We start from the raw sequence: 55,961 nt of genomic DNA, 5'->3' as shown, positions 1-55,961 counted from the left end.
GGTCGAAGACCGCCCAGTGCGTGTACGAGGTCTGCGTGAGGTAGCCGCCCGAGGTGTGCAGGATGCCCTTGGGCTTACCCGTCGTACCGGACGTGTAGAGGATGAACAGCGGGTGCTCCGCGTCGAACGCCTCGGGCGTGTGCTCCGCGGACTGCCGCTCGACGATCTCGTGCCACCACACGTCCCGGCCCTCGGTCCAGGCGATCTCCTGGCCCGTGCGCCGTACGACGAGTACGTGCTCGACGTTGTCCACGCGCTCGATCGCGTCGTCGACGGCCGGCTTGAGCGCGGACGGCTTGCCCCGGCGGTAGCCCCCGTCGGAGGTGATGACGACCTTGGCGTCGGCGTCCTGGATGCGGGTGGCGAGGGCGTCGGCCGAGAAGCCGCCGAAGACGACGGAGTGCGCGGCTCCGATGCGGGCGCAGGCCAGCATCGCGATCGCGGTCTCCGGGATCATCGGCATGTACACCGCGACCCGGTCGCCCTTGCGGACACCGAGTTCGAGCAGGGCGTTGGCGGTCTTGGAGACCTCGTCCTTGAGCTCGGCGTAGGTGATGGCGCGGCTGTCGCCGGGCTCGCCCTCGAAGTGGATGGCGACGCGGTCACCGTGACCGGCCTCCACATGCCGGTCGACGCAGTTGTACGCGACGTTGAGCTTGCCGTCCTTGAACCACTTGGCGAAGGGCGGATTCGACCAGTCGAGGGTCTCGGTGGGCTCCACGGCCCAGGTCAGCCGACGGGCCTGCTCGGCCCAGAAGCCCAGCCTGTCAGCCTTGGCCTGTTCGTACGCCTCGGCCGTGACGTTGGCGCCCGCGGCCAGGTCGGCAGGGGGCGCGAACCTGCGCTCTTCCTTGAGCAGGTTGGATAGAGACGAACGCTCGTTGCTCATTCCTTGCGACTCCCAACGCGCTGACGCTGTCGACATGTGGTGTAGACCAATCTGCCTACGGGCGGCATCCGGGTCAACCCTCCCTGATCCTGGCACCTCCCCCAGACAACAGAAACCCCCGACCGGACAACGCCGGCCGGGGGTTTCCGCGGTGACGGATCAGGCGCCGAGCTCGCCCGTCTTCACCGCGCCAAGGAACGCGCCCCATGCCGCGGGCGCGACGAACGCGGCGCCGCGGGGGCGATCCTTGGTGTCCCGGAAGTGCGCGCCGTCGCCGGTCTTGGCGACCTCGACGCACGCACCGTTACCGCCGGAGTAGGACGACGTACGCCAGGTCAGATTGTCGAACATGGTTTTCAGTGCCTCTCAGTAGCGTTGTTGATCTTGCTTGGGGTAGGTCCGAGGGCGCGCCACTGCGGGCGGGCGCGCGCAGCGTCGCTTGTGCATGTGGATGTCCGCCCCGCCAGCGCTCGCCCCGGCGATGGCTTCCGTCGTGTACTCCTCGCCGGGCCGGATCGGCTTGTCGCAGCGGGCGCAGATCATTGCTGCGCCGCAGCTCGCTCGGCTCGCATCTCCGCTCGTGCCGCGTGCATCTCGACCCGCAGCTCGGCGCCCGTCGCGCACTGCTCGTACGCGTTGCACGGCTCGCACGGTGTCTTGTTGTCCGCCCCGGCGAGGTGATCGATAAGGACGGCCCACGCTGCCCGGTAGCGGGGCGTGAATCCGCGGGGCTCCCACGCGGTGCCCGTTCCGTCGCCCGCGGTGCGCTCGGTAGTCTCGCTCATGTCGTTCGCTCCTTCGCAGCGTCGACACGGCCCTCGGACCTTGCCCGGTCCGGGGGTCCCTTTGTTTGCTCACGGTATCGCTATCTACTGCTATACGCAGCAATACAGCGCATCCTCGATCTGCATGCGGCCGAGCAGTGCAGCAGGCTCGACGATATGGAGCGTGACCGTAGCGGCCGGATCGATCCGGCGCGGCCCGTGTACGTCTACGTACAGGTAGCCGACGACCTCGCCGCACAGATCAACGCGGGCACTATCCCGCCGGGGGCGATGCTGCCCGCCGAGCGGGATCTCGCCGAGGTGTACGGCGTCGCGTACCTGACTGCCCGCCGGGCCGTGCGCGAGCTGCGTGAGCGCGGTCTCGTCGTCACGCTGCCCGCCCGCGGCACGTTCGTCGTCGAGGACACCAACGACGAAACGCCCCCCGCGCGACCCTAGGGGCCGTGCGGGGGCGAGGCTTGGCGGTCACTTGCCGAGGAACTGCACGGCGTATCCGGCGATGGTCCCCAGCACTGCGGCGCCGCCCGAGGCGGCCCACATGCGGCGCTCGACGGACGTGAGGCGGACCTCGACTGCGTCGAGGTCCTCGCGCTGGCCGGCGATGGTCTGGTCGGTCTGTCCTGCGCGCTGCACCAGCAGGGCGAGGCTGCCTTTGATCTCGGCGACGCCGGTACCGAGGTCGCCGCGGAGCTCGGCGAGGGCGACGGCGACGGATACCGGGTCGGAGGGCGGGGGCGCGGTCACTTGTTGGCGTGTCCGTCCTGGATGAGGCCGAGGCCGAACCGGTCGAGGAACGCCTCGACGGCGGGGATCGCCATCACGCGAGTGACGCCGGCGGCGACGCCGAGAGAGACGGCGACGCCGGGCAGTGCCTCGGAGACTCCCGTCACGTGGACGATGGCGGGCAGGGCGGCGGCGATGCCGACGGCGGTCTGTATGACGGTGCGGCGGGTGGCGGCGCTCATGGCGGGTGCCTCTCGTGAGGTGGTGGTGATGCCTCCGCAGCCTCCCGAGCCGTGGCGGCATCGCCCGGTAGGCGGTGCGCGTCTACGACGGGCCGGCTCGACCGGAGCCCGGCCTCCTCGGCCATGGGTGCGCGGCCCGGGTCGCCCGGACCGCGCACCCCCGTGGTGTCACGCCGGGCTGCGCAGTTCCCCGGCCGCACCCACCCGCCCGAAGACAACACCCTCGTCGGACGCGTCGAGCAGATACGCCTGTGCCTCGCCGACGTGGAAGTACATCCCGTGCAGCTCGAGATCCCCCTCGCCCAGGACCCGGGCCACGGACTCATGGGCCCCTAGATGCTCCAGCTGCTGCACCACATTGGTCAGACACAACTGTTCGATCGCGTCGGCAGGCTCCCGTCCGGTGATCCGGGGCCGGCGCCGGTCGTGTCCGGCCATCCGCTCCAGACTCGGCAGCCCGTGCCGCAGCCACCGCCTGAGCGGGGTCTGCACGCCGCCGGGCTCCGAAGTGAGCAGGGCCTGCATCGCGCCGCACCCGGAATGTCCGCACACGGTGATGGACCGCACCTTCAGGACCTCCACCGCGTACTCGATGGCGGCGGCCACCGAATCGTCCCCACTCTCCGCCCCCGGCAGCGGCACCAGATTGCCGACATTGCGGACCACGAAGAGATCACCGGGACCACTGGAGGTCAACACCGTTGCGTTTGGCCCCTGCGCTGTACGTCAAGTCCTGCTGAACAGCGCAACGGGACCACCTGATAGATCAACGATCGGCGAAGAAAGTCGATCAAGGTCAGGGGTCCCGTTGCAGGAGAAGTCTGTCATCACGTCTACGATCGAGACAGCCCGGGGTGTATTCGCGCCTGGTCATCTGGGGGAGTTGACCCAGGTCGTGGACTTCGCGCTGGTGGACGCGGTGCTGGAGGAGACCGGCCGGCGCGAGAAGCGTCTGCGACTGCTGCCTTCGCGGGTGGCGGTGTATTTCGTGCTCGCTCTCGCGTTGTTCGAGCACTGCTCTTACCGCACGGTGTGGTCCAAGCTGACCGCGGCCCTGACTCCGCTGGCCCTGGTGCGTCCTGCGGTCTCCTCCCTGACGCGGGCCAGGCGCAGGGTGGGGGCTGCACCTGTGCGGCGTCTGTTCGAGACGCTTGCCGGGCCCGTCGCCCGCCGCGGGCAGGCCGGGTCCTTCTACCGGGGCCTGCGCACCGTGGCCGTCGACGGGACCCTGCTGCACACTCCCGACGACGAGACGCTCACCTGGCGCTTCCCCAAGCGGGCCGGGGAGGGGCTGGAGTTCGGCTATCCGCTCCTGCGGCTGCTGGCCCTGGTCGAGTGCGGCACCCGCGCGCTCATAGCAGCCGCCTTCGGACCAGAGTCCGAGGGTGAACTCCCCTATGCCAAGCGGCTTCTGACCGCCCTGGACAAGACGATGCTCCTGCTGGCCGACGCGGCCTTCGACGGCAACGAGTTCCTTGACGCGGTCCATCAGAGCGGGGCGCGGTTCCTGGTGCGCTCCGGGGCCCGCCGCGTCCCCACCCCCGCCGAGCACCTGGGCGACGGCTCCTACATCGCCCGCATCGGCTACGGCGTCCTGCGGGTACTGCTGCCGGTACGTGTGATCGAGGCGACCCTCACCGTCACCTTGGCCGATGGCACCGTCCGCACCGAGCAATGGCGGCTGATCACAAACCTGCTGGACCCCGTCCGTTATCCGGCCATCGAGCTCGTTGAGCTCTATCACCGCAGGTGGCAGGCGGAAACCACGTATTTTTCGATCAAGGCCACGATGCTCGACGGCCGCGTCCTACGCTCCCGCAGCATCGATGGCCTCGATCAGGAGGTCTACGCTTTGCTCACCGTCTACCAGGCTCTGATCCGCGCCGGCGACGACGCCCTGACCGGACGGCCGGAAGTACCCATGGAACGGATCAGTTTCACCGTCCTGCTGGCCGCCGCAACCGACACAGTCACCGCCGGCCATGGAATCTTCCCCGGCACCCTCGTCGACCTGGTCGGCACGATCGGCCACGCCGCCCTGGGCAATCTCCTGCCCGCCCATCGACGGCAACGAGTGAAGGCCCGTACCCGGAAGAACCCCACCAGCAAGTACGGACCGAACGCCGGACAGCACCCTCAGAAGGCCCAGAACTACACCGTTCGCACCACAATCGCGTTCTTCGACCACGGCCTCAATAGCCGCTCACAGCGCTAACGCAACAGTGTTGCACTGGAGGTGATCATCGACGTGATGAGCCGCGAGTCGGCGCAGGTCAGGAAGAGCTGAGACGGCTGCTGCCCCTCGCGTGCCAGCCGGGCCAGCTCGCCGCGCACCAGCGGGGCGGTGTTCCGCTGGAAGGCGCTGATCCCGCGCGCGAGCTGCTGCGCGCTCGGTCCGGCCCCGGCCTCCGACGTGCCCGGCCGGCCGCCGGGCTGTGCGGTCGGCGGACGCTCGCACTGGTGGTTGCGCCACGGCGTCCAGGGCCGGCACCGGCACGTGGACGCCTCCGCCGGCTCCTGGCCTTCCGCGACGGCGGGCGAGCTGAGCGAGGGCATGGTGATGGGCGTTCCGGCGCGGCCGGCGAGGGCGACCGTGCCGCTGCGCGCGAGATGGCTCCGCTGCCAGTCGTGCAGGGTCTCGTACGCCGCGTGGTCCATGAACGACCCGTCCAGCTCCACGACGGCGTCCGCACCCGCGGGCACCAGGTGGAGGGCCCGGCTGAGCCGGGGTACCGCGAGGAACGTCAACTGGCCGCGAACGCGTACGTGATGAACCCCGTTTCTCTCCTCGTGCGTGATACGGGTGCGGGCGAGGCGAGGCGGTGCAGGGCGACGGCGACGGCCGCGGCGATCCCGAACGCCACGCCCTGCAGGACGCCCAGGAAGACGACGCCGAGCGTGGTGACGGCGTACACCAGCACCTCTCGGTGACGGGTGACCGTGCGGATGTGGTGCAGGGACACCATCTGGATGCCGATGGCCATCACCAGAGCGGCGAGTGAGGCGAGGGGGATCAGCTCGAGCACCGGGACCATCAGCAGCGCGGCTACCACTACCCAAACGCCGTGGAGCATCGTGGAGTTCCGGCTGACGGCGCCGGCTTGCACATTGGCCGAGCTCCGGACGGCGACGCCCGCGAGCGGCAGTCCCCCGAGGGCTCCTGAGGCGATGTTCGCGGCGCCCTGCCCCAGCAGCTCGCGGTCCAGGTCGGAGCGGCCGAGATGCGGGTGCCGCCCGGCCGCCAGCTTGTCCACGGCGACGGCGCCGAGCAGCGACTGCACGCTGCAGACAAGAGTGATGGTGAGGACGGCGGCGGCGATGCCGAGCACAGGGCCCTCGGGCAGCCCGGCCAACGCATGGCTGCGCCAGGACGGCAGATCGACCCTGGGCAGGGTGAGCCCGGCGAGCGAGGCGGCCCCGGTGGCGCCGGTGACGGCGACGAGCGCGGCCGGGATCCTGCGCAGCAGGTCTCCCGCACGTCCGGGAATCCGTGGCCAGGCGAAGAGCAGGGCCAGGGTCAGCGCGCTCACCGACACGGCGGCCGGTTGCAGACGCGCCAACTGGGCAGGTAGCGCGCGGAGGTTGTCGAGGACGGCACTCTGGGGGGTGCCGCCGAGCACGATGTGCAGCTGGGCGACGGCGATGGTGACGCCGATGCCGGCGAGCATGCCGTGCACGATGGCCGGGCTGACGGCGAGCGCCGTACGCGCCACGCGCAGGCAGCCGAGGCCCAGTTGCGTGAGGCCGGCGAGGACGGTGATGGCGCACGTGGTACGCCATCCGTAGCGGTGGATGAGGTCGGCGGTGACCACGGTGAGTCCGGCGGCCGGGCCGCTGACCTGGAGCGGGGAGCCGCCGAGCCGGCCGGCGACGATACCGCCGACGGCTGCGGCGACGAGGCCGGACTGGAGCGGGGCACCGGTGGCCAGTGCGATGCCGAGGGAGAGTGGGAGAGCGATCAGGAAGACCGCGATGGAGGCCGAGAGATCGGCGCCCGCGATGTGGAAGCGGCGGGGGCGGTTCGGCGGTGGGCTGTGGGGCTGGTGCATGCGCTTGGTCCGAGTCGATTCGGCGGCGCGGGCGGGTACGCAGGCGGGCATGGTTCCCGTCTCCTCCGGTGCGGCGCGGTCGCGGAACTGGGGCTCCCCGGCTGGGGCCGGGGTCTGACGCGGCCGTGGGTCACGGCGTACAGCGGCGGGATCTCAAATACTCGGCAAATGAATCGTAATGCCGAGTAAAGGCAATGTATTCGACACCGGATCAAATAGGGCAATAAATCGCCTGATGGGGTGAATAACTCATTTCATCGGCTCGTCTCACAAAATCCTGTCGGCCTCGCGTGCGATCTTGACGGGGCTGCGCGTGACTGTGGGCTCCGCCCGCACGGCGGCGCACATCACCTGATCGGCGTGGCCCCGACTGAAGGAAGAAGGTGGGCCGAAATGGCCGCCACCCAGAGGATCACCGCGGGCGTCGCCCTGGCCGCGGTCTGCGCCACCGTGCTCTGCAGCTGTTCGAGCGGCCGCAACGGCTCCGAGGAGGGCCCGAGGAGGCCGGCCGCCGGTCCCCTGGCGGGGAGTGCGGTCCGCCTGATCGGCGACGGCTCCACGGCGTACACCGGCTCCCAGCCCCATCTGCCCAGGCCCCAGCGGCTGAAGCCCGGTCAGCGGCCACCTCAGTTCGTGGTCTTCTCCTGGGACGGGGCCGCCGAGGACAGTCAGAAGCTGTTCTCGCACTTCCGCAAGGTCGCCAAGGCCAACAACGCGACGATGACGTACTTCCTCAGTGGTCTGTACATGCTGCCCGAGGAGAAGCGCGAGCTCTACCGGCCGCCGGAGCACTCGCCGGGCCGTTCGGACATCGGCTTCAACGACCAGAAGGGCGTCAAGGACACCGCCGAGCAGTTGCGCATGGCCTGGTTGGAGGGGAACGAGATCGGCACCCACTTCAACGGCCACTTCTGCGGCGACGAGGGCGGGGTCGGCCAGTGGTCGGTCGAGGAGTGGAAGGACGAGGTCGTCCAGGCGAAGGCCTTCGTCAAGTCCTGGAAGACGAACTCCGGCCTCAAGGAGGAGCCCCCGCTGCCCTTCGACTACGACAAGGAGCTCATCGGCGCCCGCACGCCTTGTCTGGAGGGACAGGAGAACTTTGTGAAGGCGGCCCGGGACCTGGGCTTCCGGTACGACAGCTCCGGTACAGGCAAGCAGGTCTGGCCGACGAAGGACGGCGTGTGGGACCTGTCGATGCAGCTCGTGCCCTTTCCCGGGCACAGCGACGAGCAGTTGAGCAATGACTACAGCTTCATGATCAGCCAGTCGGGCAACCGGACGCAGGGCGACCCCGACAAGTTCGAGGAGTGGGGCGCCCAGTTCCGTGACGGCCTGCTCCAGGGGTTCCAGCGGGCTTACAACGGAAACAGGGCACCTTTGATCATCGGCAATCACTTCGAGTCCTGGAACGGCGGCGCCTACATGCGTGCCGTGCAGGAGGTGATCGAACGCGTCTGCACCCAGCCCGAGGTGCGCTGCGTCTCCTTCCACCAGCTCGTCAACTGGCTGGACGCGCAGGACCCGCAGGTCCTGGAGAAGCTGCGCACACTCGATGTCGGGCAGGCCCCGGCCGAGGGCTGGGAGGCCTTCCTGGGGCGTTCGCCCGCCCCGTCTCCGAACAGTGCACCCAAGGTGTCGGCGGCCAAGCGGTAGTCGCCGGGCGGCTCTCGGTCACACGGTGGCCGCCAGACCCTCGCCGAGGACGAATCCGGGGTCGATCTGCGCCGCCAGATCGGTCCCGGTGCGTTCGTTGCCCCAACTGGCCGCGTTCTTCAGGTGGAAGTGCACCATCTGGCGCATGTAGCGCTCCGGGTCGCGCAGTTCGTAGGTGGCGTCGGCGGCTACCTGAAGAGCGTGCAGGCAGCGGCGGTTGGCGTTCTCGAGGACCTCGAACCTGGGCGGGCGGCCCTTCTCCATGGCGCGCACCCAGTCCGAGTGCCCGACTGAGACCAGCAGGTCGTCACCGACCTCGGCACGGAGGAAGTCGAGGTCGTCCGGACCCTGCACCTTGTTGCCGACGACCTTCAGGGCGATGCCGAAGTCGCGGGCGTACTCCTTGTACTGCCGGTAGACGGAGACCCCCTTCCGGGTCGGCTCGGCGACGAGGAACGTGATGTCGAAGCGAGTGAACATGCCGGAGGCGAACGAGTCCGAGCCCGCCGTCATGTCGACCACCACATACTCGCCGCGGCCGTCCACCAGATGGTTCAGGCACAGCTCCACCGCTCCCGTCTTGGAGTGGTAGCAGGAGACTCCCAGGTCGGCATCGGTGAAGGGGCCGGTGACCATCAAACGGGCGGTGCCGCCGTCGAGTTCCACCGGGCGGGCGCACGCGTCGTAGACCGGGTTGTCCTCCCGCACCCGCAACAGCCGCGAGCCCTCGCCGGGCGGCGTGGTCTTGATCATGGTCTCCGCTGATGCGATCCGCGGGTTGGAGCCACGCAGGCAGTCCTTGATCAGCCCCAGCCGCTCGCCCATGGAGGGCAGCGCGGCGGCCTCGTCCTCATCGAGGCCCAGCGCGGCCCCGAGGTGCTGGTTGATGTCGGCGTCGATGGCGACCACGGGCGCACCGACGGCGGTGAGGTGGCGGATGAACAGGGAGGACAGGGTCGTCTTGCCGCTGCCGCCCTTCCCTACGAAAGCAATTTTCATGTTCACCAACGGTAGTCTTGATATAGCTATGAGTGACAGTCATAGGTGAGGAAGACCACTCCATCGAAGGAGCGGGCGTGGAGGTGCGTAGTGTCGTACTCATGAGTACGACAGGTGCGACAGCCGATCCGCTCGCGGCCCTGGGGGCGCTGCCCGGTGTGGCCGAGTCCGTGGAGTCCGTGCGCAAAGCCGTGGACCGGGTCTACGGGCACCGGATCATGCGACGCCGCGGCAACGAGATCACCTCCGAGGCGGCGCTGCGCGGCGCACGCGGTTCGGCGGCACTGTCCGGCGCCGACTGGGCACTGGAGGAGGTGCGCCGGCGTACGGACTTCAGTGGCGACGACGGAGCCCGTACGGTCGGTGCGGCTCTCAGGCTGACCGCCGAGGCGGGGCAACTGCTGTCCATCTGGCGGCAGTCACCGCTGCGGGTGCTGGCGCGGCTGCACCTGGTGGCGGCCGCGGAGTCCGACCCGCGGGTGGGACGCCCGCGCCAGGACGGCGAACCGGTCGACGAGCCGCTCATCGAACTGCCGTTGCCGGGCGCCGCCGAGGTCTCCGGCCGCCTCGAGGGGCTCTCCGAGCTGATCGTCGCCGGTGGTTCGGCCCCGGCTCTCGTGACCGCGGCCGTCGTGCACGGCGAACTGCTCGCCCTGCGTCCCTTCGGCTCTCACAACGGCCTCGTCGCGCGTGCGGCGCAGCGCATCGTGCTGGTCGGCAGCGGGCTCGACCCGAAGGCGATCTGTGCGGCCGAAGTCGGCCACGCCGAACTGGGCCGCGCAGCCTATGTGGCCGCACTCGACGGTTATGTGTCGGGGACCCCGGACGGCATGGCGGCGTGGATCGCCCACTGCGCCAAGGCAGTCGAACTGGGGGCGCGCGAGTCGACCGCGGTCTGCGAGGCCTTGCAGCGCGGAGCGGCGTAGCTCTCGGACGGCCACGGCCGGACATGGGAAAGGGCCCCTAGGGGCCCAGCGCATGGTTGCGGCGGTACGAGGGCTCGTACCGCCGCTGGCACGCTCACAGAGTTACCAAGCGTCCTCGATATGTCGCCCATCAGGTCGGGAACTCTTGCCCGTCACCTGGTGCGGCTGGCCCGTAATCGACGGGTCGACGTCGCGTGGGTGCCCTGCGTTCATGCTCGGTCCGTGGGGCCAATTGCGTGTATTAAAGGTGATCCTTTCGGATGTCCTTTGGTCTCGCGGGCCGCTAACCCCTTTTGTACTCCTGGGGTCGGCCAAGCGGAAGTCCTCGATGCACTTCTTTACTTTTAGGTTCAAAGAGGAGTGAATCGGACGGGCGTGTCCGTGGCGGTACGCGGTTCACACGGCCGATGCCCGTCGTCGGCTCGAGTACCAGACGAACCCCGCGGTGGCCGCCGCCGCGCCTATCGCCGCCATCGCGAGAAGCGCCGGCCTGGGCGGCACGGACAGCCGCTGCTTCAGCCGGACCGGGCGGTGGAAGTCCAGAATCGGCCAGCCTTGCGCGAGCGCCTCGCGTCGTAGGGTCCGGTCCGGATTCACGGCGTGCGGATGGCCGACCGACCGCAGCATCGGCAGATCGGTGGCGGAGTCGCTGTACGCGTAGCAGCGTGCGAGGTCGTATCCCTCGGACTCCGCGAGTTCCTTGATCGCCTCGGCCTTCGTCGGGCCGTACGCGTAGTACTCCACCTCGCCGGTGAAGCAGCCGTCGTCGCCCACGACCATGCGGGTGGCCACCACCCGATCCGCGCCGAGCAGTTCGCCGATCGGCTCGACCACCTCCGCGCCGGACGTGGACACGATCACGACATCGCGTCCGGCGGTGTGGTGCTCCTCGATCAGGGAGGCCGCCTCGTCGTAGATGATCGGGTCGATCAGGTCGTGGAGCGTCTCGGCGACGATCTCCTTGACCTGCTGGACGTTCCAGCCGCGGCACATCGCGGACAGGTACTCGCGCATCCGCTCCATCTGGTCGTGGTCCGCGCCGCCCGCCAGGAACACGAACTGGACATAGGCGGTACGCAACGCGGCCCTGCGATTGATCAGTCCTCCTTGGTAGAAGGACCTGCTGAAGGTGAGCGTGCTTGACTTCGCAATGACCGTCTTGTCCAGGTCAAAGAAGGCCGCTGTGCGGGGCAAGGAGTGGTTTTCCACGGGCCTGAGCATAGGCGCCCACCATTCGGCGTAAGGTGGGGCGCGTGGGTTTGCCTGAGAGGCCTCTCGGGTACACCATGGAAGTCACGGATCGTTCGCGACCGTGCTAACCCGGCCCGACTCCTCCCCCCCCGAGTCGGCCGTGGGGACGACCCCCGCTCTCCCCCCCGGCGGGGGTCGTCGCATGTCCGGATGCATTTTCCCCGTTTCCTGTGCGGTCTCGCGGCCGTGGCGCGGCCTCGCGGGCGCGGCATCGGCATGCCCATGATCCGACACGCTCAGTAGTCACATCGCTGCTCTGTGAAAGTCGCCCAGGCCGGCGCTGTAGGGGTGAAGGCGATATTCACATCCACTGAGTTGTCCACAGTTTTCGACCAAGATCCACATGATTTTCCGGAACGCCGCACCGTGATTCCAACGCATCCGGCGGCGGCGAGTTCATGACCGTTCCGTTTCCCCGAGGCGTATGGCCGGTTCCTATCGGCCTCTCATAAGGAGACCGGTTACCGGTTCTTCACCTTAACGGGAAGCGCGGGGTCCAAGTGGGCCCCGCGGACGAAGCAGTGAAGGGGGCTGGAGATCGTGGCGGGAGCCATCACACGCGACGGGTCGGCCGTCGCAGAGGGGCGTCGGAGCGGACCTCTGATCGTCACCGAGGACGCGGAACTCCTCGACGACCTGCTCCGCCTGTGCGCGGCCGCGGGTGCCAGACCGGAGGTGCACCCCGGCGTCCCGCGACATCGCGACAGCTGGGAGGCGGCGCCGCTGGTCCTGGTCGGCGACGATGCGGCGCGCCGCGTGCGAGGAGCCGTGCGCAGGCGAGGGGTCGTGCTGGTGGGGCGGGATCAGGACGATTCCGGCGTGTGGCGGCATGCCGTGGAAATCGGCGCCGACCATGTCCTGCTGCTGTCGGACGGCGAGCGGTGGCTCGTCGACCGTATCGCCGACGTGGCGGAGGGCGTCGGCCGTCCGGCGCTCACCGTGGGCGTGATCGGCGGCCGTGGCGGGGCCGGTGCGTCCACGCTCGCCTGCGCGCTGGCCGTCACCTCCGCGCGTGAGGGCAGGCGCACCCTGCTCGTGGACGCGGATCCCCTGGGCGGCGGACTCGACGTGCTCCTCGGCGGCGAGACCACCGCAGGATTGCGCTGGCCGGCGTTCGCCGCCTCCCGTGGCCGGGTCGGCGGAGGCGCTCTGGAGGAATCCCTGCCCGAGCTGCACGCGCTGCGGGTGCTCAGGACCGTGGCGACACCGTGGCGGTCCCGCCGCAGGCGGTGCGCGCGGTTCTGGCCGCGGCCCGGCGACGCGGCGGTGCGGTCGTCGTCGATCTACCGCGCCGTGTCGACGAGGGGGTCGCCGAAGTCCTCGCCCAGGTGGACGTCGGGATCCTGGTCCTTCCCGCCGAGCTGCGAGCCGTCGCGGCCGCACGGCGGGTGGCCTCGGCCGTCGGCATGGTCCTCGGCGACCTGCGGATCGCGGTCAGCGGGCCGTACGCGCCGGGGCTCGACGACCGCGAGGTGGCTCGCCTGCTGGGGCTGCCGCTGGTCGGTGAAGTGCCCTTCGACACGCCGCCGCAGGACGGTTCCGCGCCGCCCGGGGGAGCGGGCGCGAGGGCCGCTCGCCCGGTTCTGCTCCGCCTTCTGGGAGCGGGCGCTGGCCGAGGCGGGTGACTGACGTATGAACACGGGCTGGGGCGTGACGGCGAGAGCGGAACGGGGCGCGGCAGGCGGTTCCGGGGGAGCAGAAGCCGTGAGCAGGCGGCCGGACTCAGCGAGGGCACGCGGCTGCTGGACGGAGTACGCCAGTGGCTGGCCGAGAGCGGGGCCGAGCCGACCCCCGCGCGCGTGGCACAGGCGCTGCGCGAGCAGGGGCGGGTGCTCGGGGACGCCGAGGTGCTGGGCGCGGTACGGCAGCTGCGCTCGGAGCCGGTCGGCAGCGGACCGCTGGAACCGCTGCTCGCCGATCCCTCCGTGACCGATGTCCTGGTCTCGGCACCCGATCGCGTGTGGGTGGACCGGGGCGGCGGACTCGAGCTGACCACGGTGTCCTTCGCCGACGCGGCGGCCGTACGACGCTTCGCGCAGCGGCTGGCGACGGTGGCCGGGCGACGGCTGGACGACGCCAGACCGTGGGTCGACGCCCGTCTGCCGGACGGCACCCGGCTGCACGCGGTGCTGCCGCCGGTCGCGGTCCGCTCCACGTGCCTGTCCCTGCGGGTCGTCCGGCCGCAGGCCTTCACCCTCGACGAGCTGGTGGCCGCGAGGACGGTGCCGCCGGGCGGGGACCGGGTGCTGCGGGCACTGATCGCCTCGCGGCTCTCCTACGTCATCAGCGGCGGCACCGGTTCGGGCAAGACCACGCTCCTGAGCGCGCTGCTCGGGGTGGTGAGGCCCACGGAACGGATCGTGCTGGCCGAGGACTCGGCGGAACTGTGGCCCGACCACCCCCATGCGGTGCGCCTCGAAGGACGGCCCGCGAACCAGGAAGGCGTGGGGCTCGTCGAGCTCCAGGATCTGGTGCGGCAGGCGCTGCGGATGAGACCCGACCGGCTCGTCGTCGGCGAGGTACGCGGCCGTGAGGTGGTCTCCCTGCTGGTAGCGCTCAACACCGGTCGCGAGGGCGGCTGATCGGGACAACCGTTACAGGAGTCAGTCGTTAACGGGAGGCTCCCCGCCGCTGCCCTCCCCGCTCCCCGCGGTCACGAAGCTGCCCTTGTGCGGCAGCGTTTCGATGAGTCCCCGCTCACGTAGGTCCCGGAGCGCACGCCTGATCGTGTGATCGGCTACGCCGTACTGCGAGGCCAGGCGGATGATGCTGGGCAAGGCTGCGCCTGCCGGGATACGCCCTGAGCTGATGTCTTGGGCAATCTCGCGTGCTACGCGCTCCCAGGTGTATTCGGCCATGGCTTCAGCGTCGCGTGGCCTACCGGGGTCCGCATTGACGGACCATGGTGCACCATGGCTCACCGTGGCGTATGGTGAGCGACGAAGAGCCCCGGCGACGCGGCGAACGTCCCGGGGCATGGCCAGCGCTACGAAGGAGCGACTGACAATGCGAACCCTACTGGAATGGCTTCTGAGCCTCCTCCTCCCCGCCCAGGGGAAGCGCCGGGCCGAATCTGAGCCGGCAGCGCCGATCCTGCGCGCACCTGCCCAGCGTCCGGCCGGAGACGTCATCGACGCTGACACTCTGCCGCTGGTCCGCCCCTACCTGGTCGCCTGGGAGCGGCGGCAGGATCGGGAAGCACAGCGGGAAAGGCGTACGGCGGCAGCGCTGGCCTCGTTCGGCGTGGACTACCCGTACGGCCCCCAGGCAGGTGTGGCATGAAGTTCCTGATCGCAGACAAAATAAGCCAGCGTCCCCGATGCCTGGACCGGGGCCACATTCCCAGCCTGCCGTGCCTCCGCGGCGAAGGGCATGACGGGGACCACAGGGACGTGCTGGGCATGCCCTGGGCGTCAGCGGACAGCACGTTGGACAACACATGCGACGCGGCCGTACCCACGGACCTGGCGGAGGGCCTGACACGAGACGGCCTGGAGCCTTGCTTCCTGGCCCAGGGACACGACCAGTGGACGGAGCACGCGAACGCCTACGTGACTTGGCCTCGCAGCGCTGGCCTCGCAGCGTCGGCCGCGGAAGCCGTGGAGGGGGCAGCAGCATGAGCAATCTTCGACGCCTTCCCTGGGAAGACAACGGCAAGCCGGCCTACGTCACGCCCTGCGACGGTCCCGTGAACGCCATCGCGGACGCCATGGAGGCCAGCATCCTGGTCACGGCACGCAACGACGTCCGGCGGGCCCAGGCCCTCGCAGCGGACTCGGCAGCGTCGCGCGCTGAACTCCGCATGGTCGTCCAGTACCTCGCACGCGCTGTGGAAGACGCGGCCCTGGTCGCAGACCTCCGCGGGGAGCGTCTGGGCCTGGACCAGGAGCCGCTGGAAGCCCTCACCGAATCAACCTGGTGACAGGCAGCCGTTGACGACAGAAAGGCCCCTGGCCACCTCCCACGTGGGAAGCGGTCAGGGGCCTCGGGCGCTCGATGTCCGGATGTGAAGGGGCGCGGGGCCGCCGGGGGAGGGCGCCTGCCCGGGACCGCGGCTTCGTGACGGCGGAGACAGCCGTCGTCCTGGCGGCCCTGGTGCTCTTCGCGACGGCCCTCGTCTGGGCCCTGCTGGCCGCGTCCGCGCAGATCCAGTGCGTGGACGCGGCCCGGGCAGGGGCCCGGGCGGCGGCCCGGCAGGAGCCGCCGGGTGTGGTGCAAGAGGTCGCCCGGCAGGCGGCGCCCGACGGCGCGAGGGTCACGGTGAGCCGTCAGAGCGACCTGGTTCATGTGCTGGTGATTGTCCGCCCGCCGGGCCCGGACGCGCTGCCGCTCGAACTGCGTCACGAGGCGGTGGCTTTGGCCGAGGACACCGTGGGAGTGAATCGGTGACGGGACGTGAACCGGTGGCGGGAGCCGGACGGATGAAGGGGTGTGGCCCGCAGAGGGCGCTGGGAGCGGAGGAGGTACGCGGGGTGAGGAAGGGGTGGAGTGGTGAGGTTCCGTCAGCTGAGGAGAGGGACGGTGGGCCGTCGTCAGCCGGCCGGGGACCGGGGCTCGGCCACGGTCTGGGGCGTGTGCGTGATCGGCGCGCTGTGTGCCGTGTTCGGGGTGCTGCTGGCCCAGGGCGAGGCCGTGCTGGTCCGGCATCGTGCGGCCGGAGCGGCCGACCTGGCGGCCCTCGCGGCCGCCGACCACTGGATGGAGGGTGACAAGCAGGCTTGCGACACGGCGGTGCGCGTCGCAGCGGCTCAGGGCAGCCGGCTTGTGCGGTGCGCCGTTGTGGGCCAGGTCTCCGATGTCACGACGGCGTCGGTCGCGGGGCCGTTCGCGGCCGAGGTCAGGGCGAGGGTCGGCCCGGCGGAACCGACGGCGCCGCGGGGATTTGCGGGGCCCCCGCCTCGGTCTCCTTCTCGTCCATAGCCACTGCGGCCACCGCCTCCTCCTCGGCCCCGTCCCTACGGTCCGTCGTGTTCCCTGCCGTTAGCGGGCCGTGCGTCTGGGTCTCCGTCTCCTCCGGAGCCCCGCGCAAGAGCACCGTGAGGAGCCGGACGGCGCCCCGCTTGTGCAGCGGATCGTTGCCGTTGCCGCACTTGGGGGACTGGATGCAGGACGGGCAGCCCGCATCGCACTCGCAGGACGCGATGGCCTGGCGGGTGGCGGTCAGCCAGGCACGGGCCGTGTGGAAGGCGCGCTCCGCGAAGCCCGCGCCGCCGGGATGGCCGTCGTAGACGAAGACCGTGGGGAGGAGGGTGTCGGGATGGAGCGGGACGGAGACGCCACCGATGTCCCAGCGGTCACAGGTGGCGAAGAGCGGGAGCATGCCGATCGAGGCGTGTTCGGCGGCGTGCAGGGCGCCGCCGAGGATCTCGGGGTTGATCCGGGCCTCGTCCAGCTGGTCCTCGGTGACCGTCCACCACACCGCGCGCGTGCGCAGCGTACGAGGAGGGAGATCGAGTTTCGACTCGCCCAGCACCTCACCGGTGATCAGACGCCGGCGCAGAAAGGAGACGACCTGATTGGTGACCTCGACGGAGCCGTAGCAGAGCCGGCCCTCGCCCCAGGGGATCTCGGTGTCCGTCTCCAGGACGGAGATGGAGGTCGTGTCGCGGGCGACCGTCGAATACGGCGGGTTGGCCTCCTCGACCAGGGCAACGGAGTCCTCCAGGTCGAGCGTCCGCACCAGATACGTACGGCCCTGATGCAGGTGGACAGCCCCCTCGTGCACCGTCGTGTGGGCGGAGCCCGCGTCGACCGTGCCGAGCAGCCGTCCGGTTCCGGCCTCGACGATCTGCACGGGGCGCCCGCCCTCCCCACGGATGTCCGTCAGGTCGGCGGCCCGTTCCCGGCGGGTCCAGTGCCAGGTCTTCGTCCGGCGGCGCAGCAGCTTCGCGGTCTCCAGCTGCGGCAGCAGCTCCGCGCTGGCCGGGCCGAACAGCTCCAGGTCCTCCTCCGCCAGCGGGAGCTCGGCGGCCGCCGCACACAGGTGCGGGGCGAGGACGTACGGGTTGTCCGGGTCGAGGACGGTGGATTCCACCGGCTGGTCGAAGAGGGCCTCGGGATGGTGGACGAGGAAGGTGTCCAGCGGGTCGTCCCGGGCGACCAGCACCGCCAGGGCACCCTGCCCGGACCGGCCGGCGCGCCCCGCCTGCTGCCACAGCGACGCCCGGGTCCCCGGGTATCCGGCGATCAGCACGGCGTCCAGGCCCGAGACGTCGACGCCGAGCTCCAGGGCGGTGGTGGCGGCGAGGCCGAGGAGTTCTCCGGAGTGGAGGGCCCGCTCCAGGGCGCGGCGCTCCTCGGGAAGGTAGCCGCCGCGGTAGGCGGCCACACGACGGGCGAGGGAGCGGTCCACCTCCGCCAGGCGTTCCTGGGCGATGACCGAGATCAGCTCGGCGCCGCGCCGGGAGCGGACGAAGGCGACCGAGCGCACGCCCTGCACGGCCAGGTCGGTCAGCAGGTCGGCGGTCTCGGCGGTGGCCGTGCGCCGGACGGGCGCGCCCTTCTCGCCGTGCAGCTCGGTGAGCGGGGGCTCCCACAGGGCGAACACCAGTTCCCCGCGCGGGGAGGCGTCGTCGGCGACCTCCACGACCGGGAGGCCGGTGAGGCGCCGTGCGGCCACCGCGGGGTCGGCGGCGGTCGCGGAGGCCAGCAGGAAGACGGGAGAGGCGCCGTAGCGGGCGCAGAGGCGGCGCAGGCGGCGCAGGACCTGGGCGACGTGCGAGCCGAAGACCCCGCGGTAGGTGTGGCACTCGTCGATGACGACGTACTTCAGGGCACGCAGGAAGGAGGACCAGCGCGGGTGTGAGGGCAAAATGCCCCGGTGCAGCATGTCGGGGTTGGTCAGGACGTAGTTGGCGTACTGGCGCACCCATTCGCGTTCTTCGGGCGGCGTGTCGCCGTCGTACACCGCGGGGCGCACAGCCGGCCCCAGGGGTTGTGAAAGTTCCTTCACGGATCGGCACTGGTCCGCCGCCAGGGCCTTCGTCGGGGCGAGGTAGAGGGCGGTCGCGCCGCGCCCGTTCGGGGCCTGTGCGCCATCCAGCAGACGCGAGAGGACCGGCACCAGATAGGCGAGCGACTTGCCCGACGCCGTGCCCGTGGCGACGACCACCGAGTCGCCGTCGAGGGCGTGCTCGGCGGCGAGCGCCTGATGGGCCCAGGGGTGCTCGATGCCCGCGGCTTGCACGGCGGCGATGACCTCGGCGCGGATCCGGTCCGGCCAGACGGCATGGCGGCCCTCTCGCGGGGGCAAGTGCTCCGTATGAGTGATGCGCGCAGCCCGGCTTGGTCCTGCGGCGAGCCGGTCCAGGACTGTGCTCGGCGACGGGCGGGACACGGGGCCCGTCGAGGGTCGATCGGATCGGTGATTCTTGGCCATCGGCACCGAGTGTGTCACTGGCGTGACGGACAATGGGACCAAGGCGTCGTGCACGCCTGCCGGTAAGTGATTGAATGCCATCGCGGCTGGCGAACCGTCCCGGGGCTCTGCCGAGGTGTCCCAAGGGGCGACCGCTCGATAGCAAGGTGCTGGAGGATCCGTGGACCTGTCCCTGTCGACCCGTACCGTCGGCGATCGTACGGTCGTCGAGGTCGGTGGCGAAATCGACGTATATACCGCGCCCAAGCTGCGCGAGCAGCTGGTCGAGCTGGTGAACGACGGGAATTTCCACCTCGTCGTCGACATGGAGGGCGTGGACTTCCTCGACTCCACCGGGCTCGGAGTTCTGGTGGGCGGCTTGAAGCGTGTCCGGGCCCATGAGGGCTCCCTGCGCCTGGTGTGCAACCAGGAGCGCATTCTCAAGATCTTCCGCATTACCGGCCTCACCAAGGTGTTCCCGATTCACACCTCGGTCGAGGAAGCGGTGGCGGCCACCGACTGACCCGTGCCGGGCCGCTTGGCCCGGACGGCAGAAGCAAGGCGGGGGGCCGGGCTTTTTTTGCGGTCCGGCCCCCTGACCGCACGCCCGAAGTACCGAGGGGGATGCATGGCCACCGTTGAACTCCTCTTCAGCGCGCTGCCCGAGCATGTCAGGACCGCCCGACTCGTGGCGGCAGCGGTGGCGCGCCGGGCTGGAGTGGAGGAGGCCGTACTCGACGAGGTCAGGCTCGCCGTAGGCGAGGCCTGCACTCGAGCCGTCGGACTGCACCAGAGCAACGGCATCTCGGCGCCGGTGCGGGTGCTGCTGACCGAGGAGGAGAAGCAGTTCTCCATCGAGGTCGGCGACGAGGCGCCGCACGCGGTGCCCGGCGAGAGGTCGCCGGGTCCCGGGGGCGCCCACGAGACGGACGCCGAGGCCGAAGAGGACGAAATGGGCCTCGCGGTCATCAGCGGTCTCGTCGATGACGTCGAGGTCACCGTCGGGGAGAGCGGCGGACAGATCAGGATGAGCTGGCCGACCCTGCCGCCCGCCACGCTCCCGGCCTGACCTTTCCGTAGGCTCACCAGTTGGATTAGCGAAGCGTAGTGGACCTGTGGCAGAGTGCTACGCACGCGCCCGGCGCCCAGGCGACGTCGGGCACCCTTCTCGGTCGGGTCTTGCGGCTCGGTCGACCAGCGTCCGGAGGGACGTGCCACGCGGGCTGGCGGCTCCTGTCGTTCAGCACAGGGCACGAAGGCGATTGGCTCCCAAGGCTGAGCAACGCTCAGCCTTGCTAAGGCAATCAGAGACGCTTCCCTGCCTCGTACCTCTCGTACGGTTTCGAAGAGCCCTGCCTGTGCAGGGCTCTTCTTTTTGTACAGTCGCACCGTGGTCGTGAATTGCTTCACGATCGATTGTGCCATAATTGGATCAAGGGCCAACCCAGTCAATGGTTTTGAGGCATTACCACTTTCGGGTTCAGTAACTGCCCTGCGATCTTTAGCTGAAGAGCACGTGAAGGCCAATTCCGTTTGCCAAGCACTGTTTTGATCACGTTCCGCTACCTACAATCCGTCCACATCTCTTGAGCTCAGCCCAAGCGTCAAGGAGGACGAATGGCGGGGCTTTCTACCCCTCAACAGTTTGATCACCCCACAACCCTCGCAGCCGCTGTCCTGACCGACAGCAACCGCCTGATCATCGTGGTCATCGGGGCCGTGGCCCTCGCGGCCCTGGTGGTCGCCGGGATCCTGGTGCGCCAGGTGCTCGCGGCGGGCGAGGGCACCGAAAGCATGAAGAAGATCGCGGCGGCGGTCCAGGAAGGCGCCAACGCCTATCTGGCCCGGCAGCTGCGCACGCTCGGCGTATTCGCCGTGGTCGTGTTCTTCCTGCTCATGCTGCTGCCCGCGGACGACTGGAGTCAGCGCGCCGGACGGTCGGTGTTCTTCCTGATCGGTGCGGCGTTCTCCGCGGCCACCGGTTATATCGGCATGTGGCTTGCCGTACGGAGCAATGTGCGGGTCGCCGCGGCGGCGCGTGAGGCCACACCGGCGAAGGGTGAGCCGGAAAAGGATCTCACCGCTGTCTCGCACAAGGCGATGAAGATCGCGTTCCGCACGGGTGGCGTCGTCGGCATGTTCACGGTGGGGCTCGGTCTGCTGGGCGCCTCCTGCGTGGTGCTGGTGTACGCGGCGAACGCACCGAAGGTCCTGGAGGGCTTCGGTCTCGGCGCGGCACTGATCGCCATGTTCATGCGTGTCGGTGGCGGCATCTTCACCAAGGCCGCCGACGTCGGCGCCGACCTGGTCGGCAAGGTCGAGCAGGGCATTCCGGAGGACGACCCGCGCAATGCCGCGACCATCGCCGACAATGTGGGCGACAACGTCGGCGACTGCGCGGGCATGGCAGCCGACCTCTTCGAGTCGTACGCCGTGACGCTCGTCGCCGCGCTGATCCTCGGCAAGGTGGCGTTCGGCGACTCGGGGCTGGCGTTCCCGCTGATCGTGCCCGCGATCGGGGTCCTGACCGCGATGATCGGCATCTTCGCGGTGGCTCCGCGCCGCTCCGACCGCAGCGGCATGTCCGCGATCAACCGGGGCTTCTTCATCTCCGCGGTGATCTCGCTGGCACTGGTCGCGGCGGCGGTCTACAGCTATCTGCCGTCCTCGTACGCCGACCTCAAGGGCGTCACCGACTCGGCGATCCGGCTCAAGGACGGGGATCCGCGGATCCTCGCGCTCGTCGCGGTGGCCATCGGCATCGTGCTCGCCGCCCTGATCCAGCAGCTGACGGGCTACTTCACCGAGACCGCCCGGCGGCCGGTGCGGGACATCGGCAAGACGTCGCTGACCGGCCCCGCCACCGTGGTGCTCGCCGGTATCTCCGTGGGTCTCGAGTCGGCCGTCTACACGGCGCTGCTCATCGGACTCGCGGTGTACGGCGCGTTCCTGCTCGGTGGCACGTCGATCATGCTCGCACTGTTCGCGGTGGCGCTGGCCGGCACGGGTCTGCTCACCACGGTCGGGGTGATCGTCGCCATGGACACGTTCGGGCCGGTCTCGGACAACGCACAGGGCATCGCCGAGATGTCCGGTGACGTCCAGGGCGCGGGCGCTCAGGTCCTCACCGATCTGGACGCGGTGGGCAACACCACCAAGGCGATCACCAAGGGCATCGCCATCGCCACCGCCGTACTCGCGGCGTCGGCGCTCTTCGGTTCGTATCGCGACGCCATCACTACGGCCGCGCAGGACGTGGGCGTGCAGGTCGGCGACGGCGGCCCGCTGAGCCTCGTCATGGACATCTCCCAGCCCAACAACCTGGTCGGCCTCATCGTGGGCGCGGCGGTCGTCTTCCTCTTCTCGGGGCTGGCGATCAACGCGGTGTCCAGGTCGGCGGGCGCGGTGGTCTTCGAGGTGCGCCGGCAATTCCGGGAGAAGCCCGGGATCATGACCTACACGGAGACGCCGGAGTACGGCAGGGTCGTCGACATCTGCACCAAGGACGCCCTCAGGGAGCTGGCCACGCCCGGTCTGCTCGCTGTCCTGGCGCCCATCGCACTCGGGTTCACCTTCGGTGTCGGCGCGCTCGGCGCGTACCTGGCGGGCGCGATCGGCACGGGCACGCTGATGGCGGTCTTCCTCGCCAACTCCGGCGGTGCCTGGGACAACGCCAAGAAGCTCGTCGAGGACGGCCATCACGGCGGCAAGGGCAGCGAGGCGCACGCGGCGACGGTGATCGGCGACACGGTCGGCGATCCCTTCAAGGACACCGCGGGGCCCGCGATCAACCCGCTGCTGAAGGTGATGAACCTGGTGTCGCTGCTCATCGCGCCCGCGATCGTCAGGTTCTCGTACGGCAGCGACAAGAGTCTCGGCGTGCGGATCCTGATCGCCGTACTCGCGATCGTCGTGATCGTGCTCGCGGTGTATGTCTCCAAGCGGCGCGGGATCGCCGTGGGTGACGAAGACAACGCCGAGCGGGTGTCCAATTCGGCGGATCCGGCGGTGGTTTCCTAGCCGGTTCCTCCGGCCTCCGGGCTTCCGGCTGGTCGGACAAGGATCAAGGGGCGGGCGTACGGCGTCTTCGGGAGCCGTACGCCCGCCCCGTCCGTGCCCTGTGCCTCTGCGTGAGCCTTCTCTCGCATGGTGCTTATGGTCGCAATGGCTGACATAAGTAATATTCAGCGTGCGGCTGTCACCCGGTTGGCGTGTATGTTCCGGGGCCGAGAGAGCCATGGAAGGGACCAATCCGGTGAACAAGAAGCTCGCGGCCGCGCTGTCCGGCGGTGCGGTACTGGTACTGGCGCTGTCGGGATGCTCCAGCAGCAGCAGCAGTGGCGCAGTCGACGACAAGCTGAGCACCTGGGCCAAGCAGGTGTGCGACGCGGTGCAGCCGCAGGCCAAGAAGATCGCGTCCGCCAGCACCGCGATCCAGAAGGAGACCTCGGACAACAGCACGCCGGATCAGGTCCAGAAGACCGACTCGCAGGCTTTCCAGGACATGTCCGACGCCTACAAGGCGATCGGCGCCGCCGTCCAGGGGGCGGGCGCGCCCGAGGTCGACAACGGCGCGGCGAAGCAGAAGAACGCGGTCAAGGAGCTCAACGACATCTCCACCGCCTACGCCGACCTGAAGAAGCAGGTGGACGGGCTCGACACGAAGGACCAGGGGAAGTTCGCCGAGGGCCTGAAGAACATCGCGACCCGGCTCGACAAGCTCAGCCAGAGCGGCAACGACGCGCTGAAGGAGCTGGAGGCCGGCGACGTCGGCAAGGCCATGGCGCAGCAGGCGAGCTGCAAGTCCACCTCGGCCTCTGCCTCGGCTTCGGCTACGGCCGGCTGAGCGGCGCGTCGCGGGGGCGCCCGCGCCACAATGGGGGCGTGAGTAACTCCAGTCCAGCCACCCTGCCCTCCAACGACCGCACCGACGTGATCGCGTGGCTGCGGGATGCCCTGCTCGCAGCCTCGTTCACCGCGGACGGGCTGCTCGACCTGCTCGGTGCGCCCGCGTACGCGGCGCTCGCCCGGAGCGAAACAGTGCCTGCGCTCCGGGCGACACGCGGTGACACGCCGCTGGAAACGCTCGTACGGCTCTTCCTGCTGCAACAGCCCGTGCCGTACGCGCGCGTGGCGGACGTGCTGCCTGTCGACGCATGCCTGGACGCCGGCTGGCTGGTCCGCACCGCCGGCGACGAGGTGGCCGCGACGGTCGACGTCCGGCCGTTCGGCGGGCCTGGGGGCGAGGACTGGTTCATCGTCTCCGACCTGGGATGCGCGGTGGGCGGAGCCGGCGGCATCGGCAGCCGGGACGAGGATGTCGTCCTCGGAGTCGGCGGCGCCTCCACCACCCTCGCCGGGATCACCGTGCGGACCCCCATCGGTTCCGCCCTCGACCTCGGTACCGGCTCCGGGATCCAGGCGCTGCACGCCGCCCGGCACGCCACCCGCGTGACCGCGACCGACGTCAATCCGCGTGCCCTGCACATCGCGGGGCTCACCCTGGCCCTGTCCGCTGTCCCGGCCGCGGACCTGCGCCAGGGTTCCCTCTTCGAGCCGGTCCGGGACGACGAGACGTTCGACCTGATCGTGTCGAACCCGCCCTTCGTGATCTCGCCCGGCGCCCGCCTCACCTACCGGGACGGCGGGATGGGCGGGGACGATCTGTGCCGGACGCTCGTTCAGCAGGCGGGGGAGCGGCTGAACGAGGGCGGGTTCGCGCAGTTCCTCGCCAACTGGCAGCACGTGGAGGGGGAGGACTGGCAGGACCGGCTGCGCTCGTGGGTGCCGCGCGGATGCGACGCCTGGATCGTGCAGCGGGAGGTCCAGGACATCACGCAGTACACCGAGTTGTGGTTGCGGGACGCGGGCGACCACCGCGACGAGACGGCCCAGTACCAGGCGCGGTACGACGCATGGCTGGACGAGTTCGAGGCGCGCAAGGTGCGGGCGGTCGGCTTTGGCTGGATCGCACTGCACCGGACGGACGCCGTCGAGCCCTCGATCACCGTCGAGGAGTGGCCGCACCCCGTCGAGCAGCCGCTCGGCGACACGGTGCGCGCGCACTTCGACCGCGTCGACTACCTGCGGACGCACGATGACGCGGCCCTGCTCGCCGGGCACTTCAAGCTCGCCGCCGAGGTCGTCCAGGAGCAGGTCGGGCTGCCCGGTGCCGAGGACCCCGAGCACGTCGTGCTGCGCCAGAACCGCGGAATGCGCCGGGCCACCAAGGTGGACACGGTCGGTGCGGGCTTCGCCGGCGTCTGCGACGGCACGCTGAGCGCGGGACGCATCCTCGACGCCATCGCCCAACTGGTCGGCGAGGACCCCGTCTTGCTGCGCGACCGGACGCCTGCTCAGATCCGGCTGCTGGTCGAACAGGGGTTCCTGGAGCCCGCGCGGTAACCGGCGCGGAAGGGAGCGCGGGGGCACACCCCGGGGCCCCGGCGGTTTCGTCCGCCGCCCGGCTGCGTCCCGGGCTGGGCTTCGTACGCGAATCTGTGGGTGAGTCAGATGATCGTGCGGAGCGCGGGATCCACGGGAGCGAGGGCTCCTGCGACGGCAACCGGGTGTCACCGGACACCTGGATCCTCCGGAGGGCGCTGGAACCGGCCCCGCAGCGACCAGTTCGAGCCGAGTCGGGAGCGCGAACCCGCCCCGCGCCCCCGCCTCGGCGGATACGGTCGGTCGCGCGTCAGGGACTCCCGGCATCACCCTCCGGCGCGACCCGAACCCCGTCCCGGATGTCCAGGGCGGCGACGGACGGACTCGCGCCGCCCGCTCTCTCCGAGGTCGCCGGGGTGCTGCGGGCGCGGGTCAGCCTCCTGTCGCGGGTGGCTAGGGTCGGGAGGAATCGGAAGGAATCGGAAGGAACAGGACATGGAGAGCGGACCGGCGGCCTACGCGGGGACAGTGTTCAGCGTGTTCGGTATCGGGCTGCTGACCTGGACCGCGGCCCGGCTGCGACGTCGCGAGCCCGTCGCCGAGGGTGTGAACCGCGTCGCATCGGCCGCCCTCACAAGCCTCGCCGCGATGGCCGCGCTCGCACTCGGTGCATGGTGCTTCACGCTGCTGTGACATCGCGATTCCCGTCCGCAGCACGACGGGGCCCCGGTAACCGGCGGATTACCCTCCGGATAGAGCCGATGGGGCTGCCGGCCACTCCGGGCGGCAGGAATGCCGGTAGTCGGGTTACCGTTCGAGTGGCCGTTGCGGGCTTTTCCCGTTTGACACGCGGGCGGGCTGTACCGTCACACTCCGCAGCGTCACCATGACCCGACCCCGGGACGAAGGCCTGGGGAGGCCGCAGTCGACCGGAGAGAAGAGCGAAGTTGTCCCCGACCAGCGAGACCGCACAGGGCGGCCGCCGACTCGTCATCGTCGAGTCGCCTGCCAAGGCGAAGACGATCAAGGGCTACCTCGGCCCCGGCTACATCGTCGAGGCGAGCGTCGGGCACATCCGCGACCTTCCGAACGGCGCCGCCGAGGTGCCGGACAAGTACACGGGTGAGGTCCGCCGCCTCGGTGTGGACGTCGAACACGACTTCCAGCCGATCTATGTCGTCAACGCCGACAAGCGGGCGCAGGTCAAGAAGCTCAAGGACCTGCTGCGGGATTCCGACGAGCTCTTCCTCGCCACCGATGAGGACCGCGAGGGCGAGGCCATCGCCTGGCACCTCCAGGAGGTGCTCAAGCCCAAGGTCCCGGTCAAGCGGATGGTGTTCCACGAGATCACCAAGGACGCGATCCAGCAGGCCGTGCGCAATCCGCGCGAGCTGAACCAGAAGCTCGTCGACGCCCAGGAGACCCGCCGCATCCTCGACCGCCTCTACGGCTACGAGGTCTCGCCGGTCCTGTGGAAGAAGGTCATGCCGCGCCTGTCGGCGGGCCGTGTGCAGTCCGTGGCGACCCGGCTCGTCGTGGAGCGGGAGCGCGAGCGCATCGCGTTCCGCTCCGCCGAGTACTGGGACCTGACGGGTGTCTTCGGCACCGGCCGCGCGGGCGACCCGTCCGACCCGTCGACGCTGTTGGCACGGCTGGCGACGGTCGACGGCAAGCGCGTGGCGCAGGGCCGTGACTTCGACTCGCTGGGCCGGCTGAAGGGCGCGAACACCCTCCATCTCGACGAGGCGAACGCCCGTGCGCTCGCCGCCGCCCTTCAGGACACGCGGTTCTCGGTCCGGGCGGTCGAGTCGAAGCCCTATCGCCGCTCGCCGTACGCGCCGTTCCGTACGACGACGCTGCAGCAGGAGGCCAGCCGCAAGCTCGGCTACGGCGCGAAGGCGACCATGCAGATCGCGCAGAAGCTGTACGAGAACGGCTTCATCACGTATATGCGTACGGACTCCACGACCCTGTCGGACACGGCGATCACCGCCGCCCGCGCGCAGGTCACGCAGCTGTACGGCGCCGATTACCTGCCCGAGCAGCCGCGCACCTACGCGGCCAAGGTCAAGAACGCGCAGGAGGCGCACGAGGCGATCCGGCCCTCGGGCGATCGTTTCCGCACCCCGGCGCAGACGGGACTGACCGGTGACCAGTTCAAGCTCTACGAGCTGATCTGGAAGCGGACCGTCGCCTCCCAGATGAAGGACGCGATCGGCAACTCGGTCACCGTCAGGATCGGCGGCATCGCCGCCGACGGGCGGGACGCCGAGTTCACGGCGTCCGGCAAGACGATCACCTTCCACGGCTTCCTGAAGGCGTACGTCGAGGGCGCCGACGACCCGAACGCCGAGCTGGACGACCGCGAGCGCCGGCTGCCGCAGGTCACCGAGGGCGACGCGCTGACCGCCGAGGAGATCACCGCCGACGGCCACTCGACCAAGCCCCCGGCCCGTTACACCGAGGCCTCGCTGGTCAAGGAGCTGGAAGAGCGCGAGATCGGCCGCCCGTCGACGTACGCGTCGATCATCGGCACGATCCTGGACCGCGGCTATGTGTTCAAGAAGGGCACGGCCCTCGTGCCGTCCTTCCTGTCCTTCGCCGTGGTCAACCTCCTGGAGAAGCACTTCGGGCGGCTCGTCGACTACGATTTCACCGCCAAGATGGAGGACGATCTCGACCGCATCGCGCGCGGCGAGGCGCAGGCCGTGCCGTGGCTGAAGCGGTTCTACTTCGGTGAGGGCACGGTCGAGGGAGTCGCCGCGGACGCCGGGAACGGCGACGGCGACCACCTCGGCGGCCTCAAGGAACTGGTGACCGACCTGGGCGCGATCGACGCGCGCGAGGTGTCGTCGTTCCCCGTCGGCAACGACATCGTGCTGCGGGTCGGCCGCTACGGCCCGTACATCGAACGCGGCGAGAAGGACACCGAGGAGCACCAGCGCGCCGACATCCCGACCGACCTGGCGCCGGACGAGCTGACCGTCGAGCTGGCCGAGGAACTGCTCGCCAAGCCCAGCGGCGAGCGCCCGCTGGGCACCGACCCGGACACGGGACGGCCGATCGTCGCCAAGGCCGGCCGCTACGGCCCGTACGTCACGGAGATCCTCCCCGAGGGCACCCCGAAGACGGGCAAGAACGCGATCAAGCCGCGTACGGCCTCGCTGTTCGCGTCGATGTCCCTGGACACGGTGACCCTCGAGGACGCGCTGAAGCTGATGTCGCTGCCCCGGGTCGTCGGCACCGACGCGGAAGGCGTCGAGATCACGGCGCAGAACGGGCGCTACGGGCCGTACCTGAAGAAGGGCACGGACTCGCGTTCCCTGCAGTCCGAGGACCAGCTCTTCACGATCACGCTGGAGGAGGCGCACGCGATCTACGCCCAGCCCAAGCAGCGTGGCCGGGCGGCCGCCAAGCCGCCGCTGAAGGAGCTGGGCGAGGACCCGGTCAGCGGCAAGCCGGTCGTCGTCAAGGACGGCCGCTTCGGGCCGTACGTCACCGACGGCGAGACCAACGCGACCCTGCGCTCCGCCGACAGCGTCGAGACGATCACCCCGGAGCGGGGCTTCGAACTGCTCGCGGAGAAGCGCGCCAAGGGACCGGCCAAGAAGACGGCGAAGAAGGCTCCGGCCAAGAAGACGGCGGCGACGGCGGCGAAGAAGACCGCTGCCAAGAAGACGACCGCGAAGAAGACGGCCGCCAAGAAGACGACGGCGAAGAAGACCGCTGCCGCGAAGACGGCGGCGTCGAAGGACAGCGCCGAGGGCTGAGGACACGGCTGGGCCGCGCGTCCGGGTGAGAGAGCCGGGCACGCGGGCCGAACAACCGACGCGAGTTCTTCACAACCCGTTCGCGAAACGTGCGCCCCGGCATCATTTTGGTGTCGGGGCGTGCGCACGTTCGGGCGGCGGCCCCGGGCTGTCGGCGGCTGCCGATAGGCTGAACGCATGACGCGAGCCGAGCAGCCAACGGCCCAGAATCCGGCCCCCGACGACGCCCTGGTCGCAGATTCCCGAGAGCGCGCCGTCCGCGCCCTGCTGCGCCGGCCGCAGCTGAAGCGGTTGTGGAGCGCCCAGCTCGTGGGCGGTATCGGAGACTCCCTCGCCCTGCTCGTCCTGGTCGCGCTCGCCCTCCAGGCGGCCATCGCCCAGGGTTCCTTCGGCGGCGGTTACCGCGGCGTGGCGTTCGCGATCGCGACTGTCTTCGGCGCGCGGATCCTCGCGGTCCTGCTGTTCGGAGCCGTCCTGCTGGGTCCGCTCAACGCGCTGACCTCCAAGGAAGGGCCGCTCGACCGTCGCTGGAGCATGATCGGCGCGGACGGGCTGCGGGCCGCCCTGCTGATCGTCGCCCCCCTGTGGATCGAGTGGACGCCGGACACCGCGCTCGCGCTCGTGCTCGTCACCGCGTTCGTGACCGGTGTGGCCGAGCGTCTGTGGGCGGTGTGCCGCGAGAGCGCGGCCCCCGCCCTGCTGCCCGCGCCGCCACTGGAGGGCGCGACGGTGCGGCCGCTGCCGGACCACATGGACGCGCTGCGGCGCCTGACGTTGCGTACCGGATTCATGGCGGTCCCGCTGGCCGCCGCCGGGCTCGCCGTCGTGTCGCTGCTGAACAACCTGCTGGGGACGGGCGTCGCCTGGTTCGACCAGCACCAGGTGGCCCTGGCCTCGTACGTGGCCGCCGGGCTGTTCGCCGCCTCGCTGTCGGTGATCACCTCCCTCGAACTGCCCGCCACCCGCACCCCCCGGGCGCGGTCCCCGCTGGAGGGGCTGCGCCGCCCCAGGACGGGTACGGGCGTCGACAAGGGCCGTACGGGCGCGATCCCGCTGCTGGTGCCGGCCTGCGCGGCCGTCGCGGGGGCGGTTTCGGCCTCCGTCGCCGTCGCCGTGCTGCAGGCCAAGGACCTGGGCGGCGGCCCGGTGCTCTACGGCCTGCTGGTTCTCGCGGTGACCGGCGGCATCGGCGTCGGCATCCGTACGGCGCCCCGGATGCTGCCGTCGCTGTCCCGGCGCCGGCTGCTCGCGCTGGCGATCGCCTTCACCGGCGTCGCGCTGCTCGCCGCCGGGCTCGTCCCGGACGTCACCACCGTGCTGCTCGTCCTGGCTCTCGCGGGCATCGGTGCCGGTGTCGCGGCCAACACCGGGCACACGCTGCTCGACCAGGAGGCCGAGGACCACCGGCGGGTGCGCACGACCGAGCATCTGCACGCGGTCGTCCGGGTCTTCATCGCCGTGGGTGCGCTGGTGGCCCCGGTGGTCGCCGGAGGCATCGGGCCGCACCGGCTGGACAACGGCAAGTTCGTGTTCGCGCACGGGGGCGCCGCTTTCACGCTGATGCTGGTCGGCGCGTTGCTGCTGCCCGTGGCGGCGCTCGTCCTCGCGAAGGCCGACGACCGCTCCGGCGTGCCGCTGCGGCACGACCTGCGCGATGCGCTGCGCGGCGGCGACGAACCCGTGGAAGTGCCCGCGGCGAGCGGATTCTTCATCGTCCTGGAGGGCGGCGACGGCGCCGGGAAGTCCACCCAGGCGGAGGCGCTCGCCGAGTGGATCCGCGCCAAGGGGCACGAGGTCGTGCTGACCCGCGAGCCGGGTGCGACGCCGGTCGGCAAGAGGCTGCGGTCGATCCTGCTGGACGTCTCGAGCGCCGGGCTGTCGCACCGCGCGGAGGCGCTGCTGTACGCGGCGGATCGCGCGGAGCACGTGGACACGGTCGTACGGCCGGCCCTGGAGCGGGGCGCGGTCGTGATCTCGGACCGCTACATCGACTCCTCCGTCGCCTATCAGGGAGCCGGGCGCGACCTGTCCCCGACGGAGATCGCCCGCATCAACCGGTGGGCGACCAATGGCCTCGTGCCGCATCTGACGGTTCTGCTCGACGTGGCACCGGAGACGGCGCGCGAGCGGTTCACCGAAGCACCGGACCGGCTGGAGTCGGAGCCGGCCGAGTTCCACGCGCGCGTGCGGTCCGGTTTCCTCACGCTGGCCGCCGCCGATCCCGGGCGCTATCTCGTCGTCGACGCCGCACAGGAGCCCGAGGCGGTCACGACCGTGATCCGGCACCGGCTCGACCAGATGCTTCCGCTCTCCGAGGCCGAGGTGAAGGCCCAGGAGGAGGCACGCAGGAAGGCCGAGGAGGAGGCCCGGCGCAAGGCCGAGGAAGAGGCCGCGCGCAAGGCCGAGGAGGAGCGGCTGGAGCGAGAGCGCCAGGAGCAGCTCGCCAGGCTGCGGGCCGAGGAAGAGGAGCGCGAACGGCGCGAGCTCGAGGAGGCCCAGCGCCGCGAGGCCGAGCGCCAGGCGGAGGAGGCCCGGCAGAGGGCCGAGGAAGCCCGTCGGCGTGCCGAGGAGGAGCAGGCACGGCTGCTTGCGGAGGAGCAGGCGCGGGCGGCCGAGGAGGCGCGCAGGAAGGCTGAGGAGGAACGGCGCCGCAAGCAGGCCGAGGAGGAGGCCCGGCTGCGGGCCGAGGCCGAGGCGCGCCGGATAGAGAAGCAGCGGAAGGCCGAGGAGGCGCTGCTGCGGGCCGAGGAGGCACGCCAGGCAGCGGCCGAGGCGGCGGCGTCGGCCGCCGTGGCGGCCTCGGACACGGCGGGTCCCGGCGCCACGGTGTCCGGTTCCGGTGCGGCGAGCGGTGCTTCCGCGTCCGCTGCCGGTGAGGCGGGGGGCGCTGCCCCGAAGAGCTCCTCGCCGGACAACGAGATCACCGTCCCCACCCCGTTCGTGACGCCGACGAACGCGTCGGGCGGTCCGGTGGACGAGACCGCCGTCCTGCCTCAGGTTCGCGGGCGGGAGACCGAGGCGGAGACCACGGCGAAGCTGCCGAAGCCGCCCGAGCCGAAGGGCGCGGCCGACGAGACGGCGGTGCTCCCGCCGGTGGTGCCGGGTGCCGCCGACGAGACGGCCGTGCTGCCTGCGGTACGGGACGGCGGTGCCGGTGCTCCCGAGGACCGGGTGCCGCCGGGCTTCTTCCGCGACGAGCGCCCCGCGGCGCGTCCCGACGGAGCAGAGGAGCGCACGCGCGAGCTGCCGCAGCTGGACGCGGAGGGCCGCCCCCAGCGCCGGTCTCGCCCGGAGTGGGCGGAGGAGACCCCGCTGGACGACGTCCCGAGCCTGGCGGACGAGCTGCTCGGCCCCCGGGACGAGGAGGAGCGGGACGACGACGGCCCGCGGCGCGGTCGGCGCCGCTGAGCCCGGCGCGACACGGGTCGCCCGCTGAGCCGCGCACGCGGTGCGGTGCGGCGCTGAGCCGGTCGCGCCCTGGGGTGCCTCGTGGCCACAAGGGGTGCCTCGCGTGGCGGAGGGGCCCGGGGCCGTGCGGGTGCCTCGTTCGTTGTCAGTGGTCACCCGCACAATGGATCGCGTTGGGCGGAGTGCGACGGAAGGGCGGTGTCCCATGACCGTGTGGGACGACCTGGTGGGCCAGGAGAAGGTGAGCGAGCAGCTCGGCGCGGCTGCCCGTGACGCCGACGCCCTGGTCACCGCTGCCGCCGACGGAGCCCCGCCGCCCGAGGCGTCCAAGATGACGCACGCGTGGCTGTTCACGGGACCGCCCGGTGCGGGGCATACACAGGTGGCGCGGGCCTTCGCGGCCGCGTTGCAGTGCGTGAGCCCCGACCGCGCGCTCGGCGGCGCCCCGGGCTGCGGCTTCTGCGACGGCTGCCACACCGCTCTGGTCGGTACGCACGCGGACGTGTCCACGGTCGCCGCCGTGGGCACCCAGATCCTCGTCGCCGACATGCGCGACACGGTCCGCAAGTCGTTCACCGCGCCGGCGAACGGCCGCTGGCAGGTGATCCTCGTGGAGGACGCCGAGCGGCTGAACGAGAGATCGGCCAACGCGGTCCTAAAGGCCGTGGAGGAGCCCGCTCCCCGTACGGTCTGGCTGCTGTGCGCCCCGTCCCTGGAGGACGTCCTGCCGACGATCCGCTCCCGCTGCCGCCACCTGAGCCTGCGCACGCCCTCGGCTGACGCGGTGGCGGACATGCTCGTCCGGCGCGACGGCATCGAGCCGGACATCGCCCTCGCCGCCGCCCGCGCCACGCAGGGGCACGTCGAGCGCGCCCGCAGGCTGGCCACGGACGAGGGCGCCCGGGCCCGCCGCGCCGCCGTACTGAAGCTTCCGCTCAGGACGGACGACATCGGTGACTGCCTCAGGGCGGCCCAGGAGCTGGTCGACGCGGCCACGGAGGACTCCAAGCAGCTCGCGGAGGAGGTCGACGCCAAGGAGACCGAGGAGCTGAAGGCGGCGCTCGGCGCGGTGCAGGGCGGCCGGATGCCGCGCGGCACCGCGGGCGTGATGAAGGAGCTGGAGGAGCGGCAGAAGCGCAGGAGGACGCGTACCCAGCGGGACAGCCTGGACCAGGCGCTCTCCGACCTCACGGGCTTCTACCGTGACGTCCTCGCCCTGCAGCTCGGCTCCCGCCTCGCCCTGGCTACCGCGGACACGGAGGTGCTGGAGCGCCTGGCCCGCGGCGGCACGCCCGAGTCCACGCTCCGCCGTATCGAGGCGATCGCCGCGTGCCGGGACACCCTGGACCGCAATGTGGCCCCCCTGCTGGCGGTCGAAGCGATGACCATGGCCCTGCGGGCAGGCTGATACCGCCTGCGGGGGATTGACTTCGTCACTCGTACGAAGCGCCCTGGCCACCTGTCGTGATCAATCCATTGCGCAGGGTTACGCTCACCAGATGCACATCAGGCGCATTCCTGGACCATCTCGCCGTCCCCGCCGGACCCGCTCTCTCCCTTCCGCCCGCCCGCATCAGGTGAGGCGGGCGGGCGGCACGCTGCTGGCCGCCGCCGCGCTCTTCATGTCGGCCTGCTCAGCCGGGAGTTCGACATCCGCGACGGTGGATGTGGCGCTGCCCGCGCTGCCCCGGTCCACACCGTCGGCGCTGTCTCCCTACTACGCACAGAGGCTGAACTGGCGCTCCTGCGGAGCCTCCGGCTTCGAGTGCGCCACGATGAAGGTGCCGCTCGACTACGACAAGCCGCTCTCCGGCGACGTCAGCCTGGCCGTCTCCCGCAAGAGAGCCACGGACAGTCAGGGCCCGTCCCTCGGCTCGCTGCTGGTGAACCCGGGTGGCCCGGGCGGGTCGGCCATCGGCTATCTGCAGCAGTACGCGGCCGTCAGCTACCCGGCGGAGGTCCGCGCCCGCTACGACATGATCGCCGTCGACCCGCGCGGCGTGGGGCGCAGCGATCCGGTCGAATGCCTGGGCGGCCGCGCGATGGACGCGTTCACACAGACCGACATGACTCCCGACGACCAGCGGGAGACGAACCAGCTGGTCGACGCGTACCGGCAGTTCGCCGAGGGCTGCGGGCAGCGGTCAGGGGACCTGCTCCGTCATGTCTCCACGGTGGAAGCCGCCCGGGACATGGACGTCCTGCGCGCGGTGCTGGGCGACCGGAAGCTGAACTTCGTGGGGGCCTCGTACGGGACGTTCCTCGGGGCGACGTACGCGGGACTGTACCCGGAGCGCGTGGGCCGGATGGTGCTGGACGGGGCGATGGACCCCTCCCTGTCCGCCCGCCAACTGAACGAGGACCAGACCGCGGGCTTCGACACGGCGTTCCGGTCCTTCGCGAAGGACTGCGTCAAGCACGCGGACTGCCCGCTGGGCGGCCCGGGCACGACACCAGCGCAGGTCGGCGAGAACCTCGAGGCCTTCTTCACGAAGCTGGACGCGTCCCCCATCCCGGCCGGCGACGCAGACGGACGCAAGCTCGGCGAGGCCCTGGCCACCAGCGGGGTGATCGCCGCGATGTACGACCAGGCGACATGGCCGCAGCTGCGGGAGGCACTGACCTCGGCGATGAAGAGCAACGACGGCGCGGGACTGCTCGTCCTGTCCGACACCTACTACGAGCGGGACGCGAACGGCAGGTACTCCAACCTGATGTTCGCGAACGCGGCCGTGAACTGCCTGGATCTGCCTTCGGCGTTCTCGAGTCCCGAGGATGTGGAGAAGGCGCTCCCGGAGTTCCAGAAGGCGTCACCGGTGTTCGGAAAGGGGCTCGCCTGGTCGGCACTGAACTGCGCCTACTGGCCGGTCAGGGCGACGGGTCAGGCGCACCGGATCCAAGCGAAGGGAGCGCCGCCGATCGTGGTGGTGGGCACGACCCGAGACCCCGCGACTCCGTACCGCTGGGCGCAGTCCCTCGCCGCCCAGCTCACCTCCGGCAGGCTGCTCACCTTCGACGGCGACGGCCACACCGCCTACGGCCGGGGCAGCAAGTGCATCGAGGGGGCGGTCGACACCTATCTGCTCCAGGGCACGCCTCCGGCGAAGGGGAAGCGCTGCTCGTAGCCGCCCTCGCGCCCCCGGAGCCGACGCCTCCGGGGGCCTGGTCGGAGCACCCCGGGAAACTGTGTAGACTTACCGACGTTGCTGATCGCACCATAGTGCTGGCAGCGTGCCGCTTTAGCTCAGATGGCCAGAGCAACGCACTCGTAATGCGTAGGTCTCGGGTTCGAATCCCGAAAGCGGCTCCACCACGAAAGCCCAAGTCACTTACTCTGACCTGGGCTTTTATCGTTTCCTTGATCGCCATGTGGTCTGAACCACTAGCTACTTAGGGCTCAGAAACCCCCCGGTGTGGCCGTGGTGTGGCCCGGGTGCGGAGGAGCCGGGCCACACGCCTGTCAGGACACCCGCCTGCGCTGCCTCTTCGCCCTCAGTTCCCTCTTCACGGCTTGCTTCCCCGCCTGCTCGGGCAGCGCCTTCTGGTAGGCGTCGGTGGTCGTCTCCACCGAGGCGTGCCCGACCGTCGCCTTTGCCTCCTCCGCCTTGCGGTAGGCGGTGATGAGGTCCAGGGATGCCGAGGCGGTCGCGGCGTGCATCTCGGGCAGCACCGTCTGGTAGGTGTCGGTCGTCATCCGCATGGACGAGTGCCCGAGCATCGCCTGCACGGCCTTCGGGGCGACGCCTGCCGCCAGAGCGAGGCTCGCCGCCTCGTGCCGGCCGTCGTGGAGCCGGATCGGTGGCAGCCCGGACAGTTCCACCAGGCGCTCCCAGCGGTCGGTGAAGAACTGCGGATGGTACGCGGAGCCGTCCTCCCTGGTGAAGACCCGGTTGCCCGAGTCCTGCCAGGCGTTGAGGGCCTTCCACTCCTCCTGCTCGGCGTGCTGCCGCTCGCGCCACGCCTTGAGCAGCATCACCGAGTCGCGGTTGAGCTTGATGTCGCGGACGCTGTCGGCCTTCGGAGTGTCCTCGTGGATCTCGTAGGAGATCGACACCAGCTGCTCGGTGATGTGGATGACTTCCTCGCCCAGGTCGACCTCGTCCCAGGTGAGGGCGGCCAGCTCGCCGCGGCGCAGGCCGTGGAAGAGGACCAGGTGCCAGCCGACGAAGTGCCGGTCGTCGACGATGAAGTCCAGGAACTCCGCTGTCTGCTGCAGCGTCCAGACCATGACCGGGGACGGCTTCTCGCCGGTGCGCTTCCAGCGGGCCACCCGTGGGGCAGTCCAGCCCAGCGCGCGGGGCTTGGTCACCTTGGGCAGGCTCAGCAGCGCCGCATAGTTCTTGGCGATCAGCTCCTCCTTCACCGCGTCGCTGAGCGCGGACGACAGGGTGGCTTTGATGCTGAGCATCGTGGCGGGGCCGGTGGTCCGCTGCAGATTCTTGCGCTCGGCCAGGTACTCGTCGCGGGCCTCCGTCCAGATGCCGCGCAGGCGGGCTCGTTCCTTTTTCTCCGCAAGCGCACCCCCGCCAAGCCGGCCGCCACCAAGACCGACACCACGGCCAAGGCCGAGCCCAAGCCGCGCGCCCCCCGCAAGCGCACTCCCGCCAAGCCCGCCACCTCCTGACCCCCGCACCCACGCCGGGCCGCCCACCCCACCAGGTGGGCGGCCCGGCCCGCACCCCAAGGAGAAGACCCGTGCCCAAGCTCGGCGAACTCACCGTCGAAGAACTGATCAACGGCGCAGACAGAGAAGCGGCCTACCTGGCCGAGCGCCTGAACAAGCAGGCACGCGAGCGCGGCGCGAACCCCGACGACATCGAGGAGGTCATCACCAGCGCCACCATCGCCTCGGTCCGCAGCCACCTGATCGTGGCCCAGGGCCGAATCCGTGAGCAGCACCAGGCCGGCCCGCGACCCACGGCCACCGCACCCGACACCAACACCAAGCCCGACCCCGCGCGTAGCGAGCACCAGTCGGCCGAAGCGATGACGGTCCTGCTCGTCGCCCTCGGCGTCCCCGCCCAAACCATCAACACCGGCGGCAGCTGCTGGGCCTCCTCCATCACCCTCACCCAGACCGTCCGCCTGGAACTCAACGACTTCCCCGGCGAGATGTGGTCCTGGTCCCTCTACCAGCACGGCGGCGACCAGGTCATGGGAGGCCACTGGGACAGCGCCGACGACAACACCGTGGCCACCAAAGCCAAAGCCCTCATCGACGCCATGGGCTCGATCGTCGCCTAACCCAGCACCGCACACCCCCCGCGGCCCGGCCAACCGGCCGGGCCGCACCCATCCGGAAGGAACCCCACCCGTGACCCGCGAGACCTGGACCCCCGTCACCGCCCTGGAGCACAACGCAGGCTGGTACGTCGCCTACAGCGGCGAGCACACCACCGCCTACGGCAACCACACCGCCCCCACCGGCGAGTTCTTCTACTACTCCCTCGCCCTGCACCTCGACCCCGACCAGGCCGCCGCCATCGCCGACCTGCCCGTGGCCCTCATCCTCACCGGCGACATGGAACACGGCCTCCTGCCCCTCACCACCGACACCAACTGCTGGCACATCACCGAAGCCTTCAGCCGGCTCCGCATCCTCCCGCCCGCCGCCGAGCTGCACCCCAACCCCGCCATCGCCCCCGCCGACCTCACAGCCGCCCGCAAGCGGTACCTCCTCGACGCCCTCCTCCACTCCCGCCGCAACGACGTCGCCCGCGCCCAGCAGTACATCGCCGACATGGAGGCCATCCGCACCGGCCTCACCGACCACCACTGACCGCCATACTGAAAGGAATCCACATGCCCGTGATCCCGCTCGACGGAATCCCGCAGAAGCACATCCCCATCGTCCGCACCGACACCATGCGGGACATGCTCGACCTGCCGCGCACCGGCACCCTCCGCGAAGGCCTCAGGGGCAACCAGCACCCCTACCCCTTCAACATCGCCGAGGCGTACAGCACCTTCGGCGGATGCTGGCCGACGGCCACCTCGTACTCTTACTCCTGGAAACGCAACGGCAAGGCCGTCACCGCTGCCACCAAGTCCACCTACGTCCTGGTGAAGGCCGACAAGGGCCAGAAGGTTACCGTGACGGTGACCGCCCACCGCTACGGCTGGACCAGCGGATCGGCAACCATCGCACCGGTCACGGTGCACTGAGGGAACCTGTGCCCTCCCAGGTGTGGTGCAGCGGTGGACAGCAGGACGGGTTCGAATCCTGTCCATAACTTCGGCTCGTAGGCCAGGCCGCCGGGCAGCGTGTCGCGCGCTTGGGCGAGCATCGGCTCGACCGGCGGCCGCAACACCATCCCGCTACGCCGTCGCGACGCTCAGGCGCCAGGATGCGCTGGTGCCTTGAGTCGCCAGCCGCTGCCGCTGCACGCCTGGTGCAGAGGTGGGAAGCGATGGCCCTTCACATCGGTGCTGTACTCGTGGTCCCGTCCGCAGTCGCACTCGTAGATCCCGGAGACGGAAACGATCTCGCCGGGATGATGGACTTGCTCGGTTTCTTCACCCATAGAGCCTGTCTATGCCACCCCCCGGGATGCCGCACGCCACTAGGCGGCGATCGGGTGGAGCTCGCCAGCCGCGACGTACATTCGAATACGTGAACGAGATGCCCAGACGCATCGACCCCGCCACGGACCGAGTGTCCGTCGCGATCATGCTGGGCTGCACACCCGCACAGGTCGGCCCGTGCGCTGCTGCCAGGCACTGACCTGCCGCTACGGGCGCGGCGCCCAACTGCTGTGCCCCGACTGCCGGGCTATCGAGCGGAGCACTCAGTTCGTGAGGTGATGGAAAGCCGGTCGAGGGTACCCGGAACCACGGAATCTGCCGTTTCCGCTGGCTTTCCAGAAGAAGGCGATCCCCATGAACTTCGTATGCGGAAAGCTCCCCTGCGTAGCGGACGGAGCGGAAGCACTCTTCCCGTGGTACGCGATCATGTTCGCGATCCTGGTTGTGGCCGTCGTGGTCATGCTGCTGAAGACCAGGCACCATTGACCTTCGCGGGACCCTGCAGGAGCTGCTGTTTTGGTGTGTCCGCGCGCGGAGGCATGCGAATAAGCCCCCGCCACGGACCGCGTGTCCGCCGCGATCATGCTGGGCTGCACACCCGCACAGGTCGGCCCGTGCGCCCGCTGCCAGGGGCTCACCTGCCGCTCCGGGCAAGGCGCCCAGCTCATTTTTCCCCCACTGCCCGGCAATCGAACGAAACACCAGACCGGCGGACGAGTAGACACGGCCCCGTCACGACACGGCGGGGACGTAACCTCACAAGCTCACCCAATAGGGCCATCCGCGTGGGGGTACTCGGGCCGAAACCCCCACAGAAGGGAGCCCCTTATGATCATCAAGAGCATGCACGAAATGGGCATTCGCAGTGAACACGCCTACCTCGCGGGCATGGCATCCATCGGCCTCAGCATCGCCTCCTGGATAACCAGCCTCCAAACCGAACGCGGCGCCGGCATAGACCGCGCCGACCGGTGGGGCATCTTCGTCGGTGAGTGGGCTCCCACCTTCTTCGGCCTCGGTCTGGCCCTCTCTCACTACGAGCAGCAAGACGGCACCATCACCGCCGGTAGCATCCACGAACTCCGGGAACGGCAGAAGACCGGCTGACCACCCCGCTCCCGCTCCAACGGGGCTCCCGCCGTGGAGTCGGCAGGGGCCTCCGCGCACGATGTCCATCATTCAGCCGGCGCTCCGGGGCATCTGATCAGACGAGCACGCCTCCCACCCAGGTGCCAGAAAGGGCGGGAGGCGTGCCCTGCGCGGACTTCCGGCAGCCTGAGCTGAGGACCCCAGGCCGCGCGGCGCCACGCCCAGCCTGGCCCGGCAGCAGCACGGCGGCCACCCGGCGCTGCCATACGGATGGGCAACCATGACGGAAGCCGCCTTGCATCGCGCTGGGGAGGAGCATGCGCATCCGGTGCCCGAGGGCGAGGCTGGAGCTATGGCGAAGGGCCGCGTGATCGTTTACCCGCCGTCCGAGACCGGCGGTCGACGCGTGCGCGTCGACGGCGTGATCCTCGGGACGGCGTACAGCCTGCAAGATCTCAGCGTGTTCCTCTGCCGTGCGGGCATTGAGGGCTGGACCGAGGTCAACCCGCTGGTCGAGGACATCGTCGAGTCGTACGCGGACCTCATCGAGTGGCGGGGCGGCGGGCCGGACGTGTGGGGGCGTTGAGGCGCTGTCAGTGTGCCTGGTTATGGCCCAGTAATGAACTGGGGAGACGTGCCCGCGTGGGCTGCATTCGTCCTGCTGGCGGGGTCTTGTGGGTCAGTATCAAGGCGCGTGGCGATGGCAAGAGGTCGGCGGACGCTTCACCTACATCGGCCGCAGCGTCTGTCCGCTCCGCCGTTGCGGCTGAGGGAGCACTGGCTCTCCAGCGTCAGGAGGCCGCTGAGCGGTCGCCCCTCAGGAACGTCGTAGAGACCACGGCAGCACGAACCACAGGCACGCGAACATCGCAGTGGTCGCGGCTGTGATGGCGATGGCTGTGATACGGCCAAAGACGACATCCATGAGCAGGAGAACAGCACTGTTGATCGCCAGTGCGAGGAACATCAGGCCGACTTCCGTATACCGGGCAGAGAGTGCCACGATGCGGGGCTTGGCGCCGCGCTGAAACAGCCCGCGATGCAGGGCCACCGGCGTAGCGAGAACTGCGGCGGTAATGACGGTTAGCAGGAGCGTGGCGGCATAGATGCCACGCTGGAAGGCGCTGAGTTGCGGAAAACGGCTGGTGAAGGCTACGCCGAGCAGGAAGGCGAAGAGAATCTGCACACCGGTCTGGGCGACGCGCAGTTCCTGGAGCAGCTCGACCAGATTGCGGTCGGCCCGCTGCTCGGGTGTTTCGTATCGCGGCGGCTGTGGCTTCGGCCTTGGCTCGATCGGCATGAGCCTCACTGTCCGCGCGACCATCGCGACACGCGAGTAGGAGCAGGCACACGAATTACCTGCTTCCCTGTGACCGGGAGGAGTCAGTGGCGAGCGACCTGGAGTCACCGCCGAGCCGTGCTCACAAGCTGCGCCATGAGGTGGACTGCCGCGCCAGCGCCTCGGGTCCTGGGGCTTGCTGGCGCGCGTTCTGCAGGGGGGAGTCCGTCATGCTTCCCCACTTACGTAGTGCTGTGCTTGGCTCCGTAGCGGAGAGGTTTTGTCCCAGACGTGCCAGCGCCCCTCCGCAGACTGGATCTTCGCCGTAGGCTACATCTTCCGGAAATCCCGGTACGGGCGGCCTGACAGGTTTCGGGGCTTCTTTGAGGTTGCGCCTGCACTTGGGGCAGTTCGTTCTCCGTCGATCGCACGCTCAACGCTGCAGTGCCAGGGCTCGCTGACACCACTACTCGGGCCAAGATGCTCTGCCTGCGCTGCTACACCCCGCCGAAGACCGCCCGCCGGGTCAACGCCGTCTGGTCGCACCTCTACCTGGGGTGCCACTACCACCCGGGTTGTGACATGGCTATGACCCATCTAAGTGCGGGTCGCCACAAGGGCGTTGACCTCGCAACCAAGATCTGTCACCCGTGACACTCTGGCCGTAAGCGGCGCTGGAGACAGTGACCCGATGGGGTCAAGGCGCCTGCTCTCAAGGGGAGGCATACGGGCGCCAGCGTGCAGCGGCAGGCTCGTTTACCCCCGTGACGGGTCTGCCCCTACTCGCAAAACGAAAGCTGGCCTGGGCGCCATACACGTGGCAAGGCGCCCAGGCCATTCTCACGGGGACGCCGGCCACACTTCAGGCCCTCCGCCGCGCCACTCGATCAAGTTCGAGTGGGCCACATCGACCTCGTCCCACCCGACCAGTCCTGCGTGCTGGAGGAACACGGTGAGGTTCAACATCGAGTAGGCAGTGCCGACTGTCGTTCCCTCGACCCGCACCCTCCGGCCGCCATGCTCATCAGGCGGGTACACGATCACGGAGTGCTCGGCCATGTCACCAGCCTCGCCCCGGGTATGGTCGCGCGCATGGAGTACGCAGCCGTCTGGGCGTCGCTGCTGTTCGCACATTGGCCCGCCTCGCCGGTGAGGGGTGAGCGAGGCGGGCCTGATGAGCGACCGCTGTCCGGTCGGCGGGTATGGGATCCACTCTGACACAGGCGCCGTCGATGGTGAGGTACCTGCAGCCGGGATGAGCCTTTTCAGGTGATGTGCCGGTCACCCGTTCGGGCGCCGGGTGCTGTCGTCACGCTGCACGGGCATCTACGCCCTGGCAGGTGTTCCACTGCTGGAGGTCGAGGTCCTCGGCGGACTGGGCGGTGAGCCGCGCCATCACCCACAATTGCGTTTCGGGCAAATGCTGGCGCAGCTTGCCGACCGCCGCCTCGATGATCGCCGTGTCGACGGGAGCCAGGATTTGGCCGCGGTACCAGTCCTCGATGGATACGAGCGTCACGGTATTCCCGGCGCGTACCACCGTGGCGCGGGTCTGCACATGGCCCTTCAGACTCAAACCGCCCCCTCTGTGTACGTCGTCGTGCGTGGGGGGCATGAAAGGATCATGCACGCCATTCACGCCCAGCGGTAGGGGTGCGACCGGCTCAGTCTTCCGTGGTGGAAGAGACGCAGCCGCGGCGTAGCAGCAAGTCCAGCCCGGCGGAACCTGATCACGGCCCCGCCGGCGGGCGTTCCGGGGGAGAGACCTGGATGATCAGTCCAGGACCCGGGCGCAGCCGACCAAGCCGGAGAGGAAGGTCGGCCACGCCATGATGGCAGCGGACAGCGCCCTGCGTAAGTCCGCGCGCGAGAGCGCGCAACATCGCCGAGGCGTACACCCCCTTCGGCGGACGCTGCTGGATCCTCACCCGCCAAACCCTCCCACCGACCACCACGGCCACACGATCCGCAACGTCCGCCACGTCTTCACCACCACCCCCGGACAGCCCTGGTGAAGTCCCTGCCCGTCCGCCCCGGCGAGCGCGCCTACCAGTTCGACCCCGCCACCGGCGGGCCCGCCAACGGCAGCGGACGCCCCTACCCGCACCCCGTCCTGCCGCGCGAGATCGCCGCCCTGGAGGAGGAACGCTGCGGCCACTACCGCGACGCCTTCGGCCTCTGCTCGGGCTGCGGCCTGCGAGGCCGCGTCGAACGCCGCTGCGCCGCAGACGACCCCGGCCGCGCGGCCGAGTCCAACCAGGCACCGCGCGCCCAGCCGTGGAAGTGGGTGCCCTGCCCGCACGGCTGCGGCCACGTCGGCCAGCCGGAGATCCGGTGCAGCGTGCGGTGAGAATTGAGTCGGCTGGAGCGCGGTACTGACGTTGCCGCCAGCCCGTTTCTCCAGGCCGCTCGCCGAATAGTGAGACCTAAATGCCTCTCAGGGTCGGTGGGATGTCCGGTCCGGTGGTGCGGCCGCGCACCACCGGACCGGTCCCGAGTCAGCCGGTGGCTGCCGCCTTCAGCTTCTCGACCTGCTTGACCATCAGCAGCTGCGGAACCGCAGGCACCTTGGCGGCCTTCAAGTCGAAGCTCGCAAAGACGGCCATGGACGAGCCGATACGGATGTCGACCAGGCGTATCGTGAGGGCGTGGCCCTGGACGTCGCCCGTCGCGTCCAAGGTGACGGCGTCGTCGCCCAGCGCGGGACCCGACTGGACGGCGAGCCGCACCCGGGTGAGGCTCCCGTCGTCCGGGCTCTTGCTCTTGTAGGTGGCGCAGGACTTCACAGCCACCTTGAGGGCGGTCATGGCCTTCTCGGCGTCGCCCGCCGGGTAAGAGACGAGACGGCTGAAGATCATCGCTGATGCCTTCGCAGGCTGCGGATAGTCCTGGTCCACCGCGGCGGACGGCCTGATGGCCGCGTCGTTGGCCGCGATGTCGGCGATGGGCTGACAACTGGCGGGCATTGTGGTCTCGGACTTACCGAACATGTCCTCACCCTTGTCGGGCTTGGACGCCTTGAAGCCGGCCGGTACCTCCGCACTGGTCAGCAGGGCCTGCTGCAGCGCAGCCTTGGTCAGCGTGTGGTCGACAGGTGACGCAGAAGCCGGCGCCGAGGCGGCGGGGGCCGGAGTGGAGGCGGCGGGGGAGGCAGCAGCACCGCCAGTCGCCGTGCCGCTGCTGGAGCAGCCCGAGACGGCCAGCGCCAGGCCGGCAACCAGCGCGGCACCGGCAAGACGGGTGGTACGGGACATGAACCATCCTCTGTTGTGGGTAAATGAGGAGCGGTCAGATTAGTACGCCGTTCGGATGCCCCGGGAGGGGGCCGGTCAGAACCGCACGTGCAGCCGTGGAAGTAGGTGCCCTGCCCGCACGGCTGCGGCTACGTCGGCCAGCCGGAGATCCGGCCGAGCCTCCTTTACGGGCTCTTCGCAGTTGAGGGTGGCCGGGCTGTGCACGTGGCTGACGGTCGGCGCCCACTCAGCTTTCCTCGTCGCGTTCCTCATCGTCCCCGAGCAGACGGCGCGCTCGCTCGGCGATCCCGCTGGAGAGCTTGCCCGTTACCGAGCTGGCCCAGTCGAGGGTCTCGTTGCCGAGGCTTATGGCGGCATCGACGCCCTCTGCTCCTGCCTCGAGCGCCTTGCCGGCCCAGTCGAGGGTCTCGTTGCCGAGGCTTATGGCGGCATCGACGCCCTCTGCTCCTGCCTCGAGCGCCTTGCCGGCCCAGTCGAGGGTCTCGTTGCCGAAGCTTATGGCGGCATCGACGCCCTTTGCTCCTGCCTCGAGCGCCTCGTCCCTCACCTCCGCGGCCGCGTCCACCCATCGTCTCGCCTCCGATGACTGGCGACCAGACTCAATCCCGAGCCGCCCGTGGAAGTCATAGACGCCGGTCGCGACATGGTTGCTCGACTGGACTACAGCCGGGGACGCGGTCGGGTGCAGCAGCACCTGCGCGTTGGCCGAGTCGGCAGCCGCATTCATCCGGGCCACCAGACGCTCAGTGCTCCGCGAGATGTGTTCCAGCCGGTCCTGCCGGGCAGCCTTCAGTCCGAGGCGATGCCCGTCCAGCTCCTCCGGAGACGCATCCAGTACCCGGTCGAGTTCGAGTACGGCGATCGCGTCCTGCAGTTGGAAGCAGCGAGCCAGCACAGCGAGCCACTCCCGAACTATCGACTCGCCTTCCTTGGCCGTCGTGGCGAGATCACCGATCTCGGTCTTGCGCTCCATCTTCTCTGCGAGCGCGTCGAGTTGACGCAATGCGTAGGCTTGGGTTTCTGCGATCGTCGTCGGCGCGGTCTGCACCTTCGACCACATGATCTCGTCGACCCTGCCCCTCTTCTCCCGGATGGTCATGGTTTCCTCGATGACGAAGCCCACTCCGATCATGCGGGCCAACGCAGTGTCCTTCTGGGCGCGCAGCACGTCTCCGACCTTCTCGTCGATCGCGGCGAGATAGTCGGTGATCTCGACCATGGCCTGTTGCATCGCAACCTGCGCCATGATCCCCGCAGCACCGGCAAGAAGCGCCGGGTTGGTCAGAAGCGATCGGGGCGCCTTCACAACTTCGATGAATCCCCTGATCTGGCCCTTGTTCCCCTTCACCACACCTGTGCTGAGACCCGTCTTCGAGCTTTCCCTCAGCCCGTACTTCTTGACGAGCTTTGCCGACTTCCCGCTCAGCTTCACCCAGCGACCGGAGTTGGCGGCGATCTCCGAACCTGCCTGCGCGACCGCGGCCCCGGTACCGGCGACGGACTTGAGCCGTTGCAGTCCGAGGTCCTTCGATGACAGTCCCTCTGAGGCGAGGAAGCGGTCGACATCCGTCGGGTTCCCGATGACCGCAAGTCCATCGCCGTCACTGATCAGCTGAATCTCGTTATCCATCGCCCGCTCCTGTAGTGGCTCCTCGCAGTTGAAGGTAGTGGGGGTGAGCGGCGCAAGAGCCTCCATCATCGGAAGCCGTTGACCCTGCCCGGCTACCAACGCGCGCACTGCTGCTACACCCTCAACTGCGAAGAGCCGTTGAAGCCCAACACCTGTCAGACGTGCGAATCCTTGGCCTCTTCGACCCGGCGAACCTGCCCGGTCAAAGCACTAGCTTGTCGTCCCCGTGAACACCTAAGCGTTCATCAGATCCTTCGTATCGACGCAGTGCCGGTTCTTCGGCAGAGCCGTCTTGGCCGTCAGCCCCCGCGACTGCCAAGCGTTGTCGCGGAGCTTGAACAGAGCCCAGTAGCGAGTGGGGCTTAGAGGCCGCGCGGATAGGGGTGCAGTCATGGTCGGCGGCTGGGGCGTTCGCCCCAGCGGTGAGTCGTCCATGCTCGTCGGATCAGACTACGCACGGTGATGACAGTGTCGGTGAGGTCGAAGAATGCGTCGATGACGGTCGTGCGCCGCTCGTAGCAGCGGGCGAGCCGACAGAAGGCGTTCTGCCATGCGTGGGTGCGTTCGACATGCCAGCGTTGACTGGCCTGGATGGGTGCCTTCTCGCCTTTGTGTGCTATGCGTCCGTGCAGGCCGCGTTCGTTAAGTAGCGTGCGGGTCTTGTCCGAGTCGTATCCGGCGTCCAGGTGCACGGTGATGTCGTCGGGTAACGGCCCCAGGTCGTCCAGACGTTCCAGGGTGGGGGCGAGTAACGGGGAGTCGTGGCGGTTGGCGCCAGCCAGGACACGACCCAGGGGAATCCCGTACCCATCCGTCATACCCGAGCGTTTCAGGCCCTGTTTGCCGCGATCGACCGGGGAACGACCGGCGACCTCGCCGCCTCCGGGCGCCTTGGTGATGGAGCCGTCCACGGCGATCTGATCGAGAACGAGGCCGACGATCCGGTCATAGGAGTCCAGCGCGATCTGCTTGAGGCGGGCGAACACGCCGAGTCGTATCCACTCGTCGCGACGGCTGCGGATCGTGGTGGCCGAGCAGGTCGTGTCGGCGATCGCCTGGTAAGAACAGCCGAAGCGCAGCAGTTGCAGCAGTTTGTCGAAGACGATCCGATCGCTGATGCGTCGGCGGTGGCAGCCGAGTGGATGGTCTGGGTGGAACTCCGTCCGCCTGGGCAGCAGGGCCATGAATTGGTCCCAGAGCGGTTCGGTGAGCCATGATGGCAGCGCGGGCACAGGTCTCCTCAGTGATCACAGAGCGTCGCAACTCCATGATCACTGGGACCTGTGCCCGTTCGCTGTCGGGGTCCCCCAACCGCACCTATCCGCGCGGCCTCTTAGCAGCACGATGTTCATGAACACGGACGCCGGCGTTCCGACAAGCCACGAGCGCCACCGCTGGCGTGTGGTCATGTCCGGCCGCATAAGCGGGTCTTCGAATTTAGTGGGGGTGCGCCTCCCGGCGGCTCCGGCGTGTGGTTGCACAGCGTGACCGGAGTCGTTGGTTGGCTCGGTTCCGGAAGCCGAAGGCGTTACGCGCTTCGAGTTTGATGAGGCGGTTGTTGCCTTCGGAGGCGGCGTTGGTGATTCCAGTGGTCAGGTAGGTCTCGATGCCGTCCCACCACTGCTCGATGGTCTCGGCGAGGGTGACGAGTTCGGGCAGGTGGGCGTGGTCGGCGACGTGGGCGAGGAAGCGGTGGCGGGCGGCGGAGATCGCGGAGTGGTCGGGGGTGGTGTGGGCGCGGCTGACGGCGAGGTGCAGGAGGTCGCGCAGGAGTTCTTTGGCCTGCCAGGCGGTGTAGATCTGTCGGCCGTAGGTGCCCATGTGGTCCAACTCGACCTTAAAGAGGGTGTGTTGGTCCTCGGTGAGGTCTTCTTTGTTTCGGCGCAGGAGTTTGCGGACGGTGTAGATGCTGTCGCCTTTGCGGGCTCGGCGGCCGTGCTGCTTCCAGGTGAGGCGGCGGCGCAGGTCGGCGAGGTGGCGCTGGGCGAGTTGGACGATGTGGAAGCAGTCGACGACCACGGCCGCATGCGGCAGGGCACGCTGGACGGCGGCACGGAAGGTGGAGCACAGGTCGATGGCGACGTAGCGGACCTGCTCGCGCCAGGAGGCGGGCTGGGCGGTGAGCCAGTCGGCGACCGAGGCCGCGTTACGGCCCTCGACCTGGCCGAACAGCCCTTGTCCGCCGATCGCGTCGACGAAACCGATGTGCCAGGCGTCCGCGACGAGTTCCCACTTCTCCGTGGCCGGGTTCTGCTTCCACACCGGCTTGCCCCGCCGGGTCTCGTCGATCCCTATCGCCGAGGTCGCGGGCGGGGTCTCGGGCAGGACCTGGGCGGCGTAGTCCTCGAAGCATTGCTGCACGATCGGCCAGCTCAGGTGCAGGTCGCGGCCGGCCTGCACGACGGTGCGGCCGCCGTCGCAGACCGCGGCCCCCGCCGCCTGGCGCAGGGCGGTGGTGGTGCGCATCCCCGCGGGCACCGCGCGTATCGCCTCGGTGAACGAGCCGCGTGGGCACGCGGGGTCGGTGCAGTGCCAGCGTGCCTTGCGCCATCGGATGCTCACCGGGCGCCCACCGCTGGGCAGGTGTCTGGGCCGGGTGGTGCGGTAGTCCTTCAGCCGGGTGGCGAAGACCCCGCAGGCGGGGCAGGCCCGGGCGGAGTCCTCGTTCGTGACCACGTACACCGTCGAACCGCCCGCCCCATCGTCCTTGACCTGCGTCACACTCACCCCCTCCAGCCCCAGAAGTCGCGTTGCCGCCTCGTTGATCCCGGTATCGTCGATGTTCAAGCCCGTGGGGTTTCATGATCGGTTGCCTAGACAACAACCATGATCACGAAGGCCCGCGGGCTCCTTGCATCTGGGCCACCCGCACCCCAACCACCTCACACAGAGTGACCGGCCAGCCCGCCCGTCACCGCCGCACCCCCATCAAGTTCGAAGACCCGCATAAGCACGGACCCCACCGACCTGGCGTTCTTCTACGCCTACGTGCCCGAGGGCCGGTCGATGGCCCTGGCCGACCTGGTCAAGATCGCCGGAATCAGGTGGGCGGTGGAGGAGGACTTCGCCAACGCCAAGGACGCCGTCGGCTTGGACCACACCCAGGCCCGCCGCTACCGCTCCTGGCATCGGCACATCGTGCTGGCCATGGCCGCGCTCGCCCTGCTCGCGGTGATCGCCGCTGTGGACCGGCGCGACCATCCGGCACCGGTCCTGCCCGCCGACGCAGCCGCCGAGCCTCCCGAGGACTTCGGCCAGATCGCGCTGACCGTCACCGAGGCCCGCCGCTTGTTCCAGCTGTTCACCGCGCTACTGCAGGACCTGCCCGCACACCTCGCGGCCCGCCGCATGGCCTTCCACCTGCACTGGTCCACCTGGCGACGCCGCCACCAGGCCCGCTCCCGCTGGCACCACTACAAGCGACGTCTTGCCGCCCTCACCTGAACCGTCCGACCAGACCACCCGTCAGATCACGAAGTGCGACTGGAGTACGAGGCTGAGGTGCGCAAGAACCTCACCGCCATTGAAGCCCAGCACCAGCGGGCCGCTGAGGGGCCGAGCCGGGAGCGGAGGAGGGGTTGTCGAGGTGACGCGACGTCACCAATGCCCGCCGAGACGTAGCTTCTTAACACCGAATGGGGGAGAAGATCGTGTGGGCAGCCCAGCCATGGTGGATGCATGTGAGCTGGGAGGCACTCCCGTCACCGGGTAGAGGGCCTTGCCCCGCGACCAGTTCGCGAGCAGACCCTCGGTGGTGTCGACTGCGGAGATCACCACCGTGACCTTGAGTTTCCCGTCGTCGCCCCATGTGTAGGCTCAGGCCTCACCTGCGTACCGGTCAGTGGAGTCCGGCCTCTGTTCTGCTGAGGCCGGCTCCTGCGTTGTGTCTGCGTGACTACTGGGACCTCTCCTGCGCGGCAAGCCAGGAACGGATCTCCTGGTTGACCTTCTGAGGCGCGTCCTGGTGGAGCCAGTGGCCCGCACCCGGAACCGAGACGAAGCGATAGGACTCAGTGAACCAGTCCCACAGATCGTTGAGATGCTTCAGGGAGAAGTACGGATCCTCAAGACCCCACACGATCAGAGTCGGAACGCGGTAGACGAATCCCGACACATCGTCGGGGACGGTCCCGCCGTACGGCGGAGCCGGATAGCCCATCTTGTAGTAACTCAGCATCCCGTTGATGGGTGAGTCCTGGAGGTACGCGGAGATCCGTTCGCGCCACTCGGGGTTGCGAATGAATCGCACAACGTACTCGATGTTCTTGTCATCCCCATTCTCGTACTCGATGTACGGGATGGTGTACTCCGACAGGCGTTGCTGCTCCGGATCGCTGTTCACCAGATTGAGAAAGGGTTGGAGGATAGGAGTGTTCAGCAGGATGAGGCTCTCGACACGTTCCGGGTTCAACAGTGCGAAGGCTTGGATGATCACGCCGCCCCAGTCGTGGCCGGCGACGACAGCGCGTTCGACGCCGAGATGGTCGAGCACTGTGCGGATGTCGGTACTCAGTTCGGGGATCGTGTAGCGCTCAGGGTCGTCGAGGACCGTGCTCGGCGGATAGCCCCGGAGGGTTGGCGTGATCACCAGATGGTCTTTGGCGAACTCGACCACCTGGTGCATGTAGCTGAGTTCGTTGTCCGGGAAACCGTGTTGGAAAACGATTGCCGGGCCAGCACCGTAGGTGCGGTAGTGAATTTGGACGTCGCCGTTAGAGGCGAACCCCTCGTCCACTTGGAGCTCACTGATTTGCTTCAGCAGGGTTTCGGTGTCGGCTACTTCCATGCTCATGTTTCACTCCTTCGGGAAACGCTGGCTCACTCGGGCTGTTCGTCCGGCAATGTCAGGAGAAGATCATCCCTCCGTCCATGATCACGGTCTGGCCGGTCATGTAGTCGGAGTTCGGCGAGGCGAAGAAGGACACGAGGTCGGCGACGTCCGCGGGCTCTTGAGCGCGCCCCAGCGGAATGGTCTTCACCAGTGCCTCGAACGCTTCGGGAGTGTCCTTCCAGAGCGGCGTGTTCACGATGCCAGGAGCGTAGGAGTTGGCTGTGATCCCGTGCGGTGCGAACTCCTGTGCAGCGGCTTGTGTGAGGCCCCGGACTGCCCACTTGCTCGCGGAGTAGGCGGGCAGCCCGGCCGCCGATCGGTACGCCGCTTGGGAGGCTGCCGCGATGAGCTTTCCTCCGCCGCCCTGTGCGATGTACTGCTTCGCAGCAGCCTGCCAAGTGAGGAAGACTCCCTTGGCGTTGATTGCAAACGTCAGATCCCATGATTCCGGAGTGGTTTCAAGAATGCTCTCGATCCGCGCTATTCCGGCGTTTGCGACGGTCACGTCGAGACGGCCGAGTTCGCTCACCGCCCGGTCGATCATGGAAGAGACGGCTGCCGGCTCTGTCACGTCGCCAAGGACCAGGGAGGCGCGGCGGCCGAGCGCCTCGATCTCCGCCTTCACGGATTCCGCAGCGTCAGCCGAATGCGGGATGTCATTGATGGCGACGTTGAAGCCGTCCTGGGCAAGTCGCAACGCAATACCGCGACCGATTCCCTGCCCTCCACCGGTGACCAGCGCGACTCGTGTCACATCAATAGCGTTCATGGTGAGACTCCTTTGTTTCATAGTTTCTTTCCACACACGGACCCGTGAGGACTTGAGGGTGCGGGACACTGCACCTCCTGAGCTACGACTCAGGGCATAACAAGTACTGACTCGCTGACGAGGCGAGCCGTGAGTCGCCGCAGTACTGCTTCCGCGTCGACGAACGGGTCTTCACCGGGCCGAAGATCCGACATGACTTGACCGACCTTGTCGAAGATCCCGGTGGGGTCGATTTCTGTGCGCCCGGAGACGGCAAACACTGGTACGGCGTTGGCGTGAGCGATCTCTGCTATACGCAGCGGAAGTTTCCCGTTGAGGCTCTGCTCGTCCAGGGATCCCTCTCCGGTGATGACAAGATCAGCGGTCTGAATCTTCGACTGCAGTTCCAGGGTGTCGATCACTAGGGACGCGCCTGAGGTGACCTGTGCGTTGAGCAGGGCCACGAGTGCTGCGCCGATACCGCCAGCGGCCCCGGCTCCTTCGGCGCTGCCGATGTCACGGCCGGAGCTTCGCCGGAGAGCGTCAGACCAGGCGGACAGACGCCTTTCCAGAACGCCCATGGCGTCTTCGTCGGCGCCCTTTTGCGGCGCGTAGGTCGCAACGGCACCGGTGGTACCGAGCAATGGACTCTGCACGTCGGTCGCCGCCGTGAACTTCACGCCATTCAGCAGGGCGGTGCTGCGGGAGGGGTGTATATCCCAGGCCCGGTGCATGCTGCTGGTGTCAGCGCTGAGTACGCGTCCTTCAGAGTCGAGGACCGTGAAGCCCAGGGCATTCGCCATCCCGTACCCGCCGTCGGTCGTGGCTGATCCTCCGAGGCAGACCACTACTTCGCGAGCGCCCAGGACGATCGCCGTCCGGATGGCCTGCCCCACCCCGTAGCTACTCGCATCCAGAGCCGTTCGCGGAGTCGGGGTCAGAAGAGCCAGCCCGCATATCTCCGCCACCTCGACGAAGCAGACACCCTCCGAACAGCAGAGGGTTGCCTCCACCGTCTCGCCGAGTGAGCCGGCGACCTGGACCGGGACACGTGTCGCGCCGTGTGCGGCCAGAATCTCGACCGTGCCCTCGCCGCCGTCTGCGACAGGCGCCTCGATGATCCGCGCTGACGGAACAACGTCGTGAACGCCCGCAGCGATGGCCGAGGCCGCCTGGCTGGCGGTGAGACTGCCGCGGAACTTGTCCGGGGCTACCACCACAGTTGGTGAATGTGGCGAAGACATACGAGTCACCGGTTCAGGAAGTCCAGGACGACCCGGCCGAACTCGTCCGGGTGCTGGAACAGGAAGGCGTGTCCGGAGTCGCTGTAGATCACGGTGGTGGCGTCAGTCAGCCGCGTGGCCATGGCGAAGGAGTCTCCGGAATCGACCATGACGTCGTGCGCCCCGTTCGCGACGAGTACGGGGATCGTCAGCTCCTCAAGCCGGGACCATGCCGATCCATCCCCGGAGCCCCAGCGAAGGATGGCTTTCAGCTGGTTTCCCCATGCCGACGCGGGAACGTCCGCCTTGGAGATGCCCAAGCGGGGCTCGAGACGTGCCAGGGATTCCTTGCCGATCCGCCGCCCCTCCTCGTGGAGGCCGAAGAACAGATAGAGGAAGTGTTCCTCCGTGTTGTCGTCCGCGGTCATCATGGCCGGCACACGCGGGTCGAGTTCCGGGGTACCGGGAACCCCGCCGGGCCCGCTGCCGGCGATGACGAGCCGGCGCACGAGTCCGGGGTGGTCCAAGGCGACGATCTGCGCGACAAATCCCCCGAGCGACCAGCCCAGCAGGTCCACCTTGGGCAGCCCGAGTGCCGTCAGGAAGTCGGCGGCCGATTCGGCCATGCCTTCAACGGTGGGCGGAACGGTGCCGGTGCTCTCACCGACGCCCGAGCTGTCGAAGAGGATCACGCGCCGCTCCGCTGCGAGCGGCTCGAGAAACGCCGGGTCCCAGTGGTCGAGAGTGCCCCGGAAACGCTGCAGAAGAACCAGCGGCGGGGTTGCTGTCGCCTGGCCGAAGTCGCGGTACGCGTAGCGCGCCAGCTTGCCGTCGACGTGCCGGGTCTCCGCGGTGTCGGACTGGTATGTCATGGAACCCTCCAAGTGGATTTGATTTCCCAACCCGCGTCACTGTTGCGCTTCCGGATTTCGATGTCAAGCAACTGGCCTGCAGGGTTTGGATTGCCAATCCACCTCGAGGCTGACTACAGTGCCGCCATGAGATCTGCTAGGACGCCAGACCCTCGAGTGTGCTCCATCGACGCGGCCATGAAGGTCCTCGGCGAGAAGTGGTCACTCTTGGCGCTTCGGGAGATCACATTCGGCAACCGCCGCTTCGATGACATCGTCCTCAACACCGGCGCCCCAAGGGATGTGCTGGCGGCGCGTCTCAAGTCGCTCATCGCGTCCGGCGTCATCACCAAGGAGTTGTACGACGACAAGCCGGCACGATACGAGTACCGCCTCGCCGAAGCTGGCCAGGAGCTCTTCGCTCTCCTGCATGCGATCCGCGACTGGGGTGACAACTACGCCCGGGACGACCCGGAGAACGTCGTCATCTTCAGGCACTCCTGTGGCGAGGTCCTCCGAACGGAGGTCCACTGCGCCGCCTGCGGGGAAACGCTCGGTCCGTCAGCAGTCATCACGTCAGACCGTGATGTGCACCAGTCGGACTTGGCAGGTCTGTAACCCTCGAGGAGCGGTCGAAATGCATTGCCGTACCGCGAAGTGTCGCGAGCAATCGAGAGCAGCAGCCGCACTGGGCCCGCGCCGTGACGGCGCGCCTACTGCCTCGACGGATCGGGTGAAAGATGAGCCCGACCGCCGTCTTACCCGTTGAGCTCAGACCATTCGCGCACCGCAGCTGCGACTAGCGCATCCAGCAGGCCGGGTACCGCTGATCCAAGTCTTCCCGGCGCAATTTGTTCAACTTTCCTGCTCGTCGTCCTCGGGCAGGACGAACACGTTGCGTTCGCGGAAGCGGGACCCCAGGGCGGGCGGCGGGGCGGGAGTGACGGGGCCTGCGGCCTCGCGTCGGCGGCGACGGTCGGCATCAAGGGTGTCCCTGGTCTGCCGACCACGCTGCGGCCACCGCAGCACGGATGCTTCCGGCTCCGGCTGTGTGGCGATATCGGCCGCGGCTGCTGGTTCGGCAGGGGCTGGTCGGGGCCGGTCGGCGGCAGCGCTCTCGGCCTGCAGGACCTCGCGGGCGTGTTCGATGCGCTGGGACTTCTTCATCTGGGTCGGCCAGCGGGTGACCGGGATCGCGGACCCGATCAGTTCGAGGAGGACCGGGAGCAGTTCGTCGTCGCTCTTCGGCTTTAGCCCGCCGGCGTCGGCCTTCTTCAGCAGGTCACGGACCCGGGCGTCGCCGAAGGCCGGCATCTGCCCCACCGACGGCATGCCGGTCCAGGCCAGAGCATGCCAGGCGTGGGTGATCGGGTCCTGGAAGAAGACGCTGCGGCGGTCCCGGGGGTCACGCCGGATGACCCACTTGCCCTTGTGTTTCCCGCCCCGGGTGGACCGCTGGCCGCGGTAGTTGCGCAGGACTTCTTCGTCGTCGTACCAAAGTCCGCGGATCTTCACCCCGCGCCGGGCGTCGATCGCCACGTAATGGACTGGCAGCAGTTCGTAGAACAGTTCCGGTGCGGGGATCTCCATCGCGAACCCGGCCTGCGCGAACGAGGCCGCGAACAGCGAGTTCGGGCTGTGGACGCTGTCCGGGTCCCAGTGCGGCGCATAGTCGCCCAACTGCCTCGTCTGCCACACCGACACGATCCAGGTGGCGATCAGGTGCTCCAACTCGTCGACCGTCAGGACCGCGTCGGTCGCCGGGTCGGCCCCACGGTCCGCGATGTCGATGCCGGTGTAACCGGTCAGCAGCTCGAACAGCAGCTGTCTGCAGGTGCCGAACGCCCGCTCGCAGGCGGCCTTGTCCTGTGGGCGAAGGACGCGTGAGGGAAGGATGTTGCAGCCGAGTACGCGTTGCACCTCGACCAGGTGATGGTTCCGGTAGACCGACCCGTGGTCGGTGGTCACCGTCTCCGGGGTGAAGAACGGCAGGCCCGCGACCTTGTGTCCGGCGAACTGCGAGACGACGGCCGCAGGCAGGCCCGGGTAGGGCCACTCCAATTCCTCGCCCCAGTCCGCGCGCATCGGCAGCGGC

50 protein-coding genes, 1 tRNA gene and 4 pseudogenes (2 of these 55 only partly in view) are annotated in these 55,961 nt (G+C 69.1%); 30 read left to right on the top strand and 25 right to left on the bottom strand.

The features are described 5' to 3' along the window. The 3 genes from acs to ACQEXA_RS26420 all read right to left on the bottom strand — a co-directional run. A protein-coding gene (gene acs, locus ACQEXA_RS26430) for an acetate--CoA ligase (protein ID WP_432930738.1) crosses the window boundary here: on the bottom strand, window positions 1-889 show its start. The gene continues 1,073 nt to the left of window position 1, outside the view; 889 of the gene's 1,962 nt are visible here — the first part of the coding sequence; the start codon lies at window positions 887-889; its stop codon lies beyond the left edge, outside the window. A gap of 159 nt (window positions 890-1,048) precedes the next feature. Continuing rightward, window positions 1,049-1,240, bottom strand: a complete 192-nt coding sequence (locus ACQEXA_RS26425; protein WP_432930740.1) for a DUF397 domain-containing protein — start codon at window positions 1,238-1,240, stop codon at window positions 1,049-1,051. A 188-nt stretch (window positions 1,241-1,428) separates the two neighbouring features. Beyond that, window positions 1,429-1,674, bottom strand: coding sequence for a hypothetical protein (locus ACQEXA_RS26420; protein WP_432930742.1), 246 nt, complete (start codon window positions 1,672-1,674; stop codon window positions 1,429-1,431). Window positions 1,675-1,830: 156 nt separating this feature from the next. Here ACQEXA_RS26420 and ACQEXA_RS26415 point away from each other — a divergent pair, with 156 nt between their 5' ends. After that, window positions 1,831-2,112, top strand: coding sequence for a GntR family transcriptional regulator (locus ACQEXA_RS26415; protein WP_432930744.1), 282 nt, complete (start codon window positions 1,831-1,833; stop codon window positions 2,110-2,112). Between the two features lie 27 nt (window positions 2,113-2,139). Here the strand turns inward: ACQEXA_RS26415 and ACQEXA_RS26410 are convergent, their stop codons facing one another. From ACQEXA_RS26410 to ACQEXA_RS26400, 3 genes and pseudogenes are all read right to left on the bottom strand, one after another. Continuing rightward, window positions 2,140-2,418, bottom strand: a complete 279-nt coding sequence (locus ACQEXA_RS26410; protein WP_432930745.1) for a hypothetical protein — start codon at window positions 2,416-2,418, stop codon at window positions 2,140-2,142. Continuing rightward, window positions 2,415-2,639: a hypothetical protein gene (locus tag ACQEXA_RS26405; protein ID WP_432930747.1), complete on the bottom strand. Its 225-nt coding sequence runs from the start codon at window positions 2,637-2,639 to the stop codon at window positions 2,415-2,417. The genes ACQEXA_RS26410 and ACQEXA_RS26405 overlap by 4 nt, the downstream gene beginning before the upstream one ends. Before the next feature lie 168 nt (window positions 2,640-2,807). Continuing rightward, window positions 2,808-3,341, bottom strand: a pseudogene (locus ACQEXA_RS26400) (carbonic anhydrase); the annotation flags it as partial. Between ACQEXA_RS26400 and ACQEXA_RS26395 the strand changes: the two are divergent. Then, on the top strand, window positions 3,232-4,854 hold the full coding sequence (locus tag ACQEXA_RS26395; RefSeq protein ID WP_433131203.1) for an IS4 family transposase: 1,623 nt from the start codon (window positions 3,232-3,234) through the stop codon (window positions 4,852-4,854). The pseudogene ACQEXA_RS26400 and the gene ACQEXA_RS26395 overlap by 110 nt on opposite strands. 14 nt (window positions 4,855-4,868) lie before the next feature. On the opposite strand, the pseudogene ACQEXA_RS26390 reads toward ACQEXA_RS26395, so the two are convergent. Then, a pseudogene (locus tag ACQEXA_RS26390) lies at window positions 4,869-6,739 on the bottom strand (SulP family inorganic anion transporter); the annotation flags it as partial. Window positions 6,740-7,081: 342 nt separating this feature from the next. Here ACQEXA_RS26390 and ACQEXA_RS26385 point away from each other — a divergent pair. Further along, on the top strand, window positions 7,082-8,341 hold the full coding sequence (locus ACQEXA_RS26385; RefSeq protein ID WP_432930751.1) for a hypothetical protein: 1,260 nt from the start codon (window positions 7,082-7,084) through the stop codon (window positions 8,339-8,341). An 18-nt stretch (window positions 8,342-8,359) separates the two neighbouring features. Here the strand turns inward: ACQEXA_RS26385 and ACQEXA_RS26380 are convergent, their stop codons facing one another. Next, a complete protein-coding gene (locus ACQEXA_RS26380; RefSeq protein ID WP_432930753.1) occupies window positions 8,360-9,340 on the bottom strand; it encodes an ATP-binding protein in 981 nt (326 codons plus the stop codon). Window positions 9,341-9,441: 101 nt separating this feature from the next. On the opposite strand from ACQEXA_RS26380, the gene ACQEXA_RS26375 reads away from it, so the two are divergent. Next, a complete protein-coding gene (locus ACQEXA_RS26375) occupies window positions 9,442-10,266 on the top strand; it encodes an oxidoreductase (RefSeq protein ID WP_433131201.1) in 825 nt (274 codons plus the stop codon). 396 nt (window positions 10,267-10,662) lie between these two features. Here the strand turns inward: ACQEXA_RS26375 and ACQEXA_RS26370 are convergent, their stop codons facing one another. Then, on the bottom strand, window positions 10,663-11,487 hold the full coding sequence (locus ACQEXA_RS26370) for an HAD family hydrolase (RefSeq protein ID WP_432930757.1): 825 nt from the start codon (window positions 11,485-11,487) through the stop codon (window positions 10,663-10,665). 570 nt (window positions 11,488-12,057) lie between these two features. Between ACQEXA_RS26370 and ssd the strand changes: the two are divergent. Next, window positions 12,058-13,146 (top strand): annotated as a pseudogene (ssd, locus tag ACQEXA_RS26365) (septum site-determining protein Ssd). 110 nt (window positions 13,147-13,256) lie between these two features. After that, window positions 13,257-14,096 (top strand): annotated as a pseudogene (locus ACQEXA_RS26360) (TadA family conjugal transfer-associated ATPase); the annotation flags it as partial. 24 nt (window positions 14,097-14,120) lie between these two features. On the opposite strand, the gene ACQEXA_RS26355 reads toward ACQEXA_RS26360, so the two are convergent. Further along, the gene (locus tag ACQEXA_RS26355) at window positions 14,121-14,375 is read right to left on the bottom strand and encodes a winged helix-turn-helix domain-containing protein (RefSeq protein WP_432930759.1); all 255 of its coding nucleotides are present in this window, start codon (window positions 14,373-14,375) and stop codon (window positions 14,121-14,123) included. Between the two features lie 148 nt (window positions 14,376-14,523). On the opposite strand from ACQEXA_RS26355, the gene ACQEXA_RS26350 reads away from it, so the two are divergent. From ACQEXA_RS26350 to ACQEXA_RS26335, 4 genes are all read left to right on the top strand, one after another. Continuing rightward, window positions 14,524-14,799, top strand: a complete 276-nt coding sequence (locus ACQEXA_RS26350) for a hypothetical protein (RefSeq protein ID WP_432930761.1) — start codon at window positions 14,524-14,526, stop codon at window positions 14,797-14,799. 334 nt (window positions 14,800-15,133) lie between these two features. Then, window positions 15,134-15,439 carry a hypothetical protein gene (locus ACQEXA_RS26345; RefSeq protein ID WP_432930763.1) on the top strand — a complete coding sequence of 102 codons (306 nt, stop codon included), beginning with the start codon at window positions 15,134-15,136 and terminating at the stop codon, window positions 15,437-15,439. 74 nt (window positions 15,440-15,513) lie between these two features. Further along, entirely contained in the window at window positions 15,514-15,906 is a 393-nt protein-coding gene (locus ACQEXA_RS26340; RefSeq protein WP_432930765.1) for a TadE family type IV pilus minor pilin, read from the top strand. Window positions 15,907-16,005: 99 nt separating this feature from the next. Further along, on the top strand, window positions 16,006-16,437 hold the full coding sequence (locus ACQEXA_RS26335) for an Rv3654c family TadE-like protein (protein WP_433131199.1): 432 nt from the start codon (window positions 16,006-16,008) through the stop codon (window positions 16,435-16,437). On the opposite strand, the gene ACQEXA_RS26330 is transcribed toward ACQEXA_RS26335, so the two are convergent. Continuing rightward, entirely contained in the window at window positions 16,355-18,976 is a 2,622-nt protein-coding gene (locus ACQEXA_RS26330) for a DEAD/DEAH box helicase (RefSeq protein WP_433131197.1), read from the bottom strand. The genes ACQEXA_RS26335 and ACQEXA_RS26330 overlap by 83 nt on opposite strands. 79 nt (window positions 18,977-19,055) lie before the next feature. Between ACQEXA_RS26330 and bldG the strand changes: the two genes are divergently transcribed. From bldG to ACQEXA_RS26275, 11 genes are all read left to right on the top strand, one after another. Beyond that, on the top strand, window positions 19,056-19,397 hold the full coding sequence (bldG, locus tag ACQEXA_RS26325) for an anti-sigma factor antagonist BldG (RefSeq protein WP_010986038.1): 342 nt from the start codon (window positions 19,056-19,058) through the stop codon (window positions 19,395-19,397). A gap of 105 nt (window positions 19,398-19,502) precedes the next feature. Beyond that, window positions 19,503-19,943: an ATP-binding protein gene (locus ACQEXA_RS26320; RefSeq protein WP_432930771.1), complete on the top strand. Its 441-nt coding sequence runs from the start codon at window positions 19,503-19,505 to the stop codon at window positions 19,941-19,943. Window positions 19,944-20,491: 548 nt separating this feature from the next. Continuing rightward, on the top strand, window positions 20,492-22,894 hold the full coding sequence (locus ACQEXA_RS26315) for a sodium-translocating pyrophosphatase (protein ID WP_432930773.1): 2,403 nt from the start codon (window positions 20,492-20,494) through the stop codon (window positions 22,892-22,894). 217 nt (window positions 22,895-23,111) lie between these two features. Further along, window positions 23,112-23,720 carry a small secreted protein gene (locus ACQEXA_RS26310; RefSeq protein ID WP_432930775.1) on the top strand — a complete coding sequence of 203 codons (609 nt, stop codon included), beginning with the start codon at window positions 23,112-23,114 and terminating at the stop codon, window positions 23,718-23,720. A gap of 38 nt (window positions 23,721-23,758) precedes the next feature. Beyond that, complete coding sequence (locus tag ACQEXA_RS26305) at window positions 23,759-25,279, top strand: DUF7059 domain-containing protein (RefSeq protein WP_433131195.1); 1,521 nt, start codon at window positions 23,759-23,761, stop codon at window positions 25,277-25,279. A 474-nt stretch (window positions 25,280-25,753) separates the two neighbouring features. Then, window positions 25,754-25,951, top strand: coding sequence for a hypothetical protein (locus tag ACQEXA_RS26300; RefSeq protein WP_432930779.1), 198 nt, complete (start codon window positions 25,754-25,756; stop codon window positions 25,949-25,951). Window positions 25,952-26,205: 254 nt separating this feature from the next. Continuing rightward, a complete protein-coding gene (gene topA, locus ACQEXA_RS26295; protein ID WP_432930781.1) occupies window positions 26,206-29,028 on the top strand; it encodes a type I DNA topoisomerase in 2,823 nt (940 codons plus the stop codon). Window positions 29,029-29,205: 177 nt separating this feature from the next. Further along, entirely contained in the window at window positions 29,206-32,436 is a 3,231-nt protein-coding gene (gene tmk, locus ACQEXA_RS26290; protein WP_432930783.1) for a dTMP kinase, read from the top strand. A gap of 205 nt (window positions 32,437-32,641) precedes the next feature. Beyond that, entirely contained in the window at window positions 32,642-33,844 is a 1,203-nt protein-coding gene (locus tag ACQEXA_RS26285; RefSeq protein WP_432930785.1) for a DNA polymerase III subunit delta', read from the top strand. Between the two features lie 91 nt (window positions 33,845-33,935). Beyond that, a complete protein-coding gene (locus ACQEXA_RS26280; RefSeq protein WP_432930787.1) occupies window positions 33,936-35,561 on the top strand; it encodes an alpha/beta hydrolase in 1,626 nt (541 codons plus the stop codon). 108 nt (window positions 35,562-35,669) lie between these two features. Beyond that, a tRNA-Thr gene (locus tag ACQEXA_RS26275) sits at window positions 35,670-35,746 on the top strand. A gap of 150 nt (window positions 35,747-35,896) precedes the next feature. Here the strand turns inward: ACQEXA_RS26275 and ACQEXA_RS26270 are convergent. Further along, complete coding sequence (locus ACQEXA_RS26270; RefSeq protein WP_433131193.1) at window positions 35,897-36,844, bottom strand: tyrosine-type recombinase/integrase; 948 nt, start codon at window positions 36,842-36,844, stop codon at window positions 35,897-35,899. Between the two features lie 287 nt (window positions 36,845-37,131). Here ACQEXA_RS26270 and ACQEXA_RS26265 point away from each other — a divergent pair, with 287 nt between their 5' ends. The 3 genes from ACQEXA_RS26265 to ACQEXA_RS26255 all read left to right on the top strand — a co-directional run bounded on the left by ACQEXA_RS26265 (window position 37,132) and on the right by ACQEXA_RS26255 (window position 38,601). Further along, complete coding sequence (locus ACQEXA_RS26265; protein ID WP_433131191.1) at window positions 37,132-37,680, top strand: hypothetical protein; 549 nt, start codon at window positions 37,132-37,134, stop codon at window positions 37,678-37,680. A gap of 70 nt (window positions 37,681-37,750) precedes the next feature. After that, window positions 37,751-38,215, top strand: coding sequence for a hypothetical protein (locus ACQEXA_RS26260; RefSeq protein ID WP_432930792.1), 465 nt, complete (start codon window positions 37,751-37,753; stop codon window positions 38,213-38,215). A 23-nt stretch (window positions 38,216-38,238) separates the two neighbouring features. Continuing rightward, window positions 38,239-38,601 (top strand): hypothetical protein, encoded by a 363-nt coding sequence (locus tag ACQEXA_RS26255; RefSeq protein ID WP_433131189.1) that lies wholly within the window; start codon window positions 38,239-38,241, stop codon window positions 38,599-38,601. A 170-nt stretch (window positions 38,602-38,771) separates the two neighbouring features. Here ACQEXA_RS26255 and ACQEXA_RS26250 read toward each other — a convergent pair whose 3' ends face one another. Beyond that, window positions 38,772-38,960 carry a hypothetical protein gene (locus tag ACQEXA_RS26250; protein ID WP_432930795.1) on the bottom strand — a complete coding sequence of 63 codons (189 nt, stop codon included), beginning with the start codon at window positions 38,958-38,960 and terminating at the stop codon, window positions 38,772-38,774. Between the two features lie 355 nt (window positions 38,961-39,315). Between ACQEXA_RS26250 and ACQEXA_RS26245 the strand changes: the two genes are divergently transcribed. From ACQEXA_RS26245 to ACQEXA_RS26235, 3 genes are all read left to right on the top strand, one after another. Further along, complete coding sequence (locus ACQEXA_RS26245; RefSeq protein ID WP_432930797.1) at window positions 39,316-39,447, top strand: hypothetical protein; 132 nt, start codon at window positions 39,316-39,318, stop codon at window positions 39,445-39,447. 342 nt (window positions 39,448-39,789) lie between these two features. After that, window positions 39,790-40,068 (top strand): hypothetical protein, encoded by a 279-nt coding sequence (locus ACQEXA_RS26240; RefSeq protein ID WP_432930799.1) that lies wholly within the window; start codon window positions 39,790-39,792, stop codon window positions 40,066-40,068. 262 nt (window positions 40,069-40,330) lie between these two features. Further along, window positions 40,331-40,636 (top strand): hypothetical protein, encoded by a 306-nt coding sequence (locus tag ACQEXA_RS26235; RefSeq protein ID WP_432930801.1) that lies wholly within the window; start codon window positions 40,331-40,333, stop codon window positions 40,634-40,636. A 231-nt stretch (window positions 40,637-40,867) separates the two neighbouring features. On the opposite strand, the gene ACQEXA_RS26230 is transcribed toward ACQEXA_RS26235, so the two are convergent. From ACQEXA_RS26230 to ACQEXA_RS26220, 3 genes are all read right to left on the bottom strand, one after another. Then, window positions 40,868-41,350 (bottom strand): DUF6328 family protein, encoded by a 483-nt coding sequence (locus ACQEXA_RS26230; protein WP_432930803.1) that lies wholly within the window; start codon window positions 41,348-41,350, stop codon window positions 40,868-40,870. An 819-nt stretch (window positions 41,351-42,169) separates the two neighbouring features. Continuing rightward, complete coding sequence (locus ACQEXA_RS26225; RefSeq protein ID WP_432930805.1) at window positions 42,170-42,388, bottom strand: hypothetical protein; 219 nt, start codon at window positions 42,386-42,388, stop codon at window positions 42,170-42,172. Window positions 42,389-42,638: 250 nt separating this feature from the next. Beyond that, window positions 42,639-42,905: a hypothetical protein gene (locus tag ACQEXA_RS26220; protein ID WP_433131187.1), complete on the bottom strand. Its 267-nt coding sequence runs from the start codon at window positions 42,903-42,905 to the stop codon at window positions 42,639-42,641. 435 nt (window positions 42,906-43,340) lie between these two features. Between ACQEXA_RS26220 and ACQEXA_RS26215 the strand changes: the two genes are divergently transcribed. Beyond that, complete coding sequence (locus tag ACQEXA_RS26215) at window positions 43,341-43,679, top strand: hypothetical protein (RefSeq protein ID WP_432930809.1); 339 nt, start codon at window positions 43,341-43,343, stop codon at window positions 43,677-43,679. 148 nt (window positions 43,680-43,827) lie between these two features. Here ACQEXA_RS26215 and ACQEXA_RS26210 read toward each other — a convergent pair whose 3' ends face one another. From ACQEXA_RS26210 to ACQEXA_RS26195, 4 genes are all read right to left on the bottom strand, one after another. Continuing rightward, window positions 43,828-44,583, bottom strand: a complete 756-nt coding sequence (locus ACQEXA_RS26210) for a hypothetical protein (RefSeq protein ID WP_432936447.1) — start codon at window positions 44,581-44,583, stop codon at window positions 43,828-43,830. A 226-nt stretch (window positions 44,584-44,809) separates the two neighbouring features. Further along, window positions 44,810-46,213, bottom strand: coding sequence for a hypothetical protein (locus ACQEXA_RS26205; protein ID WP_433131184.1), 1,404 nt, complete (start codon window positions 46,211-46,213; stop codon window positions 44,810-44,812). A 389-nt stretch (window positions 46,214-46,602) separates the two neighbouring features. Next, window positions 46,603-47,445, bottom strand: coding sequence for an IS5 family transposase (locus ACQEXA_RS26200; RefSeq protein WP_432935809.1), 843 nt, complete (start codon window positions 47,443-47,445; stop codon window positions 46,603-46,605). Between the two features lie 205 nt (window positions 47,446-47,650). After that, the gene (locus ACQEXA_RS26195; protein WP_432920902.1) at window positions 47,651-49,000 is read right to left on the bottom strand and encodes an ISL3 family transposase; all 1,350 of its coding nucleotides are present in this window, start codon (window positions 48,998-49,000) and stop codon (window positions 47,651-47,653) included. A gap of 201 nt (window positions 49,001-49,201) precedes the next feature. Between ACQEXA_RS26195 and ACQEXA_RS26190 the strand changes: the two genes are divergently transcribed. After that, the gene (locus tag ACQEXA_RS26190) at window positions 49,202-49,657 is read left to right on the top strand and encodes a transposase (protein WP_433131182.1); all 456 of its coding nucleotides are present in this window, start codon (window positions 49,202-49,204) and stop codon (window positions 49,655-49,657) included. A 451-nt stretch (window positions 49,658-50,108) separates the two neighbouring features. Here ACQEXA_RS26190 and ACQEXA_RS26185 read toward each other — a convergent pair whose 3' ends face one another. The 4 genes from ACQEXA_RS26185 to ACQEXA_RS26170 form a co-directional block, all read right to left on the bottom strand. Beyond that, window positions 50,109-51,005: an alpha/beta fold hydrolase gene (locus ACQEXA_RS26185; protein ID WP_433131180.1), complete on the bottom strand. Its 897-nt coding sequence runs from the start codon at window positions 51,003-51,005 to the stop codon at window positions 50,109-50,111. Window positions 51,006-51,057: 52 nt separating this feature from the next. Continuing rightward, on the bottom strand, window positions 51,058-51,813 hold the full coding sequence (locus ACQEXA_RS26180) for an SDR family oxidoreductase (protein WP_433131178.1): 756 nt from the start codon (window positions 51,811-51,813) through the stop codon (window positions 51,058-51,060). Window positions 51,814-51,902: 89 nt separating this feature from the next. Continuing rightward, window positions 51,903-53,036 carry a glycerate kinase gene (locus tag ACQEXA_RS26175; RefSeq protein ID WP_433131176.1) on the bottom strand — a complete coding sequence of 378 codons (1,134 nt, stop codon included), beginning with the start codon at window positions 53,034-53,036 and terminating at the stop codon, window positions 51,903-51,905. Window positions 53,037-53,041: 5 nt separating this feature from the next. After that, window positions 53,042-53,887 (bottom strand): alpha/beta fold hydrolase, encoded by an 846-nt coding sequence (locus tag ACQEXA_RS26170; RefSeq protein WP_433131174.1) that lies wholly within the window; start codon window positions 53,885-53,887, stop codon window positions 53,042-53,044. A 177-nt stretch (window positions 53,888-54,064) separates the two neighbouring features. Between ACQEXA_RS26170 and ACQEXA_RS26165 the strand changes: the two genes are divergently transcribed. Beyond that, window positions 54,065-54,484, top strand: a complete 420-nt coding sequence (locus ACQEXA_RS26165) for a winged helix-turn-helix transcriptional regulator (RefSeq protein ID WP_433131172.1) — start codon at window positions 54,065-54,067, stop codon at window positions 54,482-54,484. Window positions 54,485-54,721: 237 nt separating this feature from the next. Here the strand turns inward: ACQEXA_RS26165 and ACQEXA_RS26160 are convergent, their stop codons facing one another. Continuing rightward, a protein-coding gene (locus ACQEXA_RS26160) for a transposase (RefSeq protein WP_433131170.1) crosses the window boundary here: on the bottom strand, window positions 54,722-55,961 show its 3' portion. The gene runs 1,043 nt beyond the window's last position; 1,240 of the gene's 2,283 nt are visible here — the last part of the coding sequence; the start codon falls outside the window, past its right edge; the stop codon is at window positions 54,722-54,724.

This window comes from Streptomyces sp. CA-106110 (genome assembly GCF_050936285.1).
In the GTDB taxonomy this organism is placed as follows: domain Bacteria; phylum Actinomycetota; class Actinomycetes; order Streptomycetales; family Streptomycetaceae; genus Streptomyces.
This window is presented reverse-complemented; position numbering and strand designations above follow the sequence as displayed.

What these genes read in the sequence shown, in the direction of transcription:
- ACQEXA_RS26375 (WP_433131201.1), top strand. Translation starts at nt 9,442, where the DNA reads ATGAGTACGACAGGTGCGACAGCCGATCCGCTCGCGGCCCTGGGGGCG.
- ACQEXA_RS26255 (WP_433131189.1), top strand. Translation starts at nt 38,239, where the DNA reads ATGCCCGTGATCCCGCTCGACGGAATCCCGCAGAAGCACATCCCCATC.
- ACQEXA_RS26210 (WP_432936447.1), bottom strand. Translation starts at nt 44,583, where the DNA reads ATGTCCCGTACCACCCGTCTTGCCGGTGCCGCGCTGGTTGCCGGCCTG.
- ACQEXA_RS26310 (WP_432930775.1), top strand. Translation starts at nt 23,112, where the DNA reads ATGGAAGGGACCAATCCGGTGAACAAGAAGCTCGCGGCCGCGCTGTCC.
- ACQEXA_RS26420 (WP_432930742.1), bottom strand. Translation starts at nt 1,674, where the DNA reads ATGAGCGAGACTACCGAGCGCACCGCGGGCGACGGAACGGGCACCGCG.
- ACQEXA_RS26345 (WP_432930763.1), top strand. Translation starts at nt 15,134, where the DNA reads ATGAGCAATCTTCGACGCCTTCCCTGGGAAGACAACGGCAAGCCGGCC.
- ACQEXA_RS26340 (WP_432930765.1), top strand. Translation starts at nt 15,514, where the DNA reads ATGTCCGGATGTGAAGGGGCGCGGGGCCGCCGGGGGAGGGCGCCTGCC.
- ACQEXA_RS26385 (WP_432930751.1), top strand. Translation starts at nt 7,082, where the DNA reads ATGGCCGCCACCCAGAGGATCACCGCGGGCGTCGCCCTGGCCGCGGTC.
- ACQEXA_RS26330 (WP_433131197.1), bottom strand. Translation starts at nt 18,976, where the DNA reads ATGGCATTCAATCACTTACCGGCAGGCGTGCACGACGCCTTGGTCCCA.
- ACQEXA_RS26250 (WP_432930795.1), bottom strand. Translation starts at nt 38,960, where the DNA reads ATGGGTGAAGAAACCGAGCAAGTCCATCATCCCGGCGAGATCGTTTCC.
- ACQEXA_RS26170 (WP_433131174.1), bottom strand. Translation starts at nt 53,887, where the DNA reads ATGACATACCAGTCCGACACCGCGGAGACCCGGCACGTCGACGGCAAG.
- ACQEXA_RS26280 (WP_432930787.1), top strand. Translation starts at nt 33,936, where the DNA reads ATGCACATCAGGCGCATTCCTGGACCATCTCGCCGTCCCCGCCGGACC.
- ACQEXA_RS26175 (WP_433131176.1), bottom strand. Translation starts at nt 53,036, where the DNA reads ATGTCTTCGCCACATTCACCAACTGTGGTGGTAGCCCCGGACAAGTTC.
- ACQEXA_RS26240 (WP_432930799.1), top strand. Translation starts at nt 39,790, where the DNA reads ATGATCATCAAGAGCATGCACGAAATGGGCATTCGCAGTGAACACGCC.
- ACQEXA_RS26180 (WP_433131178.1), bottom strand. Translation starts at nt 51,813, where the DNA reads ATGAACGCTATTGATGTGACACGAGTCGCGCTGGTCACCGGTGGAGGG.
- ACQEXA_RS26235 (WP_432930801.1), top strand. Translation starts at nt 40,331, where the DNA reads ATGACGGAAGCCGCCTTGCATCGCGCTGGGGAGGAGCATGCGCATCCG.
- ACQEXA_RS26350 (WP_432930761.1), top strand. Translation starts at nt 14,524, where the DNA reads ATGCGAACCCTACTGGAATGGCTTCTGAGCCTCCTCCTCCCCGCCCAG.
- ACQEXA_RS26300 (WP_432930779.1), top strand. Translation starts at nt 25,754, where the DNA reads ATGGAGAGCGGACCGGCGGCCTACGCGGGGACAGTGTTCAGCGTGTTC.
- tmk (WP_432930783.1), top strand. Translation starts at nt 29,206, where the DNA reads ATGACGCGAGCCGAGCAGCCAACGGCCCAGAATCCGGCCCCCGACGAC.
- ACQEXA_RS26425 (WP_432930740.1), bottom strand. Translation starts at nt 1,240, where the DNA reads ATGTTCGACAATCTGACCTGGCGTACGTCGTCCTACTCCGGCGGTAAC.
- ACQEXA_RS26355 (WP_432930759.1), bottom strand. Translation starts at nt 14,375, where the DNA reads ATGGCCGAATACACCTGGGAGCGCGTAGCACGCGAGATTGCCCAAGAC.
- ACQEXA_RS26415 (WP_432930744.1), top strand. Translation starts at nt 1,831, where the DNA reads ATGGAGCGTGACCGTAGCGGCCGGATCGATCCGGCGCGGCCCGTGTAC.
- ACQEXA_RS26285 (WP_432930785.1), top strand. Translation starts at nt 32,642, where the DNA reads ATGACCGTGTGGGACGACCTGGTGGGCCAGGAGAAGGTGAGCGAGCAG.
- ACQEXA_RS26395 (WP_433131203.1), top strand. Translation starts at nt 3,232, where the DNA reads ATGGCGGCGGCCACCGAATCGTCCCCACTCTCCGCCCCCGGCAGCGGC.
- ACQEXA_RS26205 (WP_433131184.1), bottom strand. Translation starts at nt 46,213, where the DNA reads ATGGATAACGAGATTCAGCTGATCAGTGACGGCGATGGACTTGCGGTC.
- ACQEXA_RS26320 (WP_432930771.1), top strand. Translation starts at nt 19,503, where the DNA reads ATGGCCACCGTTGAACTCCTCTTCAGCGCGCTGCCCGAGCATGTCAGG.
- ACQEXA_RS26230 (WP_432930803.1), bottom strand. Translation starts at nt 41,350, where the DNA reads ATGCCGATCGAGCCAAGGCCGAAGCCACAGCCGCCGCGATACGAAACA.
- ACQEXA_RS26380 (WP_432930753.1), bottom strand. Translation starts at nt 9,340, where the DNA reads ATGAAAATTGCTTTCGTAGGGAAGGGCGGCAGCGGCAAGACGACCCTG.
- ACQEXA_RS26315 (WP_432930773.1), top strand. Translation starts at nt 20,492, where the DNA reads ATGGCGGGGCTTTCTACCCCTCAACAGTTTGATCACCCCACAACCCTC.
- ACQEXA_RS26270 (WP_433131193.1), bottom strand. Translation starts at nt 36,844, where the DNA reads ATGCTCAGCATCAAAGCCACCCTGTCGTCCGCGCTCAGCGACGCGGTG.
- ACQEXA_RS26405 (WP_432930747.1), bottom strand. Translation starts at nt 2,639, where the DNA reads ATGAGCGCCGCCACCCGCCGCACCGTCATACAGACCGCCGTCGGCATC.
- ACQEXA_RS26245 (WP_432930797.1), top strand. Translation starts at nt 39,316, where the DNA reads ATGAACTTCGTATGCGGAAAGCTCCCCTGCGTAGCGGACGGAGCGGAA.
- ACQEXA_RS26165 (WP_433131172.1), top strand. Translation starts at nt 54,065, where the DNA reads ATGAAGGTCCTCGGCGAGAAGTGGTCACTCTTGGCGCTTCGGGAGATC.
- ACQEXA_RS26370 (WP_432930757.1), bottom strand. Translation starts at nt 11,487, where the DNA reads ATGCTCAGGCCCGTGGAAAACCACTCCTTGCCCCGCACAGCGGCCTTC.
- ACQEXA_RS26185 (WP_433131180.1), bottom strand. Translation starts at nt 51,005, where the DNA reads ATGAGCATGGAAGTAGCCGACACCGAAACCCTGCTGAAGCAAATCAGT.
- ACQEXA_RS26225 (WP_432930805.1), bottom strand. Translation starts at nt 42,388, where the DNA reads ATGGCCGAGCACTCCGTGATCGTGTACCCGCCTGATGAGCATGGCGGC.